Here is a 54,860-nt window from a genome sequence, read left to right on the forward strand (position 1 = left end):
TGCTGACCGGCCGTTCCCATCGCGCCGATCGGCATGACCAGCGGATCGACCACGATGTCATGCGCGGGGATGCCGAAATCGGCGGCGCGCTCGACGATCTTCTTCGCGACGGCGAAGCGGACGTCGGGGTCCTCGGAGATGCCGGTATCGTCATTTGAGATTGCGACGACCGGCACGTTGTATTTCTTGACCAACGGCAGCACGTATTCGAGCCGATCCTCTTCGCCGGTCACCGAGTTGAGCAGCGGACGACCATGGGCGGCCTGAAGCCCGGCCTCAAGGGCCGCGGGAACCGATGAGTCGATGCACAGCGGCAGATCGACAAGACCCTGCACCAGCTCAACGATGGCGGTCATCAGCGGGGGTTCGGTCTCGTTCGGGTTAGGATTGGAGTTATAGACCACGCCCGCGTTGATATCGAGCACCGTGGCCCCGGCGGCGGCCTGCGCGATGGCGTCGGATTCCACGGTAGAATAATCGCCCGCCTCCAGCTCGGCGGCGAGTTTCTTGCGGCCGGTCGGGTTGATGCGTTCGCCAATGACGCAGAACGGCTCGTCAAAGCCGATCACGGCGGTCTTGGTTTTGCTCTCGACGATGGTGCGGGTCATGGTCTGTTGTTATCCTTGTTTGCTGGCGGGCGTGGCTGCGGCCCCGCCGTTTTCGATGGCCCATTCTGCATTGGCCTTGATCCCGCCGAGCGGGAAGAAATGCACATGCTCGATGTTGAAGTCCGGGTTGGCGGCCTTGTGGGCCGCGAGTTCGGTGAGCACCTCGGTTGGCTCGTAGGGCATGAGCAGCTTGGAGACATCCATAGCGCGTTTCTGCAGAACCTTCAAAGAGGGGCCGACACCGCAGGCGATGGCGAACTTGATCAGGGTCTGGAGTTTTGCCGGTCCGGCGATGCCGATATGGATGGGCAGGGTGATGCCTGCCTCGCGCAGCGCGTCGGCCCATTTGATGATCGGCTTGGCGTCAAACGCGAATTGCGTGGCGAGCGCCATCTGCGCGTCGGTGGTTTCGGAAAACTTCTGCTTCCAGCGCAACGCATCGTCGACGTTTCGGCGGCTGCCGTCGGGGTCGATGTCGCGGTTCCCCTCGGGGTGGCCTGCGACATGCAGGCGTTTAAAGCCCGCGCGATCGAACTCGCCGGTTTCCAGCAGTTGCATGGAGGCGTGGAAATCGCCGTGCGGTTTCTCGACGCCACCGGCGAGCAGCAGCGCCTGATCGACGCCGGCCTCTCCCTGATAGCGCGCGATCCAGTCGGCCAGCGTGGCGCGGTCCTTGATGATACGCGCCGGGAAGTGCGGCATCACCGGATAGCCTTCGCGCGACAGGCGCTTGGCGGTGGCGACCATCTCGTCGATCGGCGTGCCTTCGATATGGGCGATGTAGACGCGGGTACCTTCGGGCAGGAGGTCGCGGAAATTCTCGACCTTCTCGGCGGTGCGCGGCATCACCTCGATGGAATAGCCCTGAAGGAACGCCTCCAGCTGTGCGTTGGCCAGGGTGAATTTCTCACGCTTCTTGAAGTTCAAAAGTGCCATTGCGGCCTCCCATATCGAACCGGGGCGCATTCACGCCCAGCCATTGTTGGCGATCAGGGTCTTGATGCGATCCTGATCATACTCTGCATCGAGCCGCGCCGCCTCGGATTTGGCGACGGCGTCGGGCTCGCCTTCCACGGGATAGGGATCAGCCTTGCGCCATTCAGCGAGGTAGTCGTCGGTGCCTGCGGCACCCGTCTTCATCGCGGCCCGGTCGATGGCCTGCTCAAAGCGTTCGGGCAATTGCACCTTGCTGCCGCGACGCCCCTTGCCGACGATGACCTGCGCGGGGATGTCTCGCCAATAAACGATGGTGACGTCAACCATGCTGATTCCTTTCTCCTCAAGGCCTCTAACTAATGCAGGGCAGGCACGTGTCAGTGCATGATTTCGACAGAACGGAAGCGTCATGCGACGTCGCGAGAATAGCCGGGGCGCAATCGGGGGGCCATGGGCGCGATTGGGAAAATGATTCATGATCTTCATCGGATCATTGCAACGCTTGCGCGGGCGGCGGGATGAGATTACCTTGGAGGCAACTTGAAATGGAGGGCGTGTTGTCATGGCGCCCAAGCGTCCCGAAAGTGCGGGCGCGATCCCGAAACCGGTTGAGAGCCCCGCACTGAGCCTGCCGGATCAGCCGTCGCTATATGCGGCACTGGATCTGGGAACAAACAGTTGTCGCATGCTGATTGCCCGTCCCGAGGGCACGCAGTTCAAAGTCGTGGACAGTTTCTCGAAATCGGTGCAACTGGGGGCCGGGCTGGAACGCTCGGGCAAGCTGTCGCGCGCGTCGATCTACCGGACCATTCAGGCGCTGCGGGTGTGTCGGCAAAAGCTCAAGCGGCACCGGGTGACGCAGATGCGGCTGGTGGCGACCGAGGCGTGCAGGCGCGCCAGCAACGGCGCGGATTTCATGGCCCGGGTCGAGCGTGAGACGGGGCTGCGACTCGATATCATCAAGCCCGAGGAAGAGGCGCGGCTGGCGGTTGTGTCCTGCGCGCCCTTGGTGAGCGCCGGAACCGAGCAGCTCTTGGTGGTGGATATCGGCGGCGGGTCAACAGAACTTGTGTGGATCGACCTGCGCGACGTGCCACAGCCAGAGCGTCGCCGCGCGATCATGCGGATGCATCTGGGGTTTCAATGCCCGGACGGGCGGCCCGGCGCGCGGGTGGTGGACTGGATCAGCGTCCCGTTGGGTGTGGCGACGCTGCGCGATCAGTTCCGCGATGTCGAGGATGACAGCGCGCGCTTTGCGCTGATGAGCTGGTTCTTTGAAGAGAACCTGGCCGAGTTCGCCCCCTACAAGGACGAGCAGACGCGCGAGGGGTTTCAGATCGTCGGCACGAGCGGCACGGTGACCACAGTGGCGGCGAGCCATCTGGGGTTGAAGCGATATGACCGCAACAAGGTGGATGGGCTAACCATGACCAGCGACGAGATCGACAAGGTGATCCGCAATTACCTCGCGCTTGGTCCGGCGGGGCGGCGGCGTGACCCGCGGATCGGGCAGGATCGGCAGGCGTTGATCATGTCGGGGGCGGCGATCCTGCAGGCGCTGCTCCGGTGCTGGCCCACGGACCGCCTGAGCGTGGCGGATCGCGGGTTGCGCGAGGGGATGCTCTACGCGCAGATGGCTGCGGATGGTGTATTGATGGACGGGGACGACTGATGGCAAAGGGGCCGGACGGCAAGAACACTTCGGGGCGTGGACAGCGCGACCTGACGGTCAAGGTCAAGACGGCTCGGGGGCGGCGGGCGTCCTCGACCCGCTGGCTGCAACGGCAGCTCAATGACCCCTATGTCAAGCGCGCGCAGTTGGAGGGTTATCGTGGACGCGCGGCGTTCAAGATCATGGAACTCGACGACAAGTTCCGCTTTCTCGTGCCGGGCGCGCGGGTGGTCGATCTGGGCTGTGCACCAGGCGGTTGGTGTCAGGTAGCGGTGCCGCGCGTCAATGCTCTTGGCGAGAAGGCGGGCAAGGCGCAGGGGCGCATTCTGGGTGTCGATCTGCAAGAGGTGGAGCCGATTGCGGGCGTGGAACTCCATCAGCTCGATTTCATGGACGACGGCGCGGACGACAAGGTCAAGGACTGGCTTGGCGGCAAGGCGGATGTGGTGATGTCGGACATGGCGGCGTCCTCATCGGGACACAAGCAGACCGACCACTTGCGCATCATCGCGCTCTGTGAGGCGGCGGCCTATCTGGCCTTTGACGTGCTGGAAGAGGGCGGCACCTTCGTTTCCAAGGTGCTGGCCGGCGGCGCAGAGGGAGAGCTTCAGAAGCTGTTGAAGCAGCGCTTTGCCAAGGTGGCGAATGTCAAGCCGCCCGCCTCGCGCGCGGACAGTTCCGAGAAGTTCGTGGTGGCGACAGGGTTCAAGGGGTAGGACGATGGAGACGCGGCTGCGCGAGGGGGAGGTGGTGACGGAAACGCCCGACGCGCGCGATGCCGGACTGCAGTTCATCGGGCGCATCTGCACCCCCTGGACGCGGCGTGAGGAATGCCCGCGACAGGGGCGGCTCGATGGCCCTGATTGCCGGATCGAAGTTTTCGAGCCGTGGCAGGCGGCATTGGAGGGGGTCGGGGCCTATGCGCATCTGGAACTCCTTTATTGGCTCGATCGCTCACGCCGCGATTTGGTGCGGCAGAACCCCAAGGGCGACGGCACGCGCTATTTCGGCACCTTCGCGCTACGCTCGCCGCAGCGGCCCAACCCCATCGGCACCTCGCAGGTGCGGCTGGTGACTGTGGAACCTGGGGCGCTGGTGGTGCGGGGGCTCGATTGTCTGGACGGCACACCGCTGATCGACATCAAGCCTGACCGTTGCGAATTTACGCCCAAGGCCCCGATGAAACCGGCGGATGGATGAGGAATGGCCCCCATGCGATTGTTATTATGCCTTTTGTTGATGATTGCGGCACCGGTCGCGGCGCGCGAGGTGACCGATAGCGCGGGCCGGGTGGTCGAGGTGCCGGAGCAGGTCGAGCGGGTCTTTGCCGCCGGCCCGCCCGCCGCGATCCTGCTTTACATCCTCAAGCCCGAGGCGATGACCGGTTGGCCGCGCGCACCGCATGAGTATGAGCGGCCCTATCTGGCAGAACCCTGGCGTGATCTGCCCGAGACCGGGCGACTGACCGGCCGGGGTGGCGAGGCCAATCTTGAGCGGGTTTTGCAGATCGCGCCCGATCTGATCTTTGATTTCGGCTCGGTGCGCGACACGTATGTCGATCTGGCCGACCGAACGCAGGCGCAGACCGGCATTCCTTACGTGCTGATCGACGGACGGTTCGAGAACACGCCCGCCGCGCTGCGGCTCATGGGTGATATCCTCGGCGTGCCGGAGCGGGCGGAGCAACTGGCAAGCCATGTCGAGCAGGTCTTTGCCCGGATCGACGCGATCCTTGACGATATGCCCGAGGCGGAGCGCCCGCGCGTTTACCTCGCGCGCGGCCCCGAGGGTCTTGAGACCGGCATGAAAGGCTCGATCAACACCGAGATCATCGAGCGCGCGGGCGGGCGCAACGTGGCCGATGACGGGGGCGCGACCCGCGGGCTTGTGCGCGCTTCGATGGAGCAGGTGATCGTCGCCAACCCCGAGATCATCGTGACATGGGATCGCAATTTCTTTGCCTCGGTCTTCGACGATCCGCTCTGGCAGGGAATCGGGGCGGTGCAGGAGGGGCGCGTGCATCTTGCCCCCACGGCACCCTTCGGCTGGATCGACCGGCCGCCTTCGCTCAATCGGATCATGGGGCTGATCTGGATGGCGGGACTGCTTTACCCGGACCGCTGGCAGGGCGATCTGCGCGCCGAGACGCGGGATTTCTACGAGCTTTACTATCACGTGCGCCTCGACGATCCGGCGCTGGAGAGGCTGCTGGAATGGGCCGAGGGACGACCGCCCGAGTGAGCGCGCCGCCGCTGGCGTGGAGCCTGACCACGGGGCTGGTGGTCGGGCTTGTTGCCCTGTGCTTCGCAGCACTCATGATCGGCCCCTATGGCCTGACACCCGGAGAGGTTCTGGCGGCGCTATTGGGGCGCGGTGAGGCGCAGGCGCAAATCGTGGTGTGGAACATCCGCCTGCCGCGGATCGGTGCGGCACTTCTGGTGGGGGCGGCACTGGCGGCCGCGGGGGCGAGTTATCAGGCGCTCTTTCGTAATCCCCTCGTGTCACCGGACATCCTCGGGGTCTCTGCCGGGGCGGGGCTGGGGGCTGTGGCAGGCATCTTCCTGTCACTGCCGGTGGCGGCAATTCAGGGCGCGGCCTTTGCGGGCGGCATGGCGGCGGTGGGGTTCGTCACGCTGGTCGCAGGGCTGGTGCGCAACACCGACCGCACGCTGACGCTGGTGCTGGTGGGCGTGGTGATCGGGGCACTGGCCGGGGCGGCGACCTCGCTCTTGAAGGTGCTGGCCGATCCCTATGACCAATTGCCCGCGATCACCTTCTGGCTTCTGGGCTCGCTCGCCTCGGTCACCTCGGCCGATATCCTGCCCGCGCTGCCCGCCGTGGCCCTCGGCCTCGTGCCGCTGGTGCTGTTGCGGTGGCGGATCAACGTGCTGTCATTGGGCGATGAAGAGGCGCGTGCGCTTGGCGTCGAGGCGGGGCGCACACGGTTTCTGGTGATCGCGGCGGCCACGCTGATTACCGCGAGTGTGACGGCGCTGGCAGGCGTCGTGGGCTGGGTTGGCCTCGTCATACCGCATATCGCGCGGATGCTGGTGGGGCCGGGCTTTGGCCGGTTGTTGCCGACCTCGGTACTGATCGGGGCGGGCTATCTGCTGGTGGTGGATACGGCGGCGCGCAGCATTGCGGCGATCGAGGTGCCTTTGGGTATCCTGACGGCAGTGATCGGCGCGCCGTTCTTCGTCTGGCTTTTGGCGCGCGGACGGCGCGGCTGGTCATGAGGCTGGAGGCGCGCGATCTTAGCATCGGCTATGGGCGCGAGGTAGTGGGCAGCAGTCTGACGCTCTCGGTCGCGCCGGGGCGGGTGATCTGCCTGCTTGGGCCGAATGGCTGTGGCAAGACCACGCTTTTCCGCACGCTTCTGGGGCTGTTGCCGCCGCTTGGCGGAGAGGTGCTGCTGGGGGGCGACCCTATCGCGCGGCTCAAGCGAGCCGAGATCGCGCGGCGCATCGCCTATGTACCGCAGGCCCATGCGCCGCCCTTTCCATTCGAGACGCTGGAAGTGGTAATGATGGGGCGCACCGCGCGGCTTGGGGCCTTCGCGCAACCGGGGGCGGCGGACAGGACCGCGGCGCAAGCGGCACTCGACCGGCTGGGCATCGGTGATCTGGCGGCGCGCGATTACTCGCGCCTGTCGGGCGGGCAGCGGCAGTTGGTGCTGATTGCGCGGGCCTTGGCGCAGGCGGCCCCGCTGATCGTGATGGACGAGCCGACCGCGAGCCTCGATTTCGGCAATCAGGCGCAGGTGCTGGCGCAGATCGCGGGGCTGGCGCAAGAGGCCGGGCAGGGCGTAATCCTGTCGACCCATGACCCCGATCAGGCCTTCGCGCTCGGGGCCGACGTGGTGCTGATGAGCGATGGCCGGATCATCGGCAACGGCGCTGCCGAGACGGTGCTGAGCGGTGCCGCGCTGAGCCGGGTCTATGGCCTGCCGGTCGCGGTGGAGATGACGGAGAGCGGGCGGCGCGTCTGTCTGCCCGCGTTGCGCGGCTGACCGACGCGGCTTTTGCGTGTTTTCAAGGCGGCGCGAAGTTGCTAAGCCCGCGCAGGACAGGCGCATGAGGCGAAAATGACCACGATCAAGCTGCACAACACCCGCACCCGCAAGAAGGAGGTGTTCGCGCCTCTCGATCAGGATGACGTGCGGATGTATGTCTGTGGGCCGACGGTCTATGACCGGGCGCATCTGGGCAATGCGCGGCCCGTGGTGGTGTTCGATGTGCTGTATCGGCTGCTGCGGCATGTCTATGGGCCGGATCATGTGACCTATGTGCGCAACTTCACCGATGTGGATGACAAGATCAACGCGCGCGCGGCGGAGAGCGGGCGCGCGATTGGCGAGATCACGGCGGAGACGACGCAGTGGTTTCTCGACGACATGGCGGAACTGGGCGTGCTGGAGCCCGACCACATGCCGCGCGCCACGCAGTATATCCCGCAGATGGTGGCGATGATCGAGGATTTGATCGCCAAGGGCCACGCCTATGAGGCCGAGGGACATGTGCTCTTTGCCGTGGATAGCTGGCGCGAGGGCTATGGCAAGCTGTCGGGGCGCACGGTCGATGACATGATCGCGGGCGCGCGGGTTGAGGTGGCGCCTTATAAACGCAACCCGATGGACTTCGTGTTGTGGAAGCCGTCGGATGAGGGGCAACCGGGGTGGGAGAGCCCTTGGGGGCGGGGTCGTCCGGGCTGGCATATCGAATGCTCGGCGATGGCCTATGAACTCTTGGGCGAGAGTTTCGACATTCACGGTGGCGGCAACGATTTGATGTTCCCGCACCACGAGAACGAAATCGCCCAAAGCTGCTGCGCCCATCCGCAGGGGGATTTCGCGCGCTACTGGTTGCACAACGAGATGCTGCAGGTCGAGGGCAAGAAGATGTCCAAGAGCCTGGGCAATTTCTTTACGGTGCGGGATTTGCTGGATCAGGGGATACCGGGGGAGGTGATCCGGTTCGTGTTCCTGAGCACGCATTACCGCAAGCCGATGGACTGGACGGCGGAGAAGGCGCGGGAGGCAGGAAGAACACTGCGAAAATTGAGGAAGATTGCTGAGGGCAGTGAGCGGTGGTCGGACGGAGTCGACCGCTATCATGAGCCTTATGAAGACGTCGTCGCAGCTTTGTGTGATGACTTGAATACTCATTTGGCAATCAAGCTGCTCCAAGACCACGCTGATAATTTTGAATCGAGCGATGATAGTTCTCGTTTATTGGTGACGTTAGACTTGTTGGGCATTTCATCCAGCTGGAGGGATGCTGAGCATCTTCATGCGGAACACCTATATAAGGAACAGTACCAGATAGGGATTTTGATTGGCCGCATGCAGGAGGCAAGAGCGTTAAAGGACTGGAAGACAGCGGACGCGATCAAAGCGGCATTGGTCGAGGCTGGCGTAGAATTGAAGATTAGTAAGGGCGGCGTGGAATATGATTTCGGGTGGGACTTCGACCCCGCCAAGCTGGAGTCTTTGAAGTGACGCGCCTGTCCGCACACCGCCTGCAAGCCGCGCGAGGGCCCGACCGTGGGGGGGCGCTGCTCGTTTTGTGGGGAGCACTTTATGGTGCCGCCTACTGTGACGGTTATTCGGGTTGCGACGTTGCAGAAGCGCCCGCCCGGGGGGCGGTCGGGCGCTCGCGCGGCGGCGCGTGCCGCGCCTTGATTCCGCGCGGGGGCTTAGCATGACCCGCGAACGCCTCTATCTCTACGACACCACCCTGCGGGATGGGCAGCAGACGCAAGGCGTCAGCTTTTCCACGCCCGAGAAAATTCAGATCGCGGAGGCACTCGACCGGCTGGGCGTGGACTACATCGAGGGCGGCTGGCCCGGCGCGAACCCCACGGACAGTGCCTTTTTCGAGGCGGTGCCGCAGACCCGCGCCACACTTACCGCCTTTGGCATGACCAAGCGGGCCGGGCGGTCGGCGGAGAACGATGACGTTCTCGCGGCGGTGATGAATGCCGGGACCAAGGCGGTGTGCCTCGTCGGCAAGACCCATGATTTCCACGTCAGCGCGGCACTTGGCATCACGCTGGAGGAAAACGTCGAGAACATCGCCCGCTCCGTCGCGCATCTGGTGGGGCAGGGGCGCGAGGCGTTGTTCGATGCCGAGCATTTCTTTGACGGCTACTGCGCCAATCCCGGTTATGCGCTGGAATGTCTGCGCGCAGCAATGCAGGCGGGCGCGCGGTGGGTCGTGCTCTGTGACACCAATGGCGGCACCCTGCCTACCGAGATCGGGCGCATGGTGGGCGAGGTGATCGCCGCCGGTATTCCCGGCGACCGTCTTGGCATTCACACCCATGACGACACCGAGAATGCCGTGGCGGGCAGTCTGGCCGCCGTCGATGCGGGCGCGCGGCAGGTGCAGGGCACATTGAACGGGCTGGGCGAGCGTTGTGGCAATGCCAACCTGACCACGCTCATCCCGACGCTGATGCTGAAGCCGCCCTATGCGGATACCTACGAGATCGGGGTGAGCCGCGAGGGGCTTAAGAGCCTGACGGCGGTGAGCCGGCAACTCGATGAAATCCTCAACCGTGTGCCGCTGCGGCAGGCGGCCTATGTCGGGGCCTCGGCCTTTGCCCACAAGGCGGGGCTGCATGCGAGCGCGATCCTCAAGGATCCCTCGACCTACGAGCATATCGACCCCGAGACCGTCGGAAATGCCCGCATCATCCCGATGTCCAATCAGGCCGGGCAATCGAACCTGCGGCGTCGTCTGGCCGAGGCGGGGATCGAGGTGGCGCCGGGCGATCCGGCGCTGGCGCGGCTTCTGGAGGTGATCAAGGAGCGCGAGGATCAGGGCTACACCTATGACAGCGCGCAGGCGAGTTTCGAAATCCTCGCGCGCAAGGAACTGGGGCAGATGCCGCAATTCTTCGAGGTCAAGCGCTACAAGGTCACGGTGGAGCGGCGCAAGAACAAGTATGACCGCATGGTGAGCTTGTCGGAGGCGGTGGTCGTCGTGAAGGTCGGTGGCGAGAAGAAGCTGTCGGTGTCGGAGTCGATGGATGCCGAGGGCTGTGACCGGGGGCCGGTCAACGCCTTGGCGCGGGCACTGGCCAAGGATCTCGGGCCCTATCAGGACCAGATCGCCGATATGCACCTGGTGGATTTCAAGGTGCGCATCACCCAAGGCGGCACCGAGGCGGTGACGCGGGTGATCATCGACAGCCAGGACAGCGCCGGGCGGCGCTGGTCGACGGTGGGCGTGAGCCCCAATATCGTCGATGCCAGCTTTGAGGCGCTGCTCGATGCTATCAACTGGAAGCTTGTGCATGAGGGGGCGGTTTGAGCACTGCGTTCGACGCCGATGTGACCGCCTGTGCCGATCTGGTGCGCCGCGCCGATGCGCCTCGGTTTCAGGCGGCGATGGCGGCGCCGGTGGCGGCGCGTGGGGTGCTCTTTCCGGTCTATGCCTTCAATGTCGAGGTGGCGCGCGCGCCCTGGGTCACGTCCGAGCCGATGATCGCCGAGATGCGCCTGCAATGGTGGGTGGATGCGCTGGAGGAGATCCGCGCGGGCGGCGCGGTGCGGCGGCACGAGGTGGTGACGCCGCTGGCGCGGGTGCTGGATGCGGAAGGGGCCGGGCTGCTCATTGATCTGATCGAGGCGCGGCGGTGGGATGTCGAGCGCGCGCCGTTCGAGGATGAGGCGGATTTCACGCGCTATATCGAGGCGACATCGGGCAACCTGATCCGCGCGGCGGCGCGGGCGCTTGGCCCCGCCGAGGAGGACGTGCTGCGCGATGCGGGCTTTGCCCTCGGCCTTGCCAACTGGTTTCGCGCGATCCCGGCACTGGAGGCGGCGGGACGCAAACCCTTGCCGGACGGTCGGCCCGAGGCGGTGCGCATGCTGGCGCGTGAGGGGCTGCGGCGGCTTGCAAAGGCGCGGACGGCGCGCGCGGACGTGTCATCCGCGGCGGCCCCGGCGCTTTTTCCATTGTGGGAGACGGGGCCGGTCCTGCGTGCGGCGATGCGTCGCCCGGCATCGGTCGCCGAAGGCGCGCTTGATCCCGCCCCGGCGCGCAGCAGGTTCGGCCTCATGCTCCGGGCGCTGTCGGGGCGCTGGTAGGGCGCTTAGCCGACGAGGCTGCGCACCTGCGCAAGAATGGCCGGAATCGACGGGCTGTCCTTATTGGCGCGACGCACGACCATCAGGCCGATCAGCAATCCCTGTAACACCTTGGCGGTTCCGATCGTGTCGATCGGCGGGGTGTCGCGTTGCGCGAGGCATTCGGTGAAGAACGTCTCGACCTTGCCCATGCTGGCATCGACCATTGCCGCGACTTCGGGGTCATGTGGGGCGAGTTCCATGGCGGAATTGATCATCAGGCATCCGCCCGGCATCTGCGAATTGCCTTCTGCTGCGACATCGAATGCCGCGAGGATCGCATCTGTCGGGCTGCGCTCATGGAGTAGCTGCTCAAGAAAACCGGTGCGGTAGGTGTCGTCGTAGTGCCGCAGCGCGCGCAGGAAGAGGTCGCGCTTGTTACCGAACCCGGCATAGAGACTGCTCCGGTTGACGCCGGTGGCCGATACAAGATCGGCCATCGAAGTGCCCTGATAGCCATGCGCCCAGAAGGCGGTCATGGCAGCCTCCAGCACGGTGGCGTCGTCATAAGACTTTTCCCAGGGCATGATCACTCCGAAAGGGCGGGATACGGACGCGTGGCCAAGGCATATGCCATCCCCGACACCCTGAACAAGGCTGAGTAATGGGCCTTGAACAAGATGCCGGGTACTTCTCGGGCGATCATCCGCTGGAGCAGTCCGACCGGCCCGGGCCTTGGCGTACGTGATGGCGCGAAAGCTTGGAGCAATTTAATCGGGTGTGGAATGATTGGTCAAATAAATAAATAGTGGACGTTGCGTGAAGCAACTAGGGCGTGTGGTCCGGCAAAGGCGGTAAGCCGGGTGTGCTCGCGTGCTCGGGGTGATCGCGCACATGGCGGGCCTTGATCGCGCTGGAGGTCTCGCGGCTGCCGTCATGGCTCCAGCCCGGCGGCATGATGCAATAGTTGAGACGCTCGCGCCAAGTCAGCCCCGGCTGCGTGGCATCGCGGAAGATGCCGACCCATTCGTGAAAGGCAACGCGGATCGGATTGAACGTCCCGAGATTGCGGACGAGGCCGTAATCGGGTTTTTCCTCGTCGAGTTCGGGCACGAAGGTGCCGAACATCTTGTCCCAGATGATGAACACGCCTGCATAGTTGCAATCAAGATAGCGCGGGTTGCGCCCGTGATGGACGCGGTGGTGCGAGGGTGTGTTCATCACGGCCTCGAACCAGCGGGGCATGCGTCCGATCGCCTCGGTATGAATCCAGAACTGATAGATCAGGTTGAGCCCGCCGACGAACAGCACCATCGCCGGGTGAAACCCCAGCAGGATGAGCGGCGCGCGCACCACCATCATGAAGGTGAATGTGCCGGTCCATGTCTGTCGCAGCGCCGTGGTCAGGTTGTAGTGCTGCGAGGAATGGTGATTGACATGAGACGCCCAGACCCAGCGGATGCGATGGCCAAAGCGGTGCACCCAGTAATAGCGCAGATCGTCCAGCACGAAGCAGAGCGCGATCGTGGCGATTGAGGTGCCCAGATCAATCGGCGTTATCTCCCACAGCAGCATGAAGAAGCCGTAGGCGACAAAGCCCAGCAGGATGCCCGAGGCCACGTTGCCCGCCCCCATGATGAGCGAGGTGAGCGCGTCGCGCGTCTCGTAGCGCCCGCCGCGCCCCTTGGTCACGATCCACAGCAGTTCGGCGAGGATGGCGGCGATGAAGAGCGGCACCGCCCAGTTCACCACGTCAGGAAAGGTGATCATGTCGGTCATGCGGTCTCCTTCAGCGTGTCTTGCCACGCGGCGGCCTCATCTGAATCAAGGGCAATGTGAATGCATGGCGCGGTATAGTCGGGCAGGTCTAGGCGAAGACCGCTGCTCGTTGCGGTAAGCCGCGCGCCGGTAAGGTAACGCGCGGTGGTGTCCGCGCCCATGGGCCAGACCACGCCGCGCCCGGTCTCGGTTGCGATCAGGGCGGCGGACCTGTTGTCGCAGAGCGTGACATGGATCGGCGCGTCGGTGGGAAACTCCCGCAGCCAAGCGGCCCGCGCCGCCGCCACATCCGGCAGTGTCGCCCGGCGCGAGAGGCCAAGCAGATGCAGCAGCACCGCGATTGCGGCGATGCCCAGAACGACCATTGGCAACAGGATGCTCAGTGGCATGGTCCCCTCCCTCCTTGCCGAATTTAGCCAAAGGCCGGGCGCATTTGTCAAAGCGGGCGTTGCGTCACTTTGCGCCGCCGCCCCTCGCGCCAAACCAGAAGGCCGGCCCCGCAGAGCACGACCGCCGCCCCGGTGACCGAGACCCAATCGGGCCAGACGCCGAAGATCACCCCGTCATAGAGCGCGGCAAAGACCAGCGCGGTGTAGAAGAACGGCGCCACATAGCTCGCATCGCCCCGCGCCATTGCATTGACGAAGCAGGCTTGGGCAAGGGCCATCAAAAGGCCGATACCCGCCAATGCGGCCCATTGCGCGGGCGTGGGCGCGGCCCAGACCCAGATCACGGCAAGGGTCGCGATGCTCAGACCGATGGCGTTGTTGATCAGCAGGATCTGCCACGGCCCTTCGCGCCCCGACAGGCGCTTGATGAAGATAAGCTCGGCCCCGAGGCACATCGCCGCGCCAAGCGCCAGAAGTGCTCCGGGCGCGATCGCGCCGCTGCCCGGTCGCATCAGGATCGCGGCCCCGGCAAGGCCGATGGCGGCGGCGCACCAGCGGATCGGCCCGACCCTCTCGCCCAGGAGCGGGATAGCGAGCATCATTCCGAAGACCGGGTTGAGAAAGCTGATCGCCGTGGCATCCGACAGCGGGATGAAGGCGGCGGCGGCGAACATCAGCGTGACCCCGGCCCAGCCGAAGCAGGAGCGCTTGGCATGGGTTGCGAGATCGGGACGGTTGAAACGCGGGCGGATCAGCGCCGTCATCGTGGCGATTGCCAGAAAGGCGAAGAGAAACCGCCCGTGGCTGATCTGTAGCGCATGCAGCGGGGGGCCGAGCGCCTGCGTTCCGAGCGCCTTGGCCAGCAGTGTCGTACCTGCCAGCAATGCGGCGGCCAGAAGCGTAAGCAGGGCGGCAAGGCCGGGATTGGGGGCACGGGGCGTGAACATGCGCGCAGCTTTGCCGTGCCTCATATCGGGCTGCAAGCGGTAACAGCCTGCCACCCGCCAACAAATTCGCGTGCGCCATGGCCGGAAAACGACGCCATGTCGCGCCCGGTCGCGCAGGCCGTCCGGTTTCATGCGAGCGAAACGCAAAACCATCCAAGATCCAAGACATGCATGACCGCCGCATTCCCGAATGGCTCCGCCACGCGCCCACCCCCTCGGTTCGGGGGTTCGCCCTGCTGGCGGGCACCGAGGCGATGGCGCGTGGCATCCTGATTTCGGTCATGCCACTGGAGATGTATCGCGCATTGCGCGATGCGGCGCTGGTGTCGGAGGTGTATTTCCTCGTCGGATTGCTGTCGCTGGCCACGGGGCTAATGGTGCCTTTTGCAACGCGCCATGTGCCGCGCCGCTGGATCTACGTGATGGGGTGCGCGATGTTCGCGGGCGGCGCGGGAATGGGCGCGCAGGGTGGCGCGCCCGGCATGATCGCGGCGCTCGCGCTGATGACGGCGGCGACGGTCATGGTGTTCGTGTGTTTCAACGCCTATGTGCTCGATTTCATCGCCAAATCCGATCTGGGCCGCTGTGAGACCTCGCGCATGTTCTACAGTGCGGCGGGCTGGACGGCGGGGCCATGGCTGGGCGTTGCCCTTCTGGGGCTGTGGCGACCGCTGCCATTTCTGATCGCCGGGGTGGCGGCCTGCGCGATGATGGCGCTTTTTCTCTACATGCGGCTTGGCAACGGGCGGCTGATCACCCGCGCGCGGGCCCCGGCACCCAATCCGCTGGCGTGGCTGCCGCGATTTTTCGCGCAGCCGCGGCTGGTGGCGGGATGGGTTTTCGCGGTGATCCGCTCCTGTGGCTGGTGGGCCTATGTGGTCTATCTGCCGATCTTCGCGGTGCAGCAGGGGCTGGGCGAGGATCTGGGCGGCATGCTGCTCTCGGCCTCGAACGGGATGCTGTTCGTGACGCCATTGATGCTGCGCTGGATGCAGCGCCGCTCAATCCGGCGGGCGGTGCGGGTGGGGTTCGCGGTGTCTGGGCTGCTCTTCGTGCTGGGGGCCGTGGCGAGCGGCTGGCCCTGGGCGACGGTCGCGGGTCTGGCGCTCGCCTCGGTGTTTCTGGTGCTGCTTGATGTGTCGGCCGGGCTGCCGTTCCTGATGGCGGTGAAACCGTCGGAGCGCACGGAGATGTCGGCGATCTATGCCAGTTTCCGCGATGTCTCGGGGATCATGACGCCGGGGGCGGCCTGGCTGGTGCTTCTGGTGGCCCCCTTGCCGGGGATTTTCGCGCTGGCCGGTGTTGGCCTTTTGACCTGCTGGCATCTGGCGCGGCACCTGCATCCAAGGCTGGGCGCGGCGCGCGTCGCGGTGGAGGCCGCCCCGCCATGCGACATTCCGCTTTCCCTGACACGCGAAACCGGCTAAGACGCTGCTCATGATTACCAGCGCGACATATACCCCGATCCGACGCCGACGCACCCGCGTCTGACGTCCCGTCCCCTCGTGATCCCGGCGCAGAGCGCGCCAATTTCCCCAAAAGATTGACTTGGCCCCGCCCTTGCGGCACTCAAAGGGCCTCTTGTTGACAAGGAACCTGCCATGATCCCGTCGATCCTGCCGACTTATAACCGCGCGCCGCTCTCATTCGTGAAGGGCGAGGGCGCCTGGCTGATCGAGGCCGATGGTCGACGTTTTCTCGATCTAGGCGCAGGGATCGCCGTCAATGCCATGGGGCACGCGCATCCCGCACTGGTGGCGGCGCTGACCGAGCAGGCGGGCAAGCTGTGGCATACCTCGAACCTCTACCAGATCCCCAAGCAGCAGGAACTGGCCGACCGGCTGGTCGAGGCGACGTTTGCCGATACGGTGTTTTTCACCAACTCCGGCACCGAATCCTGCGAGCTGGCGGTCAAGATGGCGCGCAAGTTCTTCTACGACGCAGGCCAACCGGAGAGGACCGATATCATCGCCTTTGGCGGCTCGTTCCATGGCCGGTCCTCTGCGGGCATCGCGGCTGCCGGGTCTGAGAAGATGACCAAGGGCTTCGGGCCGCTTCTGCCGGGGTTCAAACATGTGCCCTGGGGCGACCACGAGGCGTTCCACGCCGCCATCGACGACAATACCGCCGCCATCCTGATCGAGCCGGTGCAGGGCGAGGGCGGCATTCGTCCGCTGCCCGATCAATGCCTCAAGGGGCTGCGCGATCTTTGCGACGAGCGCGGCATCCTCCTCATCTTTGATGAGGTGCAATGCGGCGTGGGGCGCACGGGGCGGCTTTTCGCGCATGAATGGGCGGGCGTTGCGCCCGATATCATGATGGTCGCCAAGGGCATCGGCGGCGGTTTTCCCCTCGGCGCGGTGCTGGCCACGGAGCCCGCCGCGTCGGGCATGGGGGCTGGCACGCATGGCTCCACCTATGGCGGCAATCCTTTGGGCTGTGCCGTGGGTTGCGCGGTGATGGAGCATGTGGCCACGCCCGAATTCCTCGGTGAGGTCAACCGCAAGGCCGGGCTGATGCGGCAGCGTCTGGAGGGGTTGGTCGCGGCACATCCGGATGTCTTTGTCGGCGTGCGGGGGCTGGGGCTGATGCTTGGGCTGGAATGCAAGGCCGCCAACACGGATGTGGTCAAGGCCGGGTATGAGGCGCTGGTCGTCACAGTACCCGCCGCCGACAACGTGATCCGCCTGCTGCCACCTCTGACCATCACGGATGACGAGATCGCCGAAGCGATCACCCGCCTGGACGCGGCCGCAAGCGCCGTGGAAGCCGCCTGAGCTTCTTTTTGACCGAAATACTCCGGGGGTTTGGAGCTGGCCCCCAAATGACCTGCAATGAAAAAAGCGAAACATGACATGACTCATTTCCTCGACATTCACAAAACCGATCCGGCCGAATTACGGGCGATCATAGATCAGGCGCGCCAGATGAAAGACGCACGCAACGGTCATCCGCGCGGCACGCCCGATTCTGAACAGCCCCTCGCAGGCCGCATGGTGGCGCTGATCTTCGAGAAGCCCTCGACGCGCACGCGGGTGTCGTTCGACGTGGGCGTGCGGCAGATGGGCGGTGAGACCATGGTGCTGTCGGGGGCTGACATGCAGTTGGGCCATGGCGAGACGATCGCGGATACCGCGCGGGTGCTCTCGCGCTATGTCGACATGATCATGATCCGCACGTTTGATGAATCCGTGCTGCTGGAAATGGCCGAATATTCCGACGTGCCGGTGATTAACGGGCTGACCGACCGCACCCATCCCTGCCAGATCATGGCCGATATCCTGACCTATGAGGAGCATCGCGGGCCGATCACCGGCAAGAAGGTGGTCTGGTCGGGCGACGGCAACAATGTCTGCGCGTCCTTCCTGCATGCCGCCGGACAGTTCGGCTTCGATCTGACCTTTACCGGGCCGATGCAGCTTGATCCTGAGCCTGAATTCATTGGCCTTGCGCGCAAGGCTGGCAGCACGATCACCATCGAGCGCGACCCCGCCAAGGCGGTCGAGGGCGCCGATCTGATTGTCACCGACACATGGGTCAGCATGCATGACAGCCAGTCCACCAAGGAGCGCCGCCACAACATGCTGCGGCCCTATCAGGTCAATGACAGGCTGATGGCGCAGGCGAAACAGGACGCGCTCTTCATGCATTGCCTGCCCGCGCATCGCGGCGAGGAGGTGACGTCCGAGGTGATGGACGGGCCGTCCTCGGTGATTTTTGACGAGGCCGAGAACCGTCTGCATGCACAAAAGGCGATCATGCGCTGGACGCTTGGGGTGTGACGGGAGATCCTCCGGTCAAGCCGGAGGATGACGTTAGTCTTGTGCTGTCGTCGCCCTCTGGCCTGAGCCCATGGCTGTTCGGCTGCTTGCAATTTATCGTTTTGCGGCCTAGGCTTACCTCGTTTCGTTAACGGTATCGGAGGGCGGATGGGCAAGGCGCAGATTGGGGTCTACGGGCTTGGCACCATGGGCAGCGCTCTGGCGCTCAACATGGCGGAGCACGGGTTTGACGTCGCCGTGACCAACCGCGAGGCAGACTGGATCGCGCCCTTCATGACAGAGGCCGGAGATCTGGCGGCGCGCCTGCAATCTTTCGAGGAGTTACAAGGGTTTATCGCGGCTCTTGCCGCCCCGCGCATCATCCTGTTCATGATCCCGTCGGGGGCACCGATGGATGAAATGCTGGAGCGGGTCACGCCGCTACTGGAGCCCGGCGATATCGTGATCGACGGCGGCAATGCCGATTTTCACGACACCCGAAGACGGGTCGGTAAACTGTCGGTATCGCGTCTGTATTACGTCGGTCTCGGGGTTTCGGGCGGGGAGGCGGGTGCGCGGCACGGTCCGTCGATGATGATGGGCGGCAGCGACGAGGCCTGGTCGCGGATCGCGCCCATCCTCACCGCCATCGCAGCGCGCCACGAGGGCAGCCCCTGCGTGGCGCATCTTGGCCCCGACGGGGCCGGGCATTTCGTCAAGACCGTGCATAACGGCATTGAATATGCCGACATGCAGGTGATCGCGGAAATCTACAGCCTGATGCGCAACGGGCTGGCGCTGCCGCCCGCCGAGATCGGCGCGCTGTTCGATGCGTGGAATGCCGGGCCGCTGCGCTCTTACCTGGTGGAGATCACCGCCAAGCTGTTGACCTATGCCGACCCTGAGACCGGGCATCCGATGATCGACGTGATCAAGGATGCCGCCGGTCAAAAAGGCACCGGGCGCTGGAGCGTGATCGAGGCGCAGCGCATGGGACAATCGGCGAGCATGATCGAGGCGGCCGTGGGCGCGCGCAGCTGGTCCTCGGAGAAAGACACGCGGCAGGCGGCGGAGGCGGTTCTTGGCGGTGCGGTTGGCGCGATCGAGGCCAGCCCCGAGGTCCTGGCCGAGGCATTTCTGGCGGCGCGCATTCTGGCGCACGCGCAGGGGTTTCGGGTGCTGGCGGCGGCGTCGGAGGAGTACGACTGGTCGCTCGATTTTGCGACCATCGCGCGGGTCTGGCGGGCGGGGTGTATCATCCGCTCTGCGCTTCTGGACGAGATCGCGGTCGCCTGTGAGCGCGATCTGCCGGAGGGTCAGCTGATCCTCGATCCCGGTCTGGCGCAGACCCTTGCGCGCTGTGTGCCCGCGTTGCGGCAGGTGGTGTGCAGTGCGGTGCATGGCGGGCATCCGGTGCCCGCGCTGAGCGCCGGGCTGGCATGGTATGACAGCATGCGATTGGGGCATGGCAGCGCCAACATGATCCAGGCGCAGCGCGACATGTTCGGGCATCACGGATTCGAGCGACTGGGGCAGGCGGGGCGGCATCACGGGCCGTGGTGGGACTGAACCGGGCCGGGTATTTGAGTATTTTTGGCAAGATGAAGGGCAGGGGTCACTCGGTCAGGTAGCGTTCGAGCACGATGGCGGGCATCGCGCCGCGCAGCATCATGTCGGGCAGCACGTAAGAAGGCGCCATGTCGAGGCCGAGGCTGCGGGCGAGGGCGGCGTCGGAGCCGATGTCGAAGACCGCGACGCGAAAGCCCAGCCGTTGTGCGAGTGTCCGCAACTCGTCCTCGGCGCGGGTGCAGTCGGGGCAGTTCTCTGCGGTGAAGAAGGCCAGCCGCGTAGGGGCATCGGTTGGGCCGAAGCCGGGTTGGGCCGGGTCGAAGAGCTGTGGCGCGGCTTGGTCGAGGGTGGCACGATCGCGTTCGGCCTCTTCGCCGTAGAGGTCGGGGGCGGGGCGCGACAGGCCGATGATCTCTGAGAGCAGTTCGGGCGTGGCGATCAGCACTTCGCGGATCGCGCTGCCGAGGGGCGGGCGCGATTGCGCGCCGGTGTCTTGTGCCGTCGCAGCATATGGCAGCAGCAGCCCCCCGAGGAGGGCCGCGCCGAAAAGACGGGAGAGCATTCGATTTATTGCGTGCGGATGTCGTTTGCGATGTCCTGCATCGCGTCCTGCGGCAGGAAGCCGCGCAGCATCTGGTCGCCCATCACGAAAGACGGCGTGCCGCTGATCTGGAGCCGCTGGCCGAGCGCGTGGTTGGCGGCGATCACCTCGGTCACGGCCTCGCTGTCCATCGCCGCGACGATGGCGTTGGCGTCGAGCCCGAGCGAGTCGGCCAGACGGGTGAAGCCGGTGTCGTTCATCGCGCCGTTATAGGCCATCAGCGCGTCATGCACGGATTTGTAGGCCTCGTCGCCGGCGACCTGCTGGGTGGCGATGGCAAAGCGCGAGGCCAGCACCGAGTCTTCGCCCAGAATGGGGAATTCCTTGACGATGAAACGGATGTTGCCGTCGTCTTCGAGCAGGCCGTTGACCTCGTCCACGGCGCGGCGGCAATAGCCGCAACGGTAATCCATGAATTCGACAAGGGTGATGTCACCCTCGGGGTTGCCGCCGACCCAGGAGTGACCGTCGTTGAAGATCGCGTCGGCATTGGCGCGCACGAGGTCGACATCGGCCTGGGCCTGGCCCTGCGCCTGACGTTCTTCGAGGACGGCCACGGCCTCCATGATCACTTCGGGGTTTTCCAGAAGGTAGGCGCGGATTTCGGCGTGCAGCGTGGCGCGCTCGGCCTCGGTCAGGTTGTCGAGATCGAGGGCCTGGGCGGGCAGGGCCAAGGGCAGGCTGAGGGCGGCGGCGGTGACAAGGCTTCGAATCACTGGGTCATACTCCGTTATTCTGCGGCTTTGGCCGCGTGTAGCACATCCTGCGCGCGCTGCCATGCGGCAGAGCCACGGGGAAGCAGGCCGGAGGCGCGTTCGGCGTGGATCTTAGCATCTTTGAGCCGCCCCGCCATCGCATAACGCTCTGCGGTCAGTACCGAGGCCATGCCGTTATTACCAAGCCGGGCCTGCGCCTGTGCGAGGTCACGCAATACGCGGAAGTCGCGGCCATCGCGGCTGCGGGCGGATTCGAGGAATTGTGCGGCCATCTGCACCTGTCCGTCGGCCAGCAGCGCGCGCCCGTAGGAGCCGAGGATCAGCGCGTTGCGCGGGGCGAGATTGGTGGCCCGGGCATAGGCGGCGACGGCGGGTTTGATCTGGCGGCTTTCCATCAGGATCTGCCCGCGCAATTCATGCAGGAAGGGATCGTCGGGGCGGCGGGCCACGGCCCCGTCAATCGCTTTGAGCGCACGGCGCAGATCGGCATTGCGGTGATGGGCGATGGCCTGGCGCATCAGCTTGATGTCCTCGTAGCCGTATTCGCCGGCGCGGGTGAGGGTCCATTTCGGTGAGCGCTGAAAGGCCGAGAGCTTGGATTTTGCGCGGGCGAACCAATAGGTCGCCTCGGGGTCGGGTGCGACGGTTCTGGATTGCGCATCCGCGAGCGCGCGCACCCGGCGATAGCGGTCGCGCGACAGGGGGTGCGTGCGCGCATAGGCATCCTGACGCGAGGCCGCGAGCGATTCCTGTCCGCGAAAGAGATCCATCACCTGCACCGCGCCGTTGAGGTCGATCCCGGCGGCGTGGAGAAAGCGCATCCCGCTCGAATCGGCGGCGTTCTCTTCGGCGCGGGTATGCGCGAAGAAGCTGCGCATCGCCGCCCCCTGAATGCCCGCCGCGGCCCCGGCGGCAAATCCGCCACTGCCGGTCGCCGCCCCGGCGACGGCGGCAAGCGCGGTGCCGAGGGCGGCGGCATTGCGCGCGTTGCGGGCATTGATCGGGCGGCGCATCAGGTGGCCATTGGCGATATGCGCGGCCTCGTGGGCGATCACCGATTGCAGCATGGCGGGGCTGTCCATGCGCAACAGCAGGCCGGAATGGATGAAGATGCTGTCGGCGTCGATCACGAAGGCGTTCATGTTGGGCGCGTCGATCACCATGATATCGACCCGGTCGGGGTTGAGCCCGGCTGCGCGCAGCACCGGCGCGCCGAGCGCGCGCAGCGCATGTTCGATATCGGGATCGCGCAGCAGGGTCACCGCACGGGCCGGGGCCGCGAGGGTGATGCTCAGGATCAGCGAGATCGCGAGAAATCGGAGGAGCTGCATTGACCTGACCTGCCTTTCGACGTGAAGAGAGGGCGTACGCCCAAGCTTAGGAAGAATGTAATGCGGAACTCAACCCGGTCCAAGGTCGCCCCCTTCATTGTGATGGATGTGATGGAGGCCGCGCGCCGTGCCGAAGCCGGGGGACGGCATATCATTCACATGGAGGTGGGTCAGCCGGGCACGCCTGCGCCCAAGTGCGCGCGTGACGCGCTTGCGCGGGCGATGGAGCGTGAGGCGATGGGATATACCGTGGCGCTCGGTCTGCCGGAGTTGCGGGCGCGGATCGCGCGGCTCTATCACGAATGGTACGGGGTTGATCTGAACCCTGATCGGGTGGTGATCACGCCGGGATCGTCGGGGGCGTTCATCCTCGCGTTTACCGCGCTTTTCGATACCGGCGATCGGGTGGGAATCGGCGCGCCGGGCTATCCCAGCTATCGCCAGATCCTGCGCGCGCTCGATCTGGTGCCGGTGGATATCGAGACGGCGGCGGAAAACCGCCTGCAACCGGTGCCGGACGATCTGGCGGGGCGCGATCTGTGCGGGCTTTTGGTGGCGAGTCCGGCGAATCCCACGGGGACGATGCTGGGCCGGGAGGCGCTTGGGGCGCTGATCGGCGCGGTGCAGGCGACGGGGGCGAGTTTCATCAGTGACGAGATTTATCACGGGATCGAGTATGAAGCGCGCGCGGTGAGCGCGCTGGAGATCACCGATGAGTGCTACGTGATCAATTCCTTTTCCAAGTATTTCTCGATGACCGGCTGGCGCGTCGGCTGGATGGTGGTGCCCGAGTCGCATGTGCGCACGGTCGAGCGGCTGGCGCAGAACCTGTTCATCTGTCCGCCGCATGCCAGCCAGGTGGCGGCGCTTGCGGCGATGGAGTGCCATGAGGAGCTGGAGGCGAACATGGCGGTCTACCGCGCCAATCGCGCGCTGATGCTGGAGGGGCTGCCGCGTGCCGGGTTCGACCGCATCGCGCCGCCCGACGGGGCGTTCTATGTTTATGCCGATGTCAGTCATCTGACCGATGACAGCCGCGCCTTTGCCGCCGAAATCCTGGAGCGGGCCGGGGTGGCGGTGACGCCGGGGCTGGATTTCGACCCGGTGCGCGGGGCGGGCACGCTGCGGTTTTCCTATGCGCGGGCCACTGCCGATATCGAGGACGGGCTGGAACGGCTGCGGCAGTTCATGGCCGCGCGCTGAGTCGCAGTACCCGCCCGGCGCAAGGATTGCCCAGATTTTGCCACATTTCGCACCAGAAAATGCCCATCGGTGGTGGCATACCGGTTGCCGACTCAGCAAAGCGGAGGGCCGTGTCATGCAACAGATCAAGGATGGATATCGCGGACTGGGCGTGCTGATCGGAATGAACGCCGATCTTCTGCTTTATGTCGCGACGCTTGCGCTCGCGCTGTTTGCAGCGGGCTATTTGGGCACGCTCTGAGACAAGCGTGCACTCGCGTTTTGACAAGCCCAGACAGACCGGGTAGTGACTGCGGTCAATGGGATGTCTGACTGGGTTTGACCAATGAATGATTGTGACACGGGTCGGCGGATGCCGACATCGGTGATGCGCGCCTTTGGCGGTTTTGTAGCACTGGCGATAATGGTGCTGACACTGATTGCGCCTGATCCGGCCGAGGCGCAATCCTACCGGTTCTCCACGGTCGCCATCGAGGGCAATCAGCGGATCGAGGCCGGAACGATCCTGTCCTTTGCCGGTATCGCCCGCGGCGAAACTGTCAGCGCCGGGCAGCTAAACGATGCCTATCAGCGAATCCTCGGATCGGGCCTGTTCGAAGAGGTCGAGGTCGAGCCGCAGGGCAATCGGCTCGTTATCCGGGTCACAGAATTTCCGACGATCAACCGCATCGCCTTCGAAGGCAATGACAAGATCAAGGATGAGGATCTTGCCGGGTTCATCCAGAGCCAGTCGCGGCAAGTGTTCAGCCCCACGCAGGCCGAGCGCGACGCCAACATCATCACCGAGGCCTATGCCCAGAACGGGCGGATCGCCGCGCGCGTCTCTCCCAAGGTGATCCGCCGCAGCGACAACCGTGTCGATCTGGTGTTCGAGATTTTCGAAGGCCGCAAGATCGAGGTGCAGCGCATCGGATTTGTCGGCAACCGCGCCTATTCCGACCGCCGCCTGCGTCGCGTGATCGAGAGCAAGCAGACCGGTCTTTTGCGGGCCCTGATCGAGCGTGACACCTTTGTCGAGGACCGGATCAACTTTGACCGTCAGGTGCTGACCGATTTCTACAATTCGCGCGGCTATGTGGATTTCCGGGTGACCGGCACGAATGCCGAGCTTGCCCGCGAGCGCGACGCCTATTTCGTGACCTTCAATGTGCAGGAAGGGCAGCAATTCCGCTTTGGAGAGATCACCACCGTCAGTGAGTATAACGGGGTCGAGGCCGAGGCCTATGACGATACACTGAAGATTCGTCCCGGCGTGGTTTATTCACCGTCGCTGGTGGAAAACTCGATCGCGCGTATGGAGCGTCTGGCGATCAAGAACGGCGTCGATTTCCTGCGGGTCGAGCCGCGCGTGACGCGCAATGATCGCGATCTGACATTGGATATCGAGTTCGTGTTGCAGCGCGGTCCGCGCGTCTTTGTCGAGCGGATCGACATCGAGGGCAACACCACGACGCTCGACCGGGTGATTCGGCGGCAGTTCGATGTGGTCGAGGGTGACCCGTTCAACCCGCGGGCCATCCGGCAGGCCGCTGATCGCATCCGCGCGCTGCGCTTTTTCAGCGATGTGGACGTGAATGCCCGCGAGGGATCACGCCCCGATCAGGTGGTGATCGAAACCGACGTGGAGGAAACCACGACCGGCAGCGTTTCCATCGGGGCCAGCTTCTCGACCAACTCGGGTCTCGGCATCCAACTTGGTTTCTCCGAGCGCAACTTCATCGGGCGTGGGCAGGAGTTGACGGCGAACATTCTCGCGAGTGCGGATCGGGTCAATTACAACCTGAGCTTCAAGGAACCGGCCTTTCTCAGCCGCGATGTGGCGCTCGGGCTCGACTTTGCCTTCGTGGAAACCGAAAGCGACAACTCGCGCTTCGATACCGCGATCGGCACGTTCCGCCCGAGCCTGACCTTCCCGATCGGTGAAAACAGCCGTCTCGGCGTGTTTTACAACGCCCGCTACGAGGACATGAGCGATTATAACGGTACCTCGGGCATTCTCGCGGCTGAGGTCGCGCAGGGCGATCTGTGGACCAGTGCTGTCGGCTATGAATATTCCTTTGACACGCGGCGCACGGGGCTCAATCCCGATGCCGGGGTGCTGCTGTCCTTCGGTCAGGAGTTCGCCGGGTTGGGCGGCGACAATGATTACGTCAAGACCACGGCGCGGATTGTCGGGCAGCGCACGATCTTCAACGAAGAGGTGACCGTGCGCGCCATTCTCGAAGGCGGCGCGATCAGCTTTTCGAACGGGCAGAACAGCCGCTTCATCAACCGGTTCAACGATCAGATCATGCGCGGCTTTGAGCCCAATGGTATGGGTCCGATCGAGGGCGGCGAACACCTGGGCGGCGATTACTTTGCGGCCCTCAAGTTCGAGGCGGAATTCCCGCTTGGTCTGCCTGATGAATACGGGATCACCGGCGGGGCGTTCTACGATATCGGCTCGATCTGGGGGCTCGACAACCAGGGGGCAGCAACAGGCCCGGTCAACTCCACCGGGTTCGAGCCGCGCCACGTGATCGGGTTCTCGCTGTTCTGGACCTCGCCGTTCGGACCGCTCCGGATGAACTTTTCCAACGCGCTCAAATCCGAGCCGGGGGATGACGAGCAGACGTTCAACCTGACGGTCAAAACGGAATTCTGAGAATGCGCGCCGGGCTGTTCAGGGCCGGGGTGATCATCGCGCTCGGGCTGGGGGTGCCGCAGGGAGCGGCGGCGCAGCAGCTTGGGGTGGTCACCAGCGACGTGATCGTGATCGACGCCGAACGGTTGCTGAGCGAGACCGACTATGGCCAGCGGTTGCAGCGCGAGATCCAGGCCGAGCGCGATCGCCTGATTGCCTATAATGACCGGGTCGCCAGTGATCTGGAGGCCGAGGAGCAGGCGCTGACCGAGATGCGCAGCGAGAGCGAGCCGGACGCGTTCCGGGAGATGGCGGATGCGTTCGACGCCAAGGTCACGCAGTTGCGACAGGACAGCGAGCGGATGTCACGCGAGTTGGAGCGGCGCCGGGATCTGGCCCCGCTACAGTTCATGCGCGTGGTGCAACCGGTCCTGTCCGAACTGTTGCAGGAAACCGAGGCGGTGGTGCTGCTTGACCGGCGCAGCGTGCTTTTGCATGCCGAGGTGGCGGATGTGACCGATCTGGCGATCACCCGCATCAATGCCACCGTCGGCACCGGACCGCAGAGCCTGCCGGAGCCGCAGCCCGAAGAGAATGGCGCGGTGGAGATGCCGGAATTGCCCGCGCCGGGCGGCGACTAGGGCCGCGCGCGGCGGTGTCGGGCGATCTTGCCCCGCGACCGCGCAGTTGCTAGGGACATCTGGGCAAGATGCGAAAGGATGCGCCATGACCGAGCCGATCAAGACTGCGGATATCCACCTGATCCAGCGGCTGATCCCGCATCGCTATCCATTCCTGCTGGTCGACAAGGTGGTCGATATCGACGGCTACCAGAACGCGCGCGGCATCAAGAACGTCACCATGAACGAGCCGCATTTTCAGGGGCATTTTCCGGGCAAGCCGATCATGCCCGGCGTGACCATCATCGAGGCGATGGCGCAGACGGCGGCGGTCATGGTGGGCACCGCACTTGGCATGGAGGACCGCAACATGCTGGTCTATTTCATGGCCATCGACCGCGCCAAGTTTCGCCGGATGGTGGTGCCCGGTGACGTGCTGGAAATGAAGCTGGAGACCACGCGCGGTAAACCCGGCGGCAAGGTCTGGAAGTTTTCGGGGGTGGCCGAGGTAGAGGGCGAGATGGCCGCCGAGGCGGAATTCACCGCGATGATGGACCTTCCGAAAGACTGACCTCATGCCGGGCACCGAGAGACATCGCTCTGTCGATATGACCCCGGGTCAGGGCTAGGTCATGGCGCTCGCGCTCATTGCCGGGCTGGGGGGCCTGCCGCCTTACTTGGTAAAGGTCCTGCTGGCGCGGGGAGAGGTGCCACTGGTCTGCGAACTGGTGCAGTTTCTCTCAGAAGTGACGGGCGATCTGCCGCGCCTCGGGTTTCGGCTGGAGGGGTTCGGCAGTTTTCTGGCGGAGCTGCAGGTGCGGGGGATCACGCGGCTTTGCTTGGCCGGGGCGATGCGCCGTCCGGTGGTGGACCCCGCGTTTGTCGACGCGGCCACCGCGCCCTTCATCCCGCGTCTGCAAGGCGCGATGGCCAAGGGCGATGAGGGTCTCTTGCGCGAGATCATCGCGATTTTCGAGGAGGTAGGGATCGCGGTGATCGGGGCCGCTGAGATCGCGCCGGAGTTGCTACCCGCGCCGGGGGTGCGGACCGGGGTCCTGCCCGAGGGCATTGAGGCGGGTCTTGCGGCGGCCACTGCCGCGCTGGAACGGATGAGCCGGGATGATCCGGGGCGGGCTGTGGTGGTGCGCGGGGCGCGCGTCGTGGCGCAGGAGGATGCGCGCGGCACCGATGCGATGCTTGCCGGCCTGTCGGTGGGAGGCGAGGACAGTGGGGGTGGCTGGAGCCTTGATCCCTTTGACATCGCGGATCAGATGGTCGGCGGAGCGGCGGATTGGCTGAGCGGTCAGGACAGCGTGCCCGAGAGCGGCGGTCTGCTCTATTTGGCACCGAGGCCGGGGCAGGATCCGCGCGCCGATATGCCGGTGATCGGGCCGGAGACGGCGCGCGCGGTTGTCACGGCGCGGCTCGACGGGGTCGTGATCGCGGCCGGAGGCGTTATGCTGATCCACCCCGAGGAGGTGCGTGGCATCCTCGGGGCGGCGGGGTGTTTTCTGTGGGTGCGTCCCGGGGGGACGGTCTGAGGCGGCCTATTCGGTTTCGCCGGTGGTGATCTCACGGATTTTCGGCATCATCACCGGCATCTTGGCCTGGAGCACGCGCGAGATCATCGGCTGCTGGATCTGGGCCAGTTGCGGCATCTTTTCCATCACCGAACGGCCATGCTCGGAATTGTAGAAATCGCGGAGCGCCTCAAGCTCTTCCAATGTCAGCAGATCGGCGAGGATTTCGTCTTGTGCCTGCATCACCTCGGTCAGCGGCTCGGTCAGTTCCTCGGAAAACAGGGTCTCGATCCGTGCGATCTGTTCGGGCTCCAGCGTTTGGCGGTTCTGCGCCATCTGCTGAACCATGGGCTGCCAGATCTGGCGGATGAACTCTTGCATGTCCATGCCCTCCATCGTCGCCGAAACATAGTCTTCGGCCACCGCGAGGCGGGCGTCCCGGTCGCTTTGGGCATGGGCGGGCAGGGCGAGGCAAAGGGCAAGGGTGAGGCTGGTAAAAACGCGCATGGGGATAACTCCGCAAAATGAAATCGCCTGCACCGAACCAGCTTACGAGCGCGCTGTCAACGGCTGCCGGGTCGCGGCGCTTGCATGGGGGGGGCGAGGTTGCTATCTGCAGCGGGCAAAGCCCGATCAAATCGCTCGGAAAGACATGAAGAGGCCCCGGTGCAGACCCCGATTCCCCGGCTCCAAGTGAATAACCTGACGCGTCGCTATGACGGGCGCGTGGTGGTGGAGGACGTGTCGTTGCGCGTCATGCCGGGCAAGGTGACCTGTCTTCTGGGGCCGTCCGGCTGCGGCAAATCAACGACGCTGCGGATGATCGCGGGCGTCGAGATGCAGGATTCGGGTGAAATCCATGTCGATGGCAACCTGATCTGCGACACGGTGTTTCGCGTGCCGCCCGAGCGGCGGCATATCGGGCTGATGTTTCAGGATTTCGCGCTGTTCCCGCATCTGAGCGTGGCGCAGAATGTCGGGTTCGGCCTGTCGGGTGACAAGGCGGCCAAGGCGGCGCGGGTTGGCGAACTGCTCGACCGGGTCGGCCTGTCGCAGTATCACGCGGCCTATCCGCACGAGTTGTCGGGGGGCGAGCAGCAGCGGGTGGCGCTGGCGCGTGCGCTGGCCCCGCGTCCGCGCATCATGTTGATGGACGAGCCGTTTTCCGGCCTCGACAACCGGCTGCGCGACGGTATCCGCGACGACACGCTGGATATCCTGCGCGAAGAGGATACCGCTGTTCTGCTGGTCACGCATGAGCCCGAAGAGGCGATGCGCATGGCCGATGAGATCGCTTTGATGCGCGACGGGCGGATCGTGCAGCAGGGCGCGCCCTATAACGTCTACAACGCCCCGGTGGATCGCAGCGCGATGGCGTTTTTCTCGGAGATCAACGTGATCCGGGGGCGCGTGCAGGGGGCGCTGACCGAAACGCCGTTCGGCCATTTCCTTGCCCCCGGCGTGGCGGACGGGCAGGAGGTGGAGATCGTGATCCGCCCGCAGCATATCAAGATCGACTTTGACCGCCACGGGCGCGGCCCCAATCCCACCCCGCAGGACGGGGCGCCCGCACGCGGTGTGGTAGAGCGCGCGCGTTTCATCGGCTCGGAAAGTCTGGTGGAATTTCGGATGGATCACGACGGCTCGTTGCTGAAGGCGACGGTGCCCAACGTGTTCCTGCCCAAGCCGGGCAAGCCTTTGTGGCTGATGATCCGGCGCGACCGGTGTTTCGTCTTTCCCAAGGACGGGTGAGGCCGCCCAAAGCCGACGTCAAACCCGCGTGAGTTTTGCTTTGCAGGCTTGTTGCGCGGCGGCGACAGGTCTAGATACCGGCCAAGACGTCACAACTTACCGATACCGGGGGTCGACATGATTCATTCCATTCGCACTACTTTCACCGCCGCCGCGCTGGCGGTTCTGCCGCTTGCAGCAATGGCAGAGCTTGGGCCGCTGGTCGAGCCTGCGGAGTTGCGCGCCGCGCTGGATGACAGCGCGCCCGTCGTGCTCGATATCCGGGGCGAGGGGGCCTATGAAGAGGGCCATGTGCCCGGCGCGCTCAATGCGCCTTACGGCCTCTTTCGCGGCCCGTCGGACAATCCCGGCGAACTGGTCTCGGAGGCGCATCTGACCGAGGTGCTGCGCGGCCTTGGCATCGAGGCGGGCGATAGCGTGGTGGTCGTGCATCAGGGCAGCAATCAGACCGATTTCGGGGCTGCGGCGCGGGTCTACTGGACGCTGAAATCGAGCGGTGTAAGCCCGCTTGCGATCCTCAACGGCGGCATGAACGGCTGGGCCGAGGCCGGAGAGAAGCTTGCCAAGGGCAAGGCTCCGTCGGTGAGCCCGAGCGAGATCACGGTCAGCTTTTCGGACAAATGGCTGGCGACCCGCCAAGACGTGCAGGCGATCGTCAACGGCGAGGAGCAGGCCGAACTGATCGACGCCCGCCCCGAGGCATTCTGGAAGGGCGACACCAAGCACGGGGCCGCCGCGATGCCCGGCACCCTGCCGCAATCGCGCTATTTCACGCATGACCGCTGGTTCGGTCAGGACGAGCCTGCGCGCATCAAGCCCGAGTTGATCCGTCAGCTGGCCGCCGAGAACGGGTTCGAGCAGGGCGACAAGCTGGTGTCGTTCTGCAATACTGGTCACTGGGCCGCGACCAACTGGTTCGCGCTGAGCGAGTTGGCGGGGATCGAGGGCGTGCGCATGTACCCCGAATCCATGGTCGGCTGGTCGAATGCGGGCTACGAGATGGCCAATGTGCCGGGCCTGTTCCGCAACATGATCAACAAGATCACCGGCAAGTACTGAGCGCGGCACGATGAGCACCGCGACCGCCCCCGTCGACACCACCCCGAGCGGGGTATCGCGGGGTATCATGATCCTTGTCGTCGGCGCGCTGGTGCTGGCTGTGGCGCTTCTTGCGGGGCCGCGGTTTGGTGTGGTGCTGCTGATCGGTCTGGGCTTCGGTCTGACGCTCGAAGGGTTCCGTTTCGGCTTTACCGGCCCGTGGCGGCGGATGATCCTGGAGCGTGACGCCTCGGGGCTGATCGCGCAGCTGATCTGTATCGGCATCGTGGCGCTTGCGGCGTTTCCGCTGCTGGCGGCGAACGGGGCCGAGTTGAAGGGTGCGCATGCGCCCATCGGATTGGCGATGATCGGCGGGGCGTTTGTGTTTGGCGCGGCGATGCAGGTGGTGTTGGGCTGCGGCTCGGGCACGCTGGTGAATGCCGGGAGCGGCAATGCCGTGGGGGCCGTGGCGCTGCCGTTCTTTGCCATCGGCAGTTTCGGCGGGGCCTATCACCTGTCGTGGTGGACCTCTCTGGGCAGTCTGCCGGTGGTGGCACTCGAGGGCACGCAGGGGCTGATGATCACGCTGGCGGGGCTGGCAGCGGTGGCGGTGCTGGCGCTGCTGGTCGGGGTCAAAGGCTCACACCGGTTGCCGCGCCGCTACTGGGGCGCGATCCTTGTGCTGGCGGGGCTGGCGATCCTGCATCTGATGGTGGCGGGCCAACCCTGGGGCGTGGTTTACGGCTTGGGTCTTTGGGTGGCCAAGGGTGTGGTGGCCATGGGTGGCGATCTGTCGGGCTCGGCCTTCTGGGCGGCTCCGGGCAATGCCGCGCAGGTGCAGGCGAGCCTGCTGACGGATATCACCTCGCTCACCGATCTGGGCTTGATCGGGGGGGCCGCGCTGATGGCGTGGTGGCGCGCGGGGCTCGCCTCACCGGTGGGCAAGTTGCCGGCGCGGGCGTGGCTGGCGGTGATCGTGGCGGGGCTGGTGCTGGGCTATAGCTCCCGGCTGGCCTTTGGCTGCAATATCGGCGCGTTTTTCAGCGGGATCGGCACCGGATCGGCGCATGGCTGGGTGTGGTTCGTCGCGGCCTTTGCCGGGTCGTGGGTGGGCATCCGGCTGCGCCCCGTTCTGGGGCTGGAGGCAAAGCGATGATCCGGCGCAGCGTGACCCTGCTGGTGGCGCTTGGCGTTGTGGGGCTGCTGGCCCTCGATCATGCGCAATCGCAGCCGCTCAACCCCTATACCGCGCCGCCCTTGCTGGCGCTCGGCTCAGGGCTGGCGGCGACAGGTGGACATTGCGCCGCCCCACCGCCGCCCGCGCAATAGCGGTGAGGCCGGTTCAGGTGCCGGGAAAAGCACTCGAGACTTCAGTTTGCGAAAGCATCTGAGGAATGAACGGCGGGCCCCGCGTAGGATCCGCCGTTCTCGTCTGATCTCAACAGTATTTCGGGCATGTCATTTCTATTTCGGGCCCTGACTGTTCTGCACGCGGTCAACTGCGCTGGCGTATCTTGCGCAAGGCGCCAAACCCGCCCAAGGCGGACAGGAGCATCAGGGCGGAGGCCGGCAGCGGCACCGGGGACATCGGATCTCCGTGGGCAGCGTCACCAAGGGCAAGGTTGTCCAAGCGGAAGTTCTTGGCCTGCAGTGACACTGTCGGGTTTCCGAAAGGCAGAAAACCACCTGCGTCGGTGCTAAAGGTTATCGTATTGAACGCAGTAGAGCTTGTCAGACCTACAAAGCCGTCATCGCTGCGCAGATCACCCAGCAGGAATGACTGGGTCTGACCATCAAACATGCCCGAGATCATGATCTCGGCCGCGCCGATAAAGTCTGCTCCGAAGGCGGTGACCTGCCGACCGAAGTCGAAGATGATCGTGTCATCGAATGAGTCGTCGCGCCCCGCGCGAGTGCCGCCAATGAAAACGCCGTCGGTGACACGGTTGAACTGCTGCGTGTCGCGCGCCGTTGACGTGGTGCCGTTGTCGAACGTGATCACCGGGGCGCCTAAGAGGTCCGGCTGGGCGATGTTGTCGTCGAACGTTTCCGTCTGGATGTTCGTGGTTGCAGACGCGAAGGCTCCGGCGCTCGTGAACGTCGCAGCCGAGGCCGAGGATACGGCGATTGTACAAAGGGTTGCGGCGAGCGCGAGTGATCTTGTCGGTTTCATTGACATCTCCCTTGGTTTTTTGATCTCGAGATTCGAGACCTCAAGGAAGAGCCACGGTTACCATGGCTGTAGAGTTTCAATTGATTCCCAGTTTCGCGAAATTTTTCTGCGATGCCGTCCGCCGCCAGAACGGGAGCAGCGGTGCTGCGGGATTTGCTGTGCCGAAATCGACGGGATCAGCGTTGGAAGCGCGCGGAGCATCTGGATTTCGCAAGATTAGACAGCTTCGGGTTTTACTCTGATCGCGATAGTGCAGATCCGACACCTTAAAGCTGCCGTTTATGCACTACGCAGAATCCGTCACTCAGGGCTCACACCGGACCTTAGCCGCAAAGCGCCTTGATGACAGATATGCGGACAAGTTGCTCTTGGTGAAAGTCGGGATCAAGGTTGGCCATTGACCTGATACGGACCGAGGATCAAAGCACCCGCGCGAAACGCACCGAAGGTGCCGCGCGATCGCCGGGCCGTCCCGCGGCCTGGCGATTTGATAGGGCGCGCAAAGTGTTGAGTTCAGAATGACTTGGCTGGGATAAAGTGCGGGCAACAACCGTTGCTTCGCCAGTCCCCGGCCCTGCGACCGCGCGGCACCTTCTGGCAAAGCGCACGGCAGCTCCAGACCAAAACCAAGCCGAAGTTCGTTTCCAACGCAATCGACCGTCTGGGCTTCGCATACGAGCCGCCCCCTAACGCTACCCCAACCGCCCCCGTCAGGACGGGTTGAGGTAGTCGTTGGGGTCGACGCTGTCGAAGCCGTCGCGGACCTCGAAATGCAGGGCGGCGGTGCCGTCGCGGCGAATCTCGGCGATCTTCTGGCCGCGGCTGACGCTGTCGCCCTTGGCCACGCTGAGCGCGCCGACGTTGGAATAGACGGTGAGCAGGTTGCCCGAATGCTTGATCACGACGATGGGGATGCCGTTGGTATCCTCGGTGATCGCGGCGACGGTGCCGCTATCGGCGGCCTTGACCGCGCTGCCGGGGGCGGCGGCGATGTCGATGCCATCATTGCTGCCCTTGGCGTAGTCGCGGATGACGTTGCCCTGAACGGGCGTCACCATGCGGGCGGTCTGGGTCACGCTTTCGCTGAGGTCCGGGGCGGCCACGGTCTCGACCGGCTCGGCGGTGGGCACGGTTTTCTCATCGGGCAGGGGTTTCGACGCGCTTGGCGGTTCCGGCGTGGGCGAGCCTGCGCCGGGGGGCGTGACCGCTGCCGTCTGCTCAGCCTCAAAAGGTTCGGTGTCTTCGCCGGGCAGGGCCACGGGGATCAGCAGATATTGCCCCTCACGCACCGAGAAGTCGGAACCAAGGCCGTTCCAGTCCGCGAGGCTGCGGATCGACACGTTATAGAGCCGCGCGATGCTGAAGGCGGTCTCGCCGCGTTCCACCCGGTGGCGGACCGGTTCGACACCGACCTGCGCAGAGGGTTCGAGCGCGCTGGTCTCGACGGTCTGTGCATCGGCGCGGCGGATCGCATCCCCGGCCAGCGTGTCGATGTCGACGCCGCCCGGAGGCTGGATCGGGCCGCCGGTCGGCTCTGCCACGCGGCCGGGCAGGGCGATGACCTCGCCCTCGCGCAGCGGATCGCCGGTCTGGATACCGTTATAGCGCGCCAGCTCGCGCGCATCGGCACCGATCCGGGTGGCCAATTGGGCCAGCGTGTCGCCGCGCCGCGCGATTGCCACCTGATAACCCGGATAGGAGATGATGCCGCGGGCATCCGGTTCGGGCCGGGGAGCAGAGGCGTTGCGCGCCGCCTCGGCGGTGGAGGGGGCATTGCCGAACGCGCCGCGCATGTCGATATCGAGCGGTTGATCGCAGGCAGCGAGGGCCAGGGCCATGCCCGCCGCGAGGGTCAGGTGTCGTGGAAAGTGACGCATCTCGATTTTCCTCATGTCCTGCCCCTTGTTGACCGGGGCCTTTTCGTTACCCGTCGCGCCCCAGCCCTTCGACCAGCGGCACGAACCGCACCGGGCGCAACTCGTCATACTCGAACCCGGTCTCGCTCCGGGTCACGCGGATCAAATGCTGCACCGCGTCCGATTGGCCCACCGGCACTACCATGATACCCCCGATTTTCAACTGCGCCAATAGGGGGCCGGGCGGGTCTTCGGCCGCCGCCGTCACGATGATCCGGTCAAAGGGGGCCTGATCGGGCAGGCCGAAGCTGCCATCGGCGGTGATCGCGGTGATATTGGTGAGGTCAAGCGCGCGGAAAATCTCGCTCGCCTCGGTGACCAGCCGCTTGTGCCGGTCGACGGTGTAGACCCGGCGGGCAAGCTGGCTGAGAATCGCGGCCTGATAGCCGGAGCCGGTGCCGACCTCGAGCACCTTGTCGCGGTTCGAGACTTTGAGCGCCTGCGTCATCAGCCCGACCACCGAGGGTTGGCTGATGGTCTGGCCGCAGGCAATGGGCAGTGGCATGTCCTCATAGGCGCGGTCGGTGAAATAGCCACGGATGAAGGGGCCACGGTCGACTTTTTCCATCGCCGTCAGCACCGCCTTGTCCGTCACCCCGCGAGAGCGCAGCGCAAAGAGGAACTGCATCTTGCGTTCCGCGATATGATCGGCGTCGTCGCTCATTCGATAGCCTTGAGCGCCTCCAATGCGTCATGCGCGGTGAGATCCGCTCGCATCGGCGTGACGGAGATGTAGCCTTGCAGGTTCACATCGGCATCCGAGCCGGGGCTCGTGGGCTCGTGCTGCGGTGCGCCGGTGACCCAGAGAAAGCGCCGCCCCGAGGGCGATGTGTGTGGCTGAACCCCAAATCCAATGTCGCGGCGAAAGCCCTGACGGGCGGCGCGCAGGCCCTTGACGTCCGATGCGGGCAGGGGCGGGAAGTTGATGTTGTAGAAGATGCCGTAATCATCGCGGGTCCACACGCCCTTGTCGAGTAGGCGGCGCAGGGTGGGCAATCCGTGGACGCGGGCGGCCTCGAACGTGTCGTCGAGATCGCGATTCTTTGGGCCGTAATATTGGCTGAGCGCCACCGCTGGCACGCCTTGCAGCGCGGCCTCCATCGCGGCGCCCACGGTGCCAGAGTAGACCGCGTTTTCAGCCGCGTTGTTGCCCCGGTTCACACCCGAGAGCACCAGATCGGGGGGCGCGTCCTTCATCACGTCGTGCAGGCCCGCGAGCACGCAATCGGCGGGGCTGCCTTCGGCGGCATAGCGGCGCTCGGCCATCTTGGAGATCATCATCGGGCGGGTGTAGGAAATGCAGTGCCCGACGCCGGATTGCTCAAACGCCGGGGCCACGGTCCAGACTTCGCCGTCCTCGCCTGCGAGGGCGGTGGCGACCTCTTCCAGCACCGCGAGGCCGGGTGCGTTGATGCCGTCGTCATTGGTGATCAGAATTCGCATGCCCGTGCCCCGCCTGTCGCTGTTTCGCCCCTGTGTAGCGGCGCACCGCCACAGGGGCAAGGCGCGCAAGGCCCCTCAGATCAGGGTGAGAAGGCGCGCGGCCTCATCGCGCGGATGCGCCAGCCCGTCGCGATCCTCGCTGGGGTGAAAGCGCGCACGGGTGGCGGTGGCCATCGGTTGCGGCGTGAGGATGTGAACGCGTGGCCCGGTCTTCTCGGTCTCGGCCTGCCAGCTGCGGGCGAGGGCGATTTGCGCGGCCTTGGTGGCACCATAGGCCCCGAAAAACTTGTCGCCCGCCTTTGCGTCGTCGAAGAAGATCGCCTGTCCCGCCTCGCCCAGAAGCGGGGCGATGAATGGAATGAGGATGCCGGTGGCGCTGACATTGCAGGCCACCGATTTCGACCAGTCGCCGTCGGCGATATGGTTGGCGGGGGCCAGAGGGGCTGCATGCACTGCCGCATGGACCCAAGTCGCGATACCGCCCCAGCGGTCATGGACCGAGCGGCAAACCTGCGCCATCGCCTGGGTGTTGGTGATGTCCATCGGGGCCAGCGTGGCGCTGCCGCCGCGCGCCTGAATGCGGTCGTCGAGTTCCTCGAGCGCGCCGGTGGTGCGGGCGACCGCGATGATGTGATGCGTGTCGCTCAGCGCCTCGGCGATGGCGGCACCAAGACCGCGCGAGGCGCCGGTGACGAGGGCGAGGGGGAGATCGGTGTCCTGTGTCATAAGCGGGAAATCCCACCTGTCGCCGGGCAAATCAAGGACAATCGCTTGACTTTTGCGGCAGCGCGGCGAAAAAGTCGGGACGGACAGAGATAATGGAGGGACGCGACATGATGCGCGACACAGTTCTAGCCAAGGCCGTGATCGGCCAAGATACCCTGCTTCGCAAGATCGGCCTCGTGCTGACGGGCTCGCTCTTTGTAGCGCTTGCTGCGCAGGTCAGTGTGCCGTTCTTCCCGGTGCCGATGACGCTGTCGACGCTGGCCGTGCTGATCGTCGGACTGACGTTCGGGTCGCGCATGGGTGCCGCGACGCTGCTGGCCTATCTGGCCGAGGGGGCCATGGGCCTGCCGGTCTTTGCGAACGGCATGAACGGGGCCTCGCTTGTCGGGCCGACCGCAGGCTTTCTTTACGGCTATGTCGGCATGGCGTGGCTGGCCGGTCTGGCGGTGGAAAAGGGTCTGGCACGCGGTGTCGTCTCGACCGCGCTGTGCGGGATCGCGGTCTCGGCGCTGCTTTATGTCCCCGGCCTGGCCTGGCCCGCCGCGGTGATGGGCAAGACCGTTCCCGAGCTTTGGGCCCACTGGATGGCGCCGTTCCTGATCGGCGATGCGGTCAAGGCCGTGATCGCGGCGATGGTCGTCTATGGCGGCTGGAAGGCACTGGAGGCGCGTCGCGGCTGAACCCGCAGCGCGTTTGACTGAAATTGAGGCCGCGCCCGGGCAACCGGGGGCGGCCTTTTGCTATGCCGGGTCAGGTGCCGGGGAGGCGCAGTTCTTCGGCACGACCGCCGCGCGACAGGATCACGACGCCCTCGCCGATGGCCGCCACGGTGGCGCGGTCGAGCGTGTCGCCGATCTCGACCCGGGCCACCTTGCCACCGCGCACGAGGGCGCGGGCGTTGCTGGGGCCATGCATCGTGCCGAGCAATGTGATCCGGCGCAAGGGCAGGGCACCTTGTTGGGTCGCTGCGGCCAGTGTGGACGCAGGGGTGGATGTTTCGTTTGCCATAAATGCCTCGGGGTTTCTTTTGTCTCTGCCCGCGCGTCTATGCGGCGAGCGCGGCAGAGAAAAGCCCGATATCTGCGCTGCGGCAGGAACTTGCCAGAGCGCGTCGTGAGGCCGCAAAACCTTGCTTATACGGTCGATTTGACCGCGATCACTCGGCGGCTTTCAGCTCGAATCCTTTGGCGATCATGTCCGAGGGCTCGACCGGATATTCCCCCGAGAAACAGGCATCGCAATATTGCGGACACTTGGTATCACGGCCCTGTGCCTCGCCGACAGCGCGATAAAGCCCGTCGAGCGAGATGAAGCGGATGCTGTCCACGTTGAGATGCTCCCGCATCTCCTCTTCTGACATCGTGGCAGCCAGCAGTTTTTCGCGCTGTGGCGTATCCACGCCATAAAAGCACGGCCACGCCGTGGGCGGGGATGCGATGCGAAAATGCACCTCGGCGGCCCCGGCATCGAGGATCATTTCCTTGATCTTGCGGGAGGTGGTGCCGCGCACGACGCTGTCATCGACCAGGATCACCCGCTTGCCCTCAATCAGCGCGCGGTTGACGTTGAGCTTGAGACGCACACCCATGTTGCGGATCTGCTCGGTCGGCTCGATGAAGGTGCGGCCCATATACTGGTTGCGGATGATCCCCATGGCGAAGGGGATGCCCGATTCCTGGCTGTAGCCGATGGCCGCGGGCGTGCCGCTATCGGGCACCGGGCAGACGAGATCGGCATCGACAGGGGCCTCGCGCGCCAGTTCCACGCCGATCTGGTGGCGGGTCTCATAGACCGAGCGGCCGCCGATGATCGAATCGGGGCGCGAGAAATAGACATGCTCGAAAATGCAGAAGCGCGAGGATTGGCGGCGGAAGGGATAATGGCTCTCGACGCCGTCCTTCTCGGAGATCACCACCATTTCTCCGGGGGCGATTTCGCGCACGAAGGTGGCGCCGATGATGTCGAGCGCGCAGGTTTCGGAACTGAGCACCCAGCCTTCGCCCAATTGGCCCAGCACCAGCGGGCGCACGCCCAGCGGGTCGCGCACGCCAATGAGCTTGGTGCGGGTCATGGCGACCACGGAGAACGCCCCCTCGACCCGGCGCAGCGCGTCCTCCATCCGCTCGGGGATGTTGCGTTGCAGGGAGCGGGCCATCAGGTGGATGATGCATTCGCTGTCAGAGCCGGACTGGAAGATCGAGCCACGTTCGATCAGCTCTTTGCGCAGCGCGTCGGCGTTGGTGATGTTGCCGTTATGGGCGATCGCCGCCCCGCCCATCGAAAACTCGCCGAAGAACGGCTGCACGTCGCGGATCGCGGCCCCCTTGGCCCCGGCGGTGGAATAGCGCACATGCCCGATGGCCAGCGGCCCGGGCAGGGTTTCCATCAGCGATTGGCGGGTGAAGTTGTCGCGCACGTAGCCGAAGCGGCGGACCGAGTTGAAACCCTGATCGGGATCGTGGCTGACGATGCCGCCGGCCTCTTGTCCGCGATGTTGCAGGGCGTGCAGCCCGAGGGCTACGAAATTCGCCGCATCGGACAGGCCGACGACGCCGAATATACCGCATTCTTCCTTCAGTTTATCATCGTCGAAGGGGTGAGCGGGGGGCATTTGAGTGGACAAGGCTGGCAGCTCCGAATCCCGTGTCTGTCACTTGCGCCCCTCATACGCGCTCAGATCGGGTATGTCACGAAACTATCACAGAAACCTTTGCGCGCCCGGGGGCTGTGCTTCTTTACGTAGCGTCACTGCCCGGGGGCTTCGCAGGAGCCGATCAATTCCTCGTATTGCTGCGTGATCCAGCCCAGCGCCTGTTCGGGATTGCCATCCTCGACCTTGCCGGTCAGCTGTGCAAATACCCGCGCCGAGCGGCTGTCGTCGATGATCGCGATGCTTTGCGAGCTGATCACCGTCTCATAGACGAAATAGGCGATGGCGATGAGCAGAACGCCGCGCGCCACGCCGAAGACAAAGCCAAGCCCCTGATCGAGCCCGCCGAGGACCGAGCGCTGCACCAACGACGAAAAGAGCGGCGTGATCAGCGAGGCCACGATCAACCCCACGGCAAAGACCACCGCGAAGGCGCCGATCATCGAAAGCTCGCAACTGTCGGCGATGAATTCGCCGACCACCGGGATTTCGGTGACCAGCGGTTCGACCTGTGGCGCGAACATGAAGGCGAGGATGCCGGCCACGACCCAGCCCGCGATGGCCAGTGCCTCGCGCACGAAGCCGCGCGAATAGGCCAGCAGCGCCGACAGCACGATGAAAAGCGCCACGACGCCGTCGATGATGGTAAAACCGTCCATAGCCTTGTCCTGTCCCTCTGGGCGCGCCTAACCTGCGCCGAAAATATCACCCACGAACGCAGTCAGATCGCCCATCCGGGTCAGGCTGAGGCCGCTGGTGCCGCCGGTCTTGCCACCGGACGGAATGATCGCCGATGTGAAACCAAGTTTTTGCGCTTCTTTCAACCTGTTTTCGGACTGTCCCACCGGGCGGAGCGCCCCGGAGAGGCTGATTTCGCCGAAAATCACCGTTTCCGAGGGCAGGGGGGTGTCTTCGCGCGCGCTGAGCAGGGCTGCGGCGACCGCAAGATCGGCCGCAGGTTCACTGATCCGCAAGCCACCGGCCACGTTGAGATAGACGTCGAGCCCGGCAAAGGGGATGCCGCAGCGCGCCTCGAGCACGGCGAGGATCATCGCCAGACGCGCGCCGTCCCAGCCGACCACGGCGCGGCGCGGCTGCGCGTGCGGGGTGGGGGCGACCAGCGCCTGCATCTCGACCAGCACGGGGCGGGTGCCCTCGATGCCGGAAAACACCACTGAGCCGGGCGAGGGCGCGCCACGCCCCGAGAGGAACAGCTCGGAGGGGTTGGCGACCTCGGCCAGCCCACCGCCGGTCATCTCGAAGACGCCGATCTCGTCGGCGGGGCCGAAACGGTTCTTGACCGAGCGCAGGATGCGGAACTGATGACCGCGCTCGCCCTCGAAATAGAGCACGCAGTCGACCATGTGCTCGACCACGCGGGGACCGGCGATCTGGCCGTCCTTGGTGACATGGCCGACGAGGATCACGGAGGTGCCGAAGCGTTTGGCGAATGTGGTCAACTCATGGGCTGCGGCGCGGACCTGGCTCACGCTGCCGGGGGCGGCTTCGACGGTGTCGGACCACATGGTCTGGATGGAATCGATGATCACCAGATCGGGTTTTTCCGCCTCGAGCGTGGTCAGGATATCGCGCAGCGAGGTGGCGGCGGCGAGTTTGACCGGTGCATTTTCCAGCCCGAGGCGCTGCGCGCGCATGCGGACCTGTGCGCTGGCCTCTTCGCCCGAGACGTAGAAGGTCTTGAGCCCGGCACCCGCGAAGCGTGCGGCGGCCTGCAACAGCAGCGTGGATTTGCCGATGCCGGGATCGCCGCCCACCAGAACCGCGCTCGACGGCACGAGGCCGCCGCCCAGGACCCGGTCCAGCTCGCCTATGCCCGAGAGGGTGCGCGGCGGCGGGGCCTCTTCGGTCGAGAGATCCGTGAGGGTCAGCTGCGCGCCGCGCTTGCCGCCAAGCGTCTTGCCCTTGGGGCCGGTGGAGAGCGGGGCCTCCTCGACGATGGTGTTCCACTCGCCGCAGGCGTCGCAACGCCCCGACCAGCGGTTATGCACCGCGCCGCAGGCCGAACAGGTGAAGGTCGAGGATTTCGCCATGTCCCGGGTCATGCCCCAAGGGCCGGTCCCGGTCAAACCCGAAAATGCAGCGGCGCTATTCGGCGGCCTTCTTGCTAAGGTCGATCACCGTGCCGTCGGCGCGCAGCATCTCTTCCAGCCCCAGTTCCGGAAGCACCTCGCGCAGGTCGTCGCGCAGGCGGGTCAGCTGGCTTGCGGCCACGCTTTCCTCGAGATCGACCTCATGCGCCCAGTGCTTGAGGTCGCGGCTGATCTGCTTGGCCTGATCGATCCGCGCGTTGAACGCCTCGACCTCCTGCTGGCGTTGGTGCAGGAATTGCCGGGCGCGGGCGATCTTTTCGTCGGAATAGACATCGGCCAGTTCGCGGCTGATATGCGACATCTGGGCGGCCACTTCGAGCAGGTCCGGCTCGAGCCCGCCCAGATCGGGATGCTCGCGCAGATAGGCCAGCCGCTCGCGCACCGCATCAAACTCGGATGAGAGTTGAAACAATCCCTCGCGATCCGCCGCATGGGCGGCGTGATAGGCGCGGGCCACGTCTTGCATGCCGATATTGAACCGTCGGTGCGAGGTTTCAAGCGCCATGATGCGGGCATTCGCGGGTAGGAAAAAGCACAGCATCACCGCCAGAACGGTCAGGCCGATTTGCGCGATTTGCCCGGCATTGTGGTATATCACACCGCCGAACTCAGCCTTGAACCCGAGCCATGGCATCAGGCTGAGCGCCGCCCCGATGCTGGCGGCGCTCAGCGCGAGCGCTGCCAGGAGAAATGAAACAACGGCGAGCCGTTGGAATAAAAACTGAGTCAGCAGCGCAACAGATTTCAAATGTGCGGGCATGACTTCCCCCCTGAAAGACCATATCCAATATAGGCGAGTTTACGCCGATTGCGTCAAAGGCAAAGGGTTAATTCATTCACCACAGGCTCAACAAAGGGGGAGTGTTGCGTGGCTGCGCCGGGTTGTTGCCGAAATCGCGAGAGTTCAGGGGGCAGGCCGGTGTTTGTCCACCAGATGACCAAAGGTGATGGCGGCCAGTACGCAGGCGGTAAAGAGATAGAGGCCCCAGGCCACCTCGACCCGCGCGAGGCCAACGCCTTTGACCACGATGATGTAGAGCGCGATCAGGAAAATATCGGCCATCGCCAGCTTGCCCAGCAGATGCAGCGCGGGCAGGGCGCGCGGGGCGAGCAGGTCGAACTGCACCAGCGCGAGACCGATGGTCTTGAGATAGGGCGCGAAGAGCGCGAAGAAGGTGACCAGAAGGGCGAGGACGACATCGCTTTGCCAGAGTTCCTGAAGCCCCGAGATGATGCTGATCTCACTGAGGCCAAAGAGCGGCAGGGCAATGCCTGCGCGCAGGAGCGGCGCGAACCAGGCGACGGGGAAAAGGATCAGGAGGGTGAGGTTGGCGTATTTCAGCATGTTATGCGCCATACCTCAGCGATTGCGTGCAAAAATCTTGCAAGATTTTTGCCAAGAATTTTCGAAAATTCTTGGCGCGGGACGTCACCGGACCGCCTCGATCGGGCCGTCGGCGCGGCCGTGGATGAACTGGTCGAGATAGGGATCGCCCGACTGGTCCATGTCGCCCACCGGGCCGGTCCACTGGATCACCCCGTCATGCAGCATCGCGACGTTGTCGGCGATGGCGCGCACGGAGGTCATGTCATGGGTGATGGTCATCGCGGTTGCGCCCATTTCCACCACGATTTCGCGGATCAGTTCGTTAATCACGCCCGACATGATCGGGTCGAGGCCGGTGGTCGGCTCGTCGAAGAAGATAATCTCGGGCTCGGCCGCGATGGCGCGGGCGAGGCCCACGCGCTTTTGCATGCCGCCCGAAAGCTCGGCAGGGAACTTGTCGGCCACCTCGGGTTTCAGCCCGACGCGGCGCAGCTTCTCGATGGCGACCTCGCGCGCCTCGGACTTGGGGCGCTTGAGCGAGCCGCGCAGCAGGCGGAAGGCGACGTTTTGCCAGACGGGGAGCGAGTCGAACAGCGCGCCGCCCTGAAACAGCATGCCGAAGCGGGCGAGGAAGGCGTCGCGGTCGCCGGTGGTGACATCCGTGCCGTCGAGCGTGATCGCGCCGCTGTCCTGGCGGATCAGCCCCAGAATGCACTTGAGCGCCACCGATTTGCCGGTGCCCGATCCGCCGATGATCACCATGGAGGAGCCCGACTCGATGGTCAGGTTCACGCCCTGCAACACGCGGTTCTCGCCAAAGGCCTTATGGACGTCGCGCAGTTCGATCATGCCGAGAAGAACACCTCTGTCAGGATGTAGTTGGAGGCGAGGATCAGCACGCTGGCCGCGACCACCGCCGTCTTGGTGGCGCGCCCCACACCTTGGGCGCCGCGCCCCGAGTTCATCCCGTAATAGCAGCCCATTAGCGCCACGATGAAGCCGAAGACCGCACCCTTGATCATGCCGGAGACGACATCCCATGTCTCAAGAAAATCAATCGTGTTGTGCAGGTAGGTCGCTGCGCCGAAATCAAGCCGTCCGACGCCCACCAGAAACCCGCCCATGATGCCGATCACGTCGCCCACGCCCACGAGCAGCGGCACGGCGAGGGTGGCGGCCAGAACGCGGGGCAGGGTGAGGTATTTCATCGGGTTGGTGGAGAGCGTGGTGAGCGCGTCGATCTGCTCGGTCACTTTCATCGTGCCGATCTCGGCGGCGATGGAGGAGGCCACGCGCGCGGCAACCATCAGGCCGCCCAGCACCGGGCCAAGCTCTCGGGTCAGGCCGATGGCGACGATCGAGGGCACCACGGTTTCGGCGTTGAAGCGTGCGCCGCCTGCGTAGATCTGGAGTGCGAGTGCACCGCCGGTGAAAAGCGCCGTCATGCCGACGACGGGCAGCGACAGCCAGCCGATCTGCACCAGCGCATGGCCGAATTCGCGCCAGTAGAAGGGCGGGCGCGCCAGATGGCTAACCGCGTCGGAGGCATAGAGCGTGATCCGCCCCATGCCCGCCAGCCCCGCCAGCACCGTGCGCCCGATGGACGCCAGAAAGCCGAGGATCAGGGTCATCCGCCGATATAACGCCGCATGTAGCGCGCCCCCAGTGAGGTCAGGATTTCATAGCCGATGGTGCCTGCATTGTCGGCCAGCACGTCGATCCCCTGATGGGCCCCGAGCAATTGCAGATGCGACGGGTCGCGGCCGAGGTCGGTGATGTCGACGCCGATCAGGTCCATCGAGATGCGGCCGGTGACGGGGCAGGGGGTGTCCTCGGCCCAGAGGCTGGTTTTCGGACCCATGGCGCGCAGGATACCGTCGGCATAGCCCGCCGCCACGGTGGCGATGCGCATGGCGCGCGGCGCGGTGAAACCGTAGCCGTAGCCGACCGTCTCGCCGGGCGCGATGTCGCGACACTGAATAACCGGGATGTCGAGGGTGACGACGGGGCGCGCGTCTGTGTAGGGTCGCCCGCCATAGATGCCGATGCCGGGGCGGGCGAGGTCGAAATGATAGTCGGAGCCCAGCAGGATACCGCCGGTATTGGCGAAACAGCGCGGCACATCGGTGTCGTCTGTCATCGCGCGGAAGGCGGCCAGTTGCCGCGCGTTCATCACCTGGTCGGGTTCATCGGCGCAGGCCAGATGGCTCATCAGCATCACCGGGTTCTGCGCGAGGGCGATCTGGCGCACCGCCTGCCATTCCTCGGGCTCCATTCCCAGCCGGTTCATGCCGCTGTCAAGCTGCACGCCGAACGGGTGGCCCGGAAGCGCCTCGGCGTGGCGGATCATCTGGTCGAGCGAGTTGATCATCGGCACGAGGTCCATGTCGCCGATCATGTCCGCATCGCCCGGCATGTGCCCGGAAAACACGTGGATCGCCACATCGGGGCCGAGCGCCTGCCGCAGGGCCACGCCCTCTTCGGCGATGGCCACGAAGAAGTGCCGCGCGCCGGCCCGGGCCAGCACACGGCCCACCCGGTCAGCGCCCAGCCCGTAGGCGTCGGCCTTGACCACGGCGGCGGTCTCAGTGCCGGTCATGGCATCGAGGGCGCGCCAGTTGGCGGCGATGGCATCAAGGTCGATTGTCAGGGTTCCGCTGCTCATGCGGGCGGTTTTGACAGGATGGGCGGGGGCGTCAAGGGGAAAGGCGCGCGGCGCACGAACCTCAGGCGCGCACGCCGAAAAAGCCGCCCACGACTGGCGGGCGGGGGTGGAAAAGCCTCGGTCATGTCGCTGGACTATGTGCTCAGAACCAGCTCTGAACGCCGCGCGCAGCACCCGATATGTCACGTCCGACACCATCGACGGTGGCACAGCCTGCCAGCGTGGTGATGAGGACAAGCGCAATCAGTTTTTGCATGCTCCTGCCTATGGTTGTTGCCTGTTGTTATTCTTCTGCCTCGAACCACCAGACCTCGGGGAGGAAACCGATACCGTCCCCGTAGATCGGAAGCTCATCCTCATGATAGTGCAACTGCGCTTTGTGGGCAATACGACCGACGCTGTATTGATGGATCGGGATCACGTAGCGCCCCGCCGTCAGTATCCGGTCGAGCGCGCGGGTGGCGGCGACGAATTCCTCGCGGTCGCGTGCGTTCAGCATGGTGCGGATCATCGCTTCGGCGGCGTCCGAGCGCATGCCCATCAGGTTGCGGCTGCCGGGGTCGTCCACCCCTTCGGAGCCCCAGTAATACATCTGCTCGTTGCCGGGGCTGAGCGACAGCGACCGGCGCATCATCGTCAGGTCGAAATCATAGTTCGCCTCGCGCTCGGCATATTGCGCCTTGTCGGTCATCTCGATCCGCAATTCGACGCCCAGACGGTCGAGCGCGCGGGCATAGATATCCATCATCGCGCTCGCCTGACCGATCAGCCCGTCCTGCTGCAAGAGCACCGTCAGCCGCAGTGGCGTGCCGTCGGCGCTGACCAGCCGCCCGTTCTCGACCTGCCAGCCCGCCGCGCTCAGAAGCTTCATCGCGCGGCGCAAGTCCTTGCGATTACGCGCGGTGCCGTCTCCTTGCGGCAGGCTGTAGCCGTCGAGCGTGCCGGGGGGCAGGCTGTCGGCGAAGGGTGTGAGCAACTCGCGCACGCGGCCCGTGGCGGGGCCGTGAGCCATGCCCAGTTCGGAATTGGAGAAATACGAGGTGATGCGGGGCTGACGCCCGCCGGTCAGGGTGTCGTTGATATACGCGAAATTGAACGCGGTGATCAGCGCCTCGCGCACGCGCCAGTCATCGAGCGGCGCGCGGCGGGTGTTCATCACGAAGCCGGTCATGCCCGAGGGTTTCTGATGCGGGATTTCGGATTTCACGATCTCGCCGCGCTCGACGGCGGGGAAATCGTATTCATTCGCCCAGGCCTCGGCGTTGAATTCGCGCACATAGCTGATGATCCCGGCCTTGAACGCCTCTTTCAGCACGGTGTCGTCGCCGAAGAACTCGATGCGGATCTCGTCGAAATTGTTGGTGCCGCGCCGGAAGGGCAGGTCGCGTCCCCAGTAGTCGGGGTTGCGGCGCAAGGTGACGTGGCGGTTCACCTCGTAATTCTCGACGACATAGGGACCGGTTCCAATCGGGATATCCTCGATCCCCGCCTCGGCGATGTCGCGGCCCTGCCATTGCGCCTTTTGCAGGATCGGGCGCAGACCGGCCAGAAGGGCGAGTTCGCGATCCGCCTCGGTGAACTCAAGGCGCAGGCTGCGCGGCCCGGTTTGCGCGATGCGGCCCACCTTGGACCAAAAGCCGCGATAGCGCGGGTGGCCTTGCGTGCCCAATGTCTCGAAGGACCAGATCACATCCTCGACCGTCACCGGGCTGCCATCCGAGAATCGGGCCGTCTCGCGCAGGGTGAATTCGACCCATGTGCGGGCCTCATCCGTCTCGACCGATTCGGCCAGAAGCCCGTAAAGCGTGAACGGCTCGTCCCAGGATCGGCCCAAAAGGGTCTCGTGGGTGAGATGCCCCAATTGCCAGGGCGGGCTGCCGCGCAGGATGAAGGGATTGAGCGAATCAAAGCCGCCGACATTGCCGGTGACCACGCGACCGCCCTTGGGAGCATCCGGGTTGGCATAGGGCAGGGACACAAAATCAGGTGGCAGGGCGGGGTCGCCATACATAGCTATGCCATGCGCGGGCGCGCCGAGCGTCTGAGAGGCCGTTCCTGCAAGGATCATCGCGCAGAGCCCAGCCCGGAAAAGACGGAAAAATTCTGATCTCATTTTGGCGACAATCCTCAATGATCCTTGTTTATCAGGGGCAGAGCGTAGAGGCGGATTCACGTCTTTTCAAACTTTTAGCTTGGCCCGAGGCGCAGGATTGCTTATAAAGAGGGCACTGCTCGATAGGTTTCTTGCCTGTATGAAACCTGCCTCAATAACTTGACGCCCGCCTCGTGCGGGCGTTTTTTTTGGCCCGCTCCCAGCCTCGTGATCCTCATTCCCCGTGCAATTCGCAGATGCGGCACATATGCTGCGCGTGCAGTGTGAACAAGGGAGAACAGGCATGAGCGTCAAAGGCAAAACCGCCGTCATCACCGGCTCGAATTCCGGCATTGGTCTGGGCATCGCGTGGGAACTGGCGCGCGCCGGGGTCGAGGTGATTCTGAACTCCTTTACCGATTCGGAGGAGGATCACGCGCTGGCCAAGAAGGTCGCCGACGAGACCGGCACCAAGGCGCGCTATATCCAGGCCGACATGTCCGATGGCGACCAGTGCCGTGCGCTGATCGAAAAGGCCGGGGCCTGCGATATCCTGATCAACAACGCGGGCATTCAGCATGTCGCCCCGATTGACGAGTTTCCGGCGGAGAAGTGGAACGCAATCATCGCGATCAACCTCAATTCCGCCTATCACACGACCGCCGCCGCGCTGCCCCTGATGCGCAAGGCGGGCTGGGGCCGGGTGATCAACATCTCGTCGGCGCATGGCCTGACGGCGAGCCCGTTCAAATCGGCCTATGTCGCGGCCAAGCACGGCATTGTCGGGATGACCAAGGTGGTGGCGCTGGAAACCGCGAAAGAGCCGATCACGGCGAATGCGATCTGCCCGGGTTATGTGCTGACGCCGCTGGTCGAATCGCAGATCCCCGACACGATGGAGAAGTACGGGATGGAGCGCGACGAGGTGATCGAGAAGGTCATGCTGGAGCGTCAGCCGTCGAAGGAGTTCGCCACCACCGAGCAACTGGGGGGCACGGCGCTGTTTTTGTGTTCGGACGCGGCGGCGCAGATCACCGGCACGACGATCAGCGTCGATGGTGGCTGGACGGCGCTGTAAGGCGCGGGGCAGGGGCGATTGGCCTTGGGCGGACTTTAAGTGACCCGCACAAGGTGCCGCGCGGTTGGCTCTTATAACCGCTCCAGGCCATTCACGCCGCCCTTCACCCAGCCTTCTTGCGCAACTCCTCGGGCTTTTTCTGGCCCGGATAGACAAGACCCGCCGAGATCACCAGCTTGGCGGCGTCTTCGATGCTCATGTCCAGTTCGATCACGTCCTCGCGCGGAAAGAACAGCAGAAAGCCGCTGGTCGGGTTGGGCGTGGTGGGCACGAAGACGCTGAGCAGGTCGCTGCCGGTCTCTGCCTTCTGGTTGATCTCGCCCTTCGCCTCGGTCGAGATGAAGCCTACCGCCCAGATATCCTTGCGCGGATATTGCACCAGGCAGGCTCTCTCGAAATTGCTCTCGGTCTGGGCAAAGACCGTCTCGGCGATCTGCTTGACCCCCGAATAGATCGAACGCACCACCGGCATCCGGTTGACCAGAGATTCCGCAAAGCGGATGAACGACCGCCCGATCAGGCCTTTGGCAATCCAGCCGACGAGCACGGTGAAGATCAGGAAGATCACCACGCCGACGCCGCGCAGGTTGATGCCGATATAGCGCTCGGGCTGGTAATGTGCGGGAATGAGCGGCAGCACGAACCCGTCGACCCAGCCGATCAGCGTCCACATCAGCCAGATCGTCAGGCCGACCGGCGCGATCACCACCAGACCGGTCAGGAAACTGGTCCGCAGCCCGCCGAAACGGGTGGGTTTCTTGGGGGCGATCGGTGGGTCTTCGAAAGGCGTGGTCATGACAACTCTCATCAAGAGAACGTGGGTTATCTAGGCGCATTCCGCCGCTGTCACAATGGCCCGCACAAGCGGCCCGGCAAAAAACCCCGGCGGGGCTTGCACAGGCGGGCAGGGGCCGCTATACGCGCGGCACTGAAATCCGCAGGCATGGGCGGGCTGACGGGGGAGACATCCCCGTTCAAGTCCACCGGTTGAAGCATTCCGCTTCTCACCCCGTGCCAAGGCGCAAACCGGAAAAGGAATACGACCATGGCTCTTCCCGAGTTCACCATGCGTCAGCTGCTGGAAGCTGGCGTTCACTTCGGCCACCAGACGCAGCGTTGGAACCCCCGTATGGGCGAGTTCATCTATGGCGCGCGCAACGGCATCCACATCATGGACCTCACGCAGACCGTGCCGATGCTCGACGCGGCGCTGAACGCGATCCGTGAATGCGTTGCCAAGAACGGCCGCATCCTCTTTGTCGGCACCAAGCGGCAGGCCGCGCAGCCGGTGGCGGAAGCCGCCGAGAAATGCGCCCAGTATTACATGAACCACCGCTGGCTCGGCGGCACGCTGACCAACTGGCAGACCGTGTCGAAATCGATCCAGCGTCTCAAGCAGATCGACGAGATCCTCGAAGCGGGTGGCGAAGGCCTGACCAAGAAGGAGCGTCTCGGGATCGAGCGCGATCAGGGCAAGCTTCAGGCGTCGCTCGGCGGTATCCGCGAAATGGGCGGAGTGCCGGACATGCTGTTCGTCATCGACGTCAAGAAAGAGTCGCTGGCCGTCGCCGAAGCCAACAAGCTGGGCATCCCGGTCGTGGCCGTGGTCGATACCAACTGCTCGCCCGACTGTATCGATTACATCATCCCCGGCAATGACGACGCCGCCCGCGCCATCGCGCTCTATTGCGATCTGGTCAGCCGCGCCGCACTCGACGGTATGACGGCCCAGATGGGTGCCGCCGGCATCGACCTCGGTGCCATGGAAGAGGCGCCCGTGGAAGAGGCCGTCGCCGAGACCGAAGCCGCCGAAGGCTGAGCGCTGTCACGAAACTGACACGGGGGCAGGGCTATCCCGCCCCCGCGAAATATCGAATTTGAGGAGAGCCAAGATGGCGATCACTGCTGCAATGGTAAAAGAGCTGCGCGACACGACAGGCGCAGGCATGATGGATGCAAAGAAGGCGCTGACCGAGACTGCGGGCGACATGGAAGCGGCTGTCGACTGGCTGCGGACCAAGGGCCTTGCCAAGGCGGCCAAGAAATCCGGGCGCACCGCGGCCGAAGGTCTGGTGGCGGTCAAGGTCGGAGGCGGTGTTGGCGTCGCGGTCGAGATCAACTCGGAGACCGATTTCGTCGCCAAGAACGCCGATTTCCAGAGCATGGTCTCGCAGATCGCCGATGCTGCGCTCGGGGCGGCTGATATCGACGCGCTGAGCGCGACCGACCTGGGTGGCAAGACCGTGGCCGACACCGTGACCGACAAGATTGCCACCATCGGCGAGAACATGTCGCTGCGCCGCATGGCCCGCGTCGAAGGCGACGGTGTAGTGTCCTACGTCCACAATGCCGCCGCTGATGGCATGGGCAAGATCGGTGTTCTGGTGGCCTTCTCGGGTGACGAGACTTTTGCCCGTCAGGTCGCGATGCATATCGCCGCCACCAACCCCGCCTCGCTGGATGAGGCCTCGCTCGACCCGGCGGTCGTCGAAAAGGAAAAGCAGGTCCAGATCGAGATCGCCCGCGAGTCCGGCAAGCCGGATGCGGTGATCGAGAAGATGATCGTTGGCCGGATGAAGAAATTCATGTCAGAGGTCACGCTGCTTGGTCAGGCGTTCGTGATGAACCCCGACCTGACGGTCGAGGCTGCCGCCAAGGAGGCCGACACCACGATCGCGGGTTTCGTGCGCCTCGAAGTGGGCGAAGGCATCGAGAAGAAGGAAGAGGATTTCGCAGCCGAGGTGGCCAAGGCCGCACAGGGCTGAACCACGGGCGCGATCCGGTTGAGAAGGGGCCCCCGCACGGGCCCCTTTTTTCTTGCCCGGATCGCAAATGGCAAGCGGTGCCGCCTGTTAGGGCGACACCGCTCTGGACCGGTCGTCTATTGGGGATGAAACGACGGCCTGTTGGCGTCGACTGCCTGCCCCGATGGAATAAGAGCCGACAGCCGACATCCGGTCAGACCGGAAAAAGGAGCGTTCCCCGAAACGAAAGGTTGAACACCCCCCCATGTTCCCAGGCAATAAAGCCACCACTCACGGAACAGTGACATAATGCGACGTTACCTAACGTAAGGAAAGTAAGGGATTCCATACCATTTTTTAAGCTATTGAATTCAAAGGGTTTCAGGCATCTAGGAAGAAAATCTGATTCTGAAATGCGGCTTTGAGAACCGCCTGTGCGGTGGTCTCGACGCTGAGCGCCTTGCGCGCCAGCCGCAGGTGTTTTTCGACGGTTGCAGGGGTAAGTTCCATCAGCATGGCAATGTCTTGCACCGTTTTGCCATCGCCGACCCAACCCAGAACTTCGCGCTGCCGCGAGGTCAGCGCGCGTTTGGGTGATTCGTAGGGCAGGGACAGGATGCACAGATGCGCCAGGTTGTTGAGCGCGAGAACCGTCTCGCCGACTTCGGACCATAGCTGATCCACCTCCGCCTGCGTCGAGCCGCGCCGTGCGGTGAGGGCCATCGCGGCCTTCATGCGCGGGCGCAGCGACTTGAAACTGATCGAATAGCCCGCCGTCACACCATGCGCCTGGTTGAACTCCAGCACCGCACGTTCCTGCGGCGTCATTTCACCGGCGGCGAGACGCTCGTTCAGGATCGACCACGAACAGGCCCCGTCATTGCCCAGCGACCAGCGCACCATCGGCGCGTGAAAATAGAGACCCTGATCAATGAAGGTGTCGATATAGTCCGGCGCGTGGTTCGACAGGATCACGAAATCATCCGGATCGCCCAGCGAGGTTTCGGTGCGAAACCGTGTGCAGCCATAGATCAGCCGGTCGAACCCGTAGTCTGCCATCTGCCGCGTATGAAGATCCCACAATTCCTCGATCGTGGCGACATTCAGCAGCCGGTTGACGGCCTTCGGGTCGATCATCCGCTGCGCTCCAGATGTCCGCGCATGGCATCGAGGGCCAGGATGTAGCCCGGCGCGCCAAAGCCGCAGATCACGCCGATGGCGACCCGCGCGATGTAGGAGACATGGCGATAGTCTTCGCGGGCATGCACGTTCGACAGGTGCAGTTCGATGGCCGGTATCTGAACCGAGGCGAGCGCATCCATCAGGGCGATCGAGCTATGCGTATAGGCGCCGGCATTCAGGATGATCCCGTCATGGGTTCCGCGCGCGGCGTGAATGGCGTCGATCAGGGCGCCTTCGTGATTGCTCTGTTCAAAGGCGAGGGCGAGCCCGTGCGTCTCTGCATGCGCATGGCACATCGCCTCGATATCCGCGAGCGTGGTGTGACCGTAGATCTCGGGCTGTCGCTTGCCGAGCAGATTGAGATTCGGACCGTTCAGAACCAGAATGGATGTCATGTGCAGGCTTCCTCCGGATCGACGTTTAGACCGCATTGCAGTGTTGTGTCGAGTGAGCCATGTGTCAATCTGTCAATGTGTAGAGACAGGGCGGCGCGAATGACACAGCATGGCACGTCAGGATTTGGAATGTCGGATCGCGTCATAGCTTGGCTCACATGAGATATCTGGTGCAAGCCACTGATATAATGTTGTATTCGAGTAAACTCTACACTTGGCTGATGGATAAAACATTTACATAATACTGATTATGCGCCTAATGGATGTCAGCGCTGCGACCGGTTGCTTATCACCTGCATGCGCTGATCTGGGCATGTGTAATGCGCGGCAAGCGGATCGCGGCATGGTGCCTCGATCACGCGCAAGGCCAGCCATGCCGCTACGGCGGCAAAGACCGCCCCGCCGATCGCCTGCCCGGCCAGCACACCCTGCGCGCCCCAGATCGCCCCGAAGGCCACGACAAAGGGCCATGTGCCAATCGTGTGCCGTGCCCAGTTGACCCCGGTCGAATAGCCCGGATGACCGAGGTTGTTGAACGACGCGTTGGCGACGAAGATCGCGCCGTTGAAGAACGAGCCGAGCGCGAACGGACCGAGATAGAGATAGAGGATGGCGCGCATGTCGCCGTTGGCGTTGAACATGTCCGCAATCGGGGCGCGCAGCACGAAGAGCAGTGCCGACATGCCCACCACATAGAGGGCAAGAAATTTAAGCCCGTCGAAGAATGTCTCGTAGACCCGGTCCATGCGCCCTGCCCCGAAATTCTGCCCGAAGATCGGCCCTATGGCCCCAGAGAGCGCCAGCACGACCGAAAAGACCACCGGCACAATCCGATTGATCACCGCCATGGCGGCGACCGCGTCGGTGCCGTATTTTGCCATTTCCCGCGTCACGATGGCGGTGCCCAGCGGCGTCGCCACCGTGCCCAGAACCGCAGGCAGCGCAATGCCCGCCGCGTCCTTGAAATCGCGAGCCACGCATTGCGGGCGGGGCCGCGCGAAGGCCTGATAGCGCGTCACCGCGAGGAAAAGCGCCAATGCTGCCGTCGCGAGACGTGCCAGCACCGTCGCCACGGCCGCCCCTTCAAGGCCCAAGCCCGCGGCAAAGATCAGGATAGGATCGAAGACAAGGTTGACCCCGGCGCCCAGAAGTGCGGGATACATCGCGCCCCGCGCGTCGCCATAGGCCCGCAACACCGCCACCGCCACCATCGACAGCC

General features: G+C 64.6%; 58 protein-coding genes (2 of these 58 running past the window's edge). 27 read left to right on the plus strand and 31 right to left on the minus strand.

From position 1 onward, the window contains the following. The 3 genes in view from BMX04_RS02335 to BMX04_RS02345 are tightly spaced (at most 30 nt apart) and all read right to left on the minus strand, a layout consistent with a single transcriptional unit that may run on beyond the window. Positions 1 to 608, minus strand: the 5' portion of a protein-coding gene (locus tag BMX04_RS02335; protein ID WP_074784828.1) for a methyltetrahydrofolate cobalamin methyltransferase. The gene continues 457 nt to the left of window position 1, outside the view; only the first 608 of its 1,065 coding nucleotides appear in the window; the start codon lies at positions 606 to 608; its stop codon lies off the left edge, out of view. 9 nt (positions 609 to 617) lie between these two features. Next, positions 618 to 1,544: a methylenetetrahydrofolate reductase gene (locus BMX04_RS02340; RefSeq protein ID WP_074784969.1), complete on the minus strand. Its 927-nt coding sequence runs from the start codon at positions 1,542 to 1,544 to the stop codon at positions 618 to 620. Positions 1,545 to 1,574: 30 nt separating this feature from the next. Beyond that, positions 1,575 to 1,871, minus strand: coding sequence for a virulence factor (locus BMX04_RS02345; protein WP_050661897.1), 297 nt, complete (start codon positions 1,869 to 1,871; stop codon positions 1,575 to 1,577). A 235-nt stretch (positions 1,872 to 2,106) separates the two neighbouring features. On the opposite strand from BMX04_RS02345, the gene BMX04_RS02350 reads away from it, so the two are divergent. The 9 genes from BMX04_RS02350 to BMX04_RS02390 all read left to right on the plus strand — a co-directional run bounded on the left by BMX04_RS02350 (position 2,107) and on the right by BMX04_RS02390 (position 11,311). Further along, complete coding sequence (locus BMX04_RS02350) at positions 2,107 to 3,216, plus strand: Ppx/GppA phosphatase family protein (RefSeq protein WP_050661898.1); 1,110 nt, start codon at positions 2,107 to 2,109, stop codon at positions 3,214 to 3,216. Next, positions 3,216 to 3,932 (plus strand): RlmE family RNA methyltransferase, encoded by a 717-nt coding sequence (locus BMX04_RS02355; RefSeq protein WP_050661899.1) that lies wholly within the window; start codon positions 3,216 to 3,218, stop codon positions 3,930 to 3,932. Before BMX04_RS02350 ends, BMX04_RS02355 begins: the two co-directional genes overlap by 1 nt. A 4-nt stretch (positions 3,933 to 3,936) precedes the next feature. Then, a complete protein-coding gene (gene tsaA / locus BMX04_RS02360; RefSeq protein WP_074784829.1) occupies positions 3,937 to 4,416 on the plus strand; it encodes a tRNA (N6-threonylcarbamoyladenosine(37)-N6)-methyltransferase TrmO in 480 nt (159 codons plus the stop codon). 39 nt (positions 4,417 to 4,455) lie between these two features. Further along, positions 4,456 to 5,457: an iron ABC transporter substrate-binding protein gene (locus tag BMX04_RS02365; RefSeq protein WP_244888456.1), complete on the plus strand. Its 1,002-nt coding sequence runs from the start codon at positions 4,456 to 4,458 to the stop codon at positions 5,455 to 5,457. Next, complete coding sequence (locus BMX04_RS02370; protein WP_074784831.1) at positions 5,430 to 6,452, plus strand: FecCD family ABC transporter permease; 1,023 nt, start codon at positions 5,430 to 5,432, stop codon at positions 6,450 to 6,452. Before BMX04_RS02365 ends, BMX04_RS02370 begins: the two co-directional genes overlap by 28 nt. Beyond that, complete coding sequence (locus BMX04_RS02375) at positions 6,449 to 7,225, plus strand: ABC transporter ATP-binding protein (RefSeq protein ID WP_074784832.1); 777 nt, start codon at positions 6,449 to 6,451, stop codon at positions 7,223 to 7,225. Before BMX04_RS02370 ends, BMX04_RS02375 begins: the two co-directional genes overlap by 4 nt. Before the next feature lie 75 nt (positions 7,226 to 7,300). After that, positions 7,301 to 8,713, plus strand: coding sequence for a cysteine--tRNA ligase (gene cysS / locus BMX04_RS02380; protein WP_074784833.1), 1,413 nt, complete (start codon positions 7,301 to 7,303; stop codon positions 8,711 to 8,713). A gap of 202 nt (positions 8,714 to 8,915) precedes the next feature. Then, positions 8,916 to 10,532: a citramalate synthase gene (gene cimA, locus BMX04_RS02385; RefSeq protein WP_074784834.1), complete on the plus strand. Its 1,617-nt coding sequence runs from the start codon at positions 8,916 to 8,918 to the stop codon at positions 10,530 to 10,532. Continuing rightward, positions 10,529 to 11,311 carry a squalene/phytoene synthase family protein gene (locus BMX04_RS02390; RefSeq protein WP_074784835.1) on the plus strand — a complete coding sequence of 261 codons (783 nt, stop codon included), beginning with the start codon at positions 10,529 to 10,531 and terminating at the stop codon, positions 11,309 to 11,311. The genes cimA and BMX04_RS02390 overlap by 4 nt, the downstream gene beginning before the upstream one ends. Positions 11,312 to 11,316: 5 nt before the next feature. On the opposite strand, the gene BMX04_RS02395 is transcribed toward BMX04_RS02390, so the two are convergent. The 4 genes from BMX04_RS02395 to BMX04_RS02410 form a co-directional block, all read right to left on the minus strand. Continuing rightward, on the minus strand, positions 11,317 to 11,877 hold the full coding sequence (locus BMX04_RS02395) for a TetR/AcrR family transcriptional regulator (protein ID WP_074784836.1): 561 nt from the start codon (positions 11,875 to 11,877) through the stop codon (positions 11,317 to 11,319). 241 nt (positions 11,878 to 12,118) lie between these two features. Then, positions 12,119 to 13,069 carry a sterol desaturase family protein gene (locus BMX04_RS02400; protein WP_074784837.1) on the minus strand — a complete coding sequence of 317 codons (951 nt, stop codon included), beginning with the start codon at positions 13,067 to 13,069 and terminating at the stop codon, positions 12,119 to 12,121. After that, on the minus strand, positions 13,066 to 13,458 hold the full coding sequence (locus BMX04_RS02405; protein ID WP_074784838.1) for a hypothetical protein: 393 nt from the start codon (positions 13,456 to 13,458) through the stop codon (positions 13,066 to 13,068). Before BMX04_RS02405 ends, BMX04_RS02400 begins: the two co-directional genes overlap by 4 nt. A gap of 47 nt (positions 13,459 to 13,505) precedes the next feature. Continuing rightward, positions 13,506 to 14,405: a DMT family transporter gene (locus BMX04_RS02410; RefSeq protein WP_074784839.1), complete on the minus strand. Its 900-nt coding sequence runs from the start codon at positions 14,403 to 14,405 to the stop codon at positions 13,506 to 13,508. Positions 14,406 to 14,572: 167 nt separating this feature from the next. Here BMX04_RS02410 and BMX04_RS02415 point away from each other — a divergent pair, with 167 nt between their 5' ends. From BMX04_RS02415 to gndA, 4 genes are all read left to right on the plus strand, one after another. Continuing rightward, positions 14,573 to 15,832 carry an MFS transporter gene (locus BMX04_RS02415; protein ID WP_074784840.1) on the plus strand — a complete coding sequence of 420 codons (1,260 nt, stop codon included), beginning with the start codon at positions 14,573 to 14,575 and terminating at the stop codon, positions 15,830 to 15,832. A gap of 174 nt (positions 15,833 to 16,006) precedes the next feature. Further along, on the plus strand, positions 16,007 to 17,182 hold the full coding sequence (locus BMX04_RS02420; RefSeq protein WP_074784841.1) for an aspartate aminotransferase family protein: 1,176 nt from the start codon (positions 16,007 to 16,009) through the stop codon (positions 17,180 to 17,182). A 78-nt stretch (positions 17,183 to 17,260) separates the two neighbouring features. Further along, a complete protein-coding gene (gene argF / locus BMX04_RS02425) occupies positions 17,261 to 18,187 on the plus strand; it encodes an ornithine carbamoyltransferase (protein WP_074784970.1) in 927 nt (308 codons plus the stop codon). Between the two features lie 147 nt (positions 18,188 to 18,334). After that, a complete protein-coding gene (gene gndA, locus BMX04_RS02430; RefSeq protein WP_074784842.1) occupies positions 18,335 to 19,735 on the plus strand; it encodes an NADP-dependent phosphogluconate dehydrogenase in 1,401 nt (466 codons plus the stop codon). Between the two features lie 46 nt (positions 19,736 to 19,781). Here the strand turns inward: gndA and BMX04_RS02435 are convergent, their stop codons facing one another. Genes BMX04_RS02435 through BMX04_RS02445 form a run of 3 tightly spaced genes read right to left on the minus strand, consistent with a single transcriptional unit; the run spans position 19,782 to position 22,383 of the window. Continuing rightward, a complete protein-coding gene (locus tag BMX04_RS02435) occupies positions 19,782 to 20,297 on the minus strand; it encodes a hypothetical protein (RefSeq protein WP_175477312.1) in 516 nt (171 codons plus the stop codon). Positions 20,298 to 20,302: 5 nt separating this feature from the next. Continuing rightward, a complete protein-coding gene (locus BMX04_RS02440; protein WP_244888465.1) occupies positions 20,303 to 21,049 on the minus strand; it encodes a DsbA family protein in 747 nt (248 codons plus the stop codon). Between the two features lie 17 nt (positions 21,050 to 21,066). Continuing rightward, a complete protein-coding gene (locus BMX04_RS02445) occupies positions 21,067 to 22,383 on the minus strand; it encodes a M48 family metalloprotease (RefSeq protein WP_074784844.1) in 1,317 nt (438 codons plus the stop codon). A gap of 60 nt (positions 22,384 to 22,443) precedes the next feature. Between BMX04_RS02445 and BMX04_RS02450 the strand changes: the two genes are divergently transcribed. The 6 genes from BMX04_RS02450 (at position 22,444) to lpxI (ending at position 28,370) form a co-directional block, all read left to right on the plus strand. After that, positions 22,444 to 23,586 (plus strand): pyridoxal phosphate-dependent aminotransferase, encoded by a 1,143-nt coding sequence (locus BMX04_RS02450; RefSeq protein WP_074784845.1) that lies wholly within the window; start codon positions 22,444 to 22,446, stop codon positions 23,584 to 23,586. A 115-nt stretch (positions 23,587 to 23,701) separates the two neighbouring features. After that, positions 23,702 to 23,827, plus strand: coding sequence for a hypothetical protein (locus BMX04_RS19730; RefSeq protein WP_268784733.1), 126 nt, complete (start codon positions 23,702 to 23,704; stop codon positions 23,825 to 23,827). Positions 23,828 to 23,911: 84 nt separating this feature from the next. Then, positions 23,912 to 26,230, plus strand: coding sequence for an outer membrane protein assembly factor BamA (gene bamA / locus BMX04_RS02455; RefSeq protein WP_074784846.1), 2,319 nt, complete (start codon positions 23,912 to 23,914; stop codon positions 26,228 to 26,230). Between the two features lie 2 nt (positions 26,231 to 26,232). Next, entirely contained in the window at positions 26,233 to 26,850 is a 618-nt protein-coding gene (locus BMX04_RS02460; RefSeq protein ID WP_074784847.1) for an OmpH/Skp family outer membrane protein, read from the plus strand. An 85-nt stretch (positions 26,851 to 26,935) separates the two neighbouring features. Continuing rightward, complete coding sequence (gene fabZ / locus BMX04_RS02465; RefSeq protein ID WP_074784848.1) at positions 26,936 to 27,400, plus strand: 3-hydroxyacyl-ACP dehydratase FabZ; 465 nt, start codon at positions 26,936 to 26,938, stop codon at positions 27,398 to 27,400. A 61-nt stretch (positions 27,401 to 27,461) separates the two neighbouring features. Then, positions 27,462 to 28,370 (plus strand): UDP-2,3-diacylglucosamine diphosphatase LpxI domain-containing protein, encoded by a 909-nt coding sequence (gene lpxI / locus BMX04_RS02470; RefSeq protein WP_074784849.1) that lies wholly within the window; start codon positions 27,462 to 27,464, stop codon positions 28,368 to 28,370. A gap of 6 nt (positions 28,371 to 28,376) precedes the next feature. Here lpxI and BMX04_RS02475 read toward each other — a convergent pair whose 3' ends face one another. Then, entirely contained in the window at positions 28,377 to 28,856 is a 480-nt protein-coding gene (locus BMX04_RS02475) for a DUF2059 domain-containing protein (protein WP_074784850.1), read from the minus strand. 159 nt (positions 28,857 to 29,015) lie between these two features. Here BMX04_RS02475 and BMX04_RS02480 point away from each other — a divergent pair, with 159 nt between their 5' ends. The 4 genes from BMX04_RS02480 to BMX04_RS19305 all read left to right on the plus strand — a co-directional run bounded on the left by BMX04_RS02480 (position 29,016) and on the right by BMX04_RS19305 (position 32,468). After that, entirely contained in the window at positions 29,016 to 30,101 is a 1,086-nt protein-coding gene (locus tag BMX04_RS02480) for an ABC transporter ATP-binding protein (RefSeq protein ID WP_074784851.1), read from the plus strand. Positions 30,102 to 30,218: 117 nt separating this feature from the next. Continuing rightward, entirely contained in the window at positions 30,219 to 31,160 is a 942-nt protein-coding gene (locus BMX04_RS02485; RefSeq protein ID WP_074784852.1) for a sulfurtransferase, read from the plus strand. Positions 31,161 to 31,170: 10 nt separating this feature from the next. Beyond that, positions 31,171 to 32,295, plus strand: coding sequence for a YeeE/YedE family protein (locus BMX04_RS02490; RefSeq protein WP_074784853.1), 1,125 nt, complete (start codon positions 31,171 to 31,173; stop codon positions 32,293 to 32,295). Further along, a complete protein-coding gene (locus BMX04_RS19305) occupies positions 32,292 to 32,468 on the plus strand; it encodes a hypothetical protein (RefSeq protein WP_175477313.1) in 177 nt (58 codons plus the stop codon). The genes BMX04_RS02490 and BMX04_RS19305 overlap by 4 nt, the downstream gene beginning before the upstream one ends. 166 nt (positions 32,469 to 32,634) lie before the next feature. On the opposite strand, the gene BMX04_RS02495 is transcribed toward BMX04_RS19305, so the two are convergent. The 5 genes from BMX04_RS02495 to BMX04_RS02515 form a co-directional block, all read right to left on the minus strand. Next, positions 32,635 to 33,312: a VPLPA-CTERM sorting domain-containing protein gene (locus BMX04_RS02495; RefSeq protein ID WP_074784854.1), complete on the minus strand. Its 678-nt coding sequence runs from the start codon at positions 33,310 to 33,312 to the stop codon at positions 32,635 to 32,637. Between the two features lie 710 nt (positions 33,313 to 34,022). Further along, positions 34,023 to 35,204, minus strand: coding sequence for a peptidoglycan DD-metalloendopeptidase family protein (locus BMX04_RS02500; RefSeq protein ID WP_074784855.1), 1,182 nt, complete (start codon positions 35,202 to 35,204; stop codon positions 34,023 to 34,025). 31 nt (positions 35,205 to 35,235) lie between these two features. Next, positions 35,236 to 35,892: a protein-L-isoaspartate(D-aspartate) O-methyltransferase gene (locus BMX04_RS02505; protein ID WP_074784856.1), complete on the minus strand. Its 657-nt coding sequence runs from the start codon at positions 35,890 to 35,892 to the stop codon at positions 35,236 to 35,238. Continuing rightward, the gene (surE, locus tag BMX04_RS02510) at positions 35,889 to 36,671 is read right to left on the minus strand and encodes a 5'/3'-nucleotidase SurE (RefSeq protein ID WP_074784857.1); all 783 of its coding nucleotides are present in this window, start codon (positions 36,669 to 36,671) and stop codon (positions 35,889 to 35,891) included. The genes BMX04_RS02505 and surE overlap by 4 nt, the downstream gene beginning before the upstream one ends. A gap of 75 nt (positions 36,672 to 36,746) precedes the next feature. Then, a complete protein-coding gene (locus BMX04_RS02515) occupies positions 36,747 to 37,397 on the minus strand; it encodes an SDR family NAD(P)-dependent oxidoreductase (protein WP_074784858.1) in 651 nt (216 codons plus the stop codon). 92 nt (positions 37,398 to 37,489) lie between these two features. Here BMX04_RS02515 and BMX04_RS02520 point away from each other — a divergent pair, with 92 nt between their 5' ends. After that, positions 37,490 to 38,077, plus strand: coding sequence for a biotin transporter BioY (locus tag BMX04_RS02520; protein WP_244888457.1), 588 nt, complete (start codon positions 37,490 to 37,492; stop codon positions 38,075 to 38,077). Between the two features lie 70 nt (positions 38,078 to 38,147). Here BMX04_RS02520 and BMX04_RS02525 read toward each other — a convergent pair whose 3' ends face one another. The 11 genes from BMX04_RS02525 to BMX04_RS02575 form a co-directional block, all read right to left on the minus strand. Continuing rightward, positions 38,148 to 38,339, minus strand: a complete 192-nt coding sequence (locus BMX04_RS02525) for a hypothetical protein (protein WP_244888458.1) — start codon at positions 38,337 to 38,339, stop codon at positions 38,148 to 38,150. Positions 38,340 to 38,553: 214 nt separating this feature from the next. Beyond that, positions 38,554 to 40,008: an amidophosphoribosyltransferase gene (gene purF, locus BMX04_RS02530; RefSeq protein ID WP_050661927.1), complete on the minus strand. Its 1,455-nt coding sequence runs from the start codon at positions 40,006 to 40,008 to the stop codon at positions 38,554 to 38,556. A 134-nt stretch (positions 40,009 to 40,142) separates the two neighbouring features. Next, complete coding sequence (locus BMX04_RS02535) at positions 40,143 to 40,706, minus strand: CvpA family protein (protein WP_050661928.1); 564 nt, start codon at positions 40,704 to 40,706, stop codon at positions 40,143 to 40,145. Positions 40,707 to 40,733: 27 nt separating this feature from the next. Next, on the minus strand, positions 40,734 to 42,098 hold the full coding sequence (gene radA, locus BMX04_RS02540; RefSeq protein WP_050661943.1) for a DNA repair protein RadA: 1,365 nt from the start codon (positions 42,096 to 42,098) through the stop codon (positions 40,734 to 40,736). A gap of 55 nt (positions 42,099 to 42,153) precedes the next feature. Beyond that, positions 42,154 to 42,918, minus strand: coding sequence for a DNA repair protein (locus BMX04_RS02545; RefSeq protein ID WP_139194475.1), 765 nt, complete (start codon positions 42,916 to 42,918; stop codon positions 42,154 to 42,156). A 144-nt stretch (positions 42,919 to 43,062) separates the two neighbouring features. Next, entirely contained in the window at positions 43,063 to 43,503 is a 441-nt protein-coding gene (locus BMX04_RS02550; RefSeq protein WP_074784974.1) for a paraquat-inducible protein A, read from the minus strand. A gap of 84 nt (positions 43,504 to 43,587) precedes the next feature. Beyond that, a complete protein-coding gene (locus BMX04_RS02555) occupies positions 43,588 to 44,334 on the minus strand; it encodes an ABC transporter ATP-binding protein (RefSeq protein WP_074784860.1) in 747 nt (248 codons plus the stop codon). Continuing rightward, entirely contained in the window at positions 44,331 to 45,116 is a 786-nt protein-coding gene (locus BMX04_RS02560) for an MlaE family ABC transporter permease (protein WP_139194476.1), read from the minus strand. The genes BMX04_RS02555 and BMX04_RS02560 overlap by 4 nt, the downstream gene beginning before the upstream one ends. Then, a complete protein-coding gene (gene alr / locus BMX04_RS02565; RefSeq protein ID WP_074784861.1) occupies positions 45,113 to 46,150 on the minus strand; it encodes an alanine racemase in 1,038 nt (345 codons plus the stop codon). The genes BMX04_RS02560 and alr overlap by 4 nt, the downstream gene beginning before the upstream one ends. A gap of 142 nt (positions 46,151 to 46,292) precedes the next feature. Continuing rightward, positions 46,293 to 46,406 (minus strand): entericidin EcnA/B family protein, encoded by a 114-nt coding sequence (locus BMX04_RS02570; RefSeq protein ID WP_050661931.1) that lies wholly within the window; start codon positions 46,404 to 46,406, stop codon positions 46,293 to 46,295. A 27-nt stretch (positions 46,407 to 46,433) separates the two neighbouring features. Next, positions 46,434 to 48,263 carry an extracellular solute-binding protein gene (locus BMX04_RS02575; protein WP_074784862.1) on the minus strand — a complete coding sequence of 610 codons (1,830 nt, stop codon included), beginning with the start codon at positions 48,261 to 48,263 and terminating at the stop codon, positions 46,434 to 46,436. 283 nt (positions 48,264 to 48,546) lie between these two features. On the opposite strand from BMX04_RS02575, the gene BMX04_RS02580 reads away from it, so the two are divergent. Beyond that, on the plus strand, positions 48,547 to 49,320 hold the full coding sequence (locus tag BMX04_RS02580) for a 3-hydroxybutyrate dehydrogenase (protein WP_074784863.1): 774 nt from the start codon (positions 48,547 to 48,549) through the stop codon (positions 49,318 to 49,320). Between the two features lie 103 nt (positions 49,321 to 49,423). Here the strand turns inward: BMX04_RS02580 and BMX04_RS02585 are convergent, their stop codons facing one another. Continuing rightward, positions 49,424 to 50,116 (minus strand): DUF502 domain-containing protein, encoded by a 693-nt coding sequence (locus tag BMX04_RS02585; protein WP_074784864.1) that lies wholly within the window; start codon positions 50,114 to 50,116, stop codon positions 49,424 to 49,426. Between the two features lie 249 nt (positions 50,117 to 50,365). Between BMX04_RS02585 and rpsB the strand changes: the two genes are divergently transcribed. Continuing rightward, positions 50,366 to 51,139, plus strand: a complete 774-nt coding sequence (gene rpsB, locus BMX04_RS02590; protein ID WP_074784865.1) for a 30S ribosomal protein S2 — start codon at positions 50,366 to 50,368, stop codon at positions 51,137 to 51,139. 73 nt (positions 51,140 to 51,212) lie between these two features. Beyond that, a complete protein-coding gene (gene tsf / locus BMX04_RS02595) occupies positions 51,213 to 52,085 on the plus strand; it encodes a translation elongation factor Ts (RefSeq protein WP_050661538.1) in 873 nt (290 codons plus the stop codon). Positions 52,086 to 52,445: 360 nt separating this feature from the next. Here tsf and BMX04_RS02600 read toward each other — a convergent pair whose 3' ends face one another. The 3 genes from BMX04_RS02600 to BMX04_RS02610 form a co-directional block, all read right to left on the minus strand. After that, positions 52,446 to 53,201 (minus strand): LuxR family transcriptional regulator, encoded by a 756-nt coding sequence (locus BMX04_RS02600; RefSeq protein ID WP_074784866.1) that lies wholly within the window; start codon positions 53,199 to 53,201, stop codon positions 52,446 to 52,448. Then, entirely contained in the window at positions 53,198 to 53,641 is a 444-nt protein-coding gene (gene aroQ, locus BMX04_RS02605; RefSeq protein WP_074784867.1) for a type II 3-dehydroquinate dehydratase, read from the minus strand. Before aroQ ends, BMX04_RS02600 begins: the two co-directional genes overlap by 4 nt. A 266-nt stretch (positions 53,642 to 53,907) precedes the next feature. After that, positions 53,908 to 54,860, minus strand: partial view of an MATE family efflux transporter gene (locus BMX04_RS02610; RefSeq protein ID WP_074784868.1) — the 3' portion only. Its footprint extends 451 nt past the window's final position; 953 of the gene's 1,404 nt are visible here — the last part of the coding sequence; its start codon lies beyond the right edge, outside the window — the gene reads right to left on this strand; the stop codon is at positions 53,908 to 53,910.

The organism is Roseovarius tolerans (assembly GCF_900109855.1).
Classification (GTDB): domain Bacteria; phylum Pseudomonadota; class Alphaproteobacteria; order Rhodobacterales; family Rhodobacteraceae; genus Roseovarius; species Roseovarius tolerans.

What these genes read in the sequence shown, in the direction of transcription:
- argF (WP_074784970.1), top strand. Translation starts at nt 17,261, where the DNA reads ATGACTCATTTCCTCGACATTCACAAAACCGATCCGGCCGAATTACGG.
- BMX04_RS02500 (WP_074784855.1), bottom strand. Translation starts at nt 35,204, where the DNA reads ATGAGGAAAATCGAGATGCGTCACTTTCCACGACACCTGACCCTCGCG.
- BMX04_RS02545 (WP_139194475.1), bottom strand. Translation starts at nt 42,918, where the DNA reads ATGCCCGCACATTTGAAATCTGTTGCGCTGCTGACTCAGTTTTTATTC.
- BMX04_RS02450 (WP_074784845.1), top strand. Translation starts at nt 22,444, where the DNA reads ATGCGGAACTCAACCCGGTCCAAGGTCGCCCCCTTCATTGTGATGGAT.
- BMX04_RS02475 (WP_074784850.1), bottom strand. Translation starts at nt 28,856, where the DNA reads ATGCGCGTTTTTACCAGCCTCACCCTTGCCCTTTGCCTCGCCCTGCCC.
- BMX04_RS02585 (WP_074784864.1), bottom strand. Translation starts at nt 50,116, where the DNA reads ATGACCACGCCTTTCGAAGACCCACCGATCGCCCCCAAGAAACCCACC.
- BMX04_RS02410 (WP_074784839.1), bottom strand. Translation starts at nt 14,405, where the DNA reads ATGTTCACGCCCCGTGCCCCCAATCCCGGCCTTGCCGCCCTGCTTACG.
- BMX04_RS02600 (WP_074784866.1), bottom strand. Translation starts at nt 53,201, where the DNA reads ATGATCGACCCGAAGGCCGTCAACCGGCTGCTGAATGTCGCCACGATC.
- alr (WP_074784861.1), bottom strand. Translation starts at nt 46,150, where the DNA reads ATGAGCAGCGGAACCCTGACAATCGACCTTGATGCCATCGCCGCCAAC.
- BMX04_RS02375 (WP_074784832.1), top strand. Translation starts at nt 6,449, where the DNA reads ATGAGGCTGGAGGCGCGCGATCTTAGCATCGGCTATGGGCGCGAGGTA.
- BMX04_RS02420 (WP_074784841.1), top strand. Translation starts at nt 16,007, where the DNA reads ATGATCCCGTCGATCCTGCCGACTTATAACCGCGCGCCGCTCTCATTC.
- tsf (WP_050661538.1), top strand. Translation starts at nt 51,213, where the DNA reads ATGGCGATCACTGCTGCAATGGTAAAAGAGCTGCGCGACACGACAGGC.
- BMX04_RS02405 (WP_074784838.1), bottom strand. Translation starts at nt 13,458, where the DNA reads ATGCCACTGAGCATCCTGTTGCCAATGGTCGTTCTGGGCATCGCCGCA.
- BMX04_RS02570 (WP_050661931.1), bottom strand. Translation starts at nt 46,406, where the DNA reads ATGCAAAAACTGATTGCGCTTGTCCTCATCACCACGCTGGCAGGCTGT.
- lpxI (WP_074784849.1), top strand. Translation starts at nt 27,462, where the DNA reads ATGGCGCTCGCGCTCATTGCCGGGCTGGGGGGCCTGCCGCCTTACTTG.
- BMX04_RS02490 (WP_074784853.1), top strand. Translation starts at nt 31,171, where the DNA reads ATGAGCACCGCGACCGCCCCCGTCGACACCACCCCGAGCGGGGTATCG.
- BMX04_RS02365 (WP_244888456.1), top strand. Translation starts at nt 4,456, where the DNA reads ATGATTGCGGCACCGGTCGCGGCGCGCGAGGTGACCGATAGCGCGGGC.
- surE (WP_074784857.1), bottom strand. Translation starts at nt 36,671, where the DNA reads ATGCGAATTCTGATCACCAATGACGACGGCATCAACGCACCCGGCCTC.
- rpsB (WP_074784865.1), top strand. Translation starts at nt 50,366, where the DNA reads ATGGCTCTTCCCGAGTTCACCATGCGTCAGCTGCTGGAAGCTGGCGTT.
- BMX04_RS02415 (WP_074784840.1), top strand. Translation starts at nt 14,573, where the DNA reads ATGCATGACCGCCGCATTCCCGAATGGCTCCGCCACGCGCCCACCCCC.
- cysS (WP_074784833.1), top strand. Translation starts at nt 7,301, where the DNA reads ATGACCACGATCAAGCTGCACAACACCCGCACCCGCAAGAAGGAGGTG.
- BMX04_RS02435 (WP_175477312.1), bottom strand. Translation starts at nt 20,297, where the DNA reads ATGCTCTCCCGTCTTTTCGGCGCGGCCCTCCTCGGGGGGCTGCTGCTG.
- BMX04_RS02345 (WP_050661897.1), bottom strand. Translation starts at nt 1,871, where the DNA reads ATGGTTGACGTCACCATCGTTTATTGGCGAGACATCCCCGCGCAGGTC.
- BMX04_RS02535 (WP_050661928.1), bottom strand. Translation starts at nt 40,706, where the DNA reads ATGGACGGTTTTACCATCATCGACGGCGTCGTGGCGCTTTTCATCGTG.
- BMX04_RS02370 (WP_074784831.1), top strand. Translation starts at nt 5,430, where the DNA reads ATGGGCCGAGGGACGACCGCCCGAGTGAGCGCGCCGCCGCTGGCGTGG.
- BMX04_RS02495 (WP_074784854.1), bottom strand. Translation starts at nt 33,312, where the DNA reads ATGAAACCGACAAGATCACTCGCGCTCGCCGCAACCCTTTGTACAATC.
- BMX04_RS02350 (WP_050661898.1), top strand. Translation starts at nt 2,107, where the DNA reads ATGGCGCCCAAGCGTCCCGAAAGTGCGGGCGCGATCCCGAAACCGGTT.
- tsaA (WP_074784829.1), top strand. Translation starts at nt 3,937, where the DNA reads ATGGAGACGCGGCTGCGCGAGGGGGAGGTGGTGACGGAAACGCCCGAC.
- BMX04_RS19305 (WP_175477313.1), top strand. Translation starts at nt 32,292, where the DNA reads ATGATCCGGCGCAGCGTGACCCTGCTGGTGGCGCTTGGCGTTGTGGGG.
- BMX04_RS02485 (WP_074784852.1), top strand. Translation starts at nt 30,219, where the DNA reads ATGATTCATTCCATTCGCACTACTTTCACCGCCGCCGCGCTGGCGGTT.
- aroQ (WP_074784867.1), bottom strand. Translation starts at nt 53,641, where the DNA reads ATGACATCCATTCTGGTTCTGAACGGTCCGAATCTCAATCTGCTCGGC.
- purF (WP_050661927.1), bottom strand. Translation starts at nt 40,008, where the DNA reads ATGCCCCCCGCTCACCCCTTCGACGATGATAAACTGAAGGAAGAATGC.
- BMX04_RS02505 (WP_074784856.1), bottom strand. Translation starts at nt 35,892, where the DNA reads ATGAGCGACGACGCCGATCATATCGCGGAACGCAAGATGCAGTTCCTC.
- BMX04_RS02515 (WP_074784858.1), bottom strand. Translation starts at nt 37,397, where the DNA reads ATGACACAGGACACCGATCTCCCCCTCGCCCTCGTCACCGGCGCCTCG.
- BMX04_RS02460 (WP_074784847.1), top strand. Translation starts at nt 26,233, where the DNA reads ATGCGCGCCGGGCTGTTCAGGGCCGGGGTGATCATCGCGCTCGGGCTG.
- radA (WP_050661943.1), bottom strand. Translation starts at nt 42,098, where the DNA reads ATGGCGAAATCCTCGACCTTCACCTGTTCGGCCTGCGGCGCGGTGCAT.
- gndA (WP_074784842.1), top strand. Translation starts at nt 18,335, where the DNA reads ATGGGCAAGGCGCAGATTGGGGTCTACGGGCTTGGCACCATGGGCAGC.
- BMX04_RS19730 (WP_268784733.1), top strand. Translation starts at nt 23,702, where the DNA reads ATGCAACAGATCAAGGATGGATATCGCGGACTGGGCGTGCTGATCGGA.
- BMX04_RS02520 (WP_244888457.1), top strand. Translation starts at nt 37,490, where the DNA reads ATGGAGGGACGCGACATGATGCGCGACACAGTTCTAGCCAAGGCCGTG.
- BMX04_RS02340 (WP_074784969.1), bottom strand. Translation starts at nt 1,544, where the DNA reads ATGGCACTTTTGAACTTCAAGAAGCGTGAGAAATTCACCCTGGCCAAC.
- bamA (WP_074784846.1), top strand. Translation starts at nt 23,912, where the DNA reads ATGAATGATTGTGACACGGGTCGGCGGATGCCGACATCGGTGATGCGC.
- cimA (WP_074784834.1), top strand. Translation starts at nt 8,916, where the DNA reads ATGACCCGCGAACGCCTCTATCTCTACGACACCACCCTGCGGGATGGG.
- BMX04_RS02580 (WP_074784863.1), top strand. Translation starts at nt 48,547, where the DNA reads ATGAGCGTCAAAGGCAAAACCGCCGTCATCACCGGCTCGAATTCCGGC.
- BMX04_RS02555 (WP_074784860.1), bottom strand. Translation starts at nt 44,334, where the DNA reads ATGATCGAACTGCGCGACGTCCATAAGGCCTTTGGCGAGAACCGCGTG.
- BMX04_RS02575 (WP_074784862.1), bottom strand. Translation starts at nt 48,263, where the DNA reads ATGAGATCAGAATTTTTCCGTCTTTTCCGGGCTGGGCTCTGCGCGATG.
- BMX04_RS02395 (WP_074784836.1), bottom strand. Translation starts at nt 11,877, where the DNA reads ATGCCCTGGGAAAAGTCTTATGACGACGCCACCGTGCTGGAGGCTGCC.
- BMX04_RS02445 (WP_074784844.1), bottom strand. Translation starts at nt 22,383, where the DNA reads ATGCAGCTCCTCCGATTTCTCGCGATCTCGCTGATCCTGAGCATCACC.
- fabZ (WP_074784848.1), top strand. Translation starts at nt 26,936, where the DNA reads ATGACCGAGCCGATCAAGACTGCGGATATCCACCTGATCCAGCGGCTG.
- BMX04_RS02355 (WP_050661899.1), top strand. Translation starts at nt 3,216, where the DNA reads ATGGCAAAGGGGCCGGACGGCAAGAACACTTCGGGGCGTGGACAGCGC.
- BMX04_RS02560 (WP_139194476.1), bottom strand. Translation starts at nt 45,116, where the DNA reads ATGACCCTGATCCTCGGCTTTCTGGCGTCCATCGGGCGCACGGTGCTG.
- BMX04_RS02550 (WP_074784974.1), bottom strand. Translation starts at nt 43,503, where the DNA reads ATGCTGAAATACGCCAACCTCACCCTCCTGATCCTTTTCCCCGTCGCC.
- BMX04_RS02400 (WP_074784837.1), bottom strand. Translation starts at nt 13,069, where the DNA reads ATGACCGACATGATCACCTTTCCTGACGTGGTGAACTGGGCGGTGCCG.